This is a genomic window from Streptomyces fructofermentans (assembly GCF_014651055.1).
Taxonomy (GTDB): Bacteria; Actinomycetota; Actinomycetes; order Streptomycetales; family Streptomycetaceae; genus Streptomyces; species Streptomyces fructofermentans.
The window spans coordinates 345,699-403,369 of the sequence record NZ_BMWD01000002.1; the positions used below are offsets into that span (position 1 = coordinate 345,699).

Here is a 57,671-nt window from a genome sequence, read left to right on the forward strand (position 1 = left end):
GGCGGACGTCCTCATCCTGGGCAGGACGGAGATCCGCGAGCTGAGCGAGGGGACGGGCGGCGGGTCCTCCGCCATGCCGCACAAGGCGAACCCGGTCCGCGCCACCCTCGTCGCGGCCGCCGCCCGCCGGGCGCCGCAGCTCGCCGCCACGCTGTACGGGTCCCTGGCGGCGGAGGACGAGCGGCCCGCCGGTGCCTGGCACGCCGAATGGGAGCCCCTGCGGGACCTGCTGCGCCTGGTCGGCGGCGCCGCCCGCGACGCGGTCCCGCTCACCGAGGGCCTCCGGGTGCACCCACAGGCCATGCGGGACCACCTCGGCCTCACCCACGGACTGATCGTCTCCGAGCGGCTGTCGGCGGAACTCGCCCCCGTGCTCGGACGCGCCGGAGCGCGGCACCTGCTGACGGAGGCCGCCCGGCGGGCCACCTCCGAGGACGTACCGCTGGCGGAAATCCTGGCCGGGGAGCCCGAGTTGAAGGGCGTCGACCTGACGGACCTCACCGACCCCGCCCAGTACACCGGCTCCGCTGGAGCCCTCACCGACCGTGCCCTGGAGCGACGTTGACCACCCCCACACCCCGTGCCGACGGCAAGGTGCCCCACCACCGCGCGGAGGGGCCCGCCACGGCTCCGCCGCTCCTCCTGGCACCCTCCCTGGGCACCTCGACGGCCCTGTGGGACAAGGTGGCGCCCGAACTCTCCGTCACCCACCGGGTGGTGCGCTGGGACCTCCCGGGCCACGGCCGCTCCCCCGCCGCGCTGATCGGACCCGGCGCGACCGTCGCCGACCTCGCCGCGCTGGTCCTCGCGCTCGCCGACTCGCTCGGCCTCGACCGCTTCTCGTACGCGGGTGTCTCGCTCGGCGGCGCGGTGGGGCTGCATCTCGCCGTCCACCACCCGGAGCGGATCGACCGGCTCGCCGTGGTCTGCTCCTCCGCCCACTTCAACGGTCCTGGGCCGTGGCGGGAGCGGGCCGCGAAGGTACGGGCCGAAGGGCTGGACGAGTTGGCCCGCGGGGCCCACGCCCGGTGGTTCACCCCCGGCTTCACCGTGCCCGCGCTGGTGGAGGACCACCGCACCGCCGACTCCGGGGCGTACGCCGCCTGCTGCGACGCGCTCGCGGCCTTCGACATCCGCGAACTGCTGCCCCGCATCGTGGCGCCCACCCTGCTCGTCGCGGGACGCGAGGACCCGGCGACCCCGCCCGCGCACCTGCGCGAGATCGCGGACGCGGTGCCCGGCGCCGCGCTCGTGGAGATCCCGGGCGCCTCGCACCTCGCCCCGGCGGAACGCCCGGAGGCCGTCCTCGCGGCGCTGCGGGCGCACCTCGGCGGGGACGCTGGACTGGGCATGGAGGTCCGGCGGCAGGTTCTGGGCGACGCGCACGTGGACCGCGCGCAGGAACGGCAGTCGCCGTTCACCGCGCGCTTCCAGGACTTCATCTCGCGCTACGCGTGGGGCGAGATCTGGACCGACCCGACGCTGTCCCGCCGTGAGCGCAGCATGATCACGCTGACCGCGCTGGTCGCGCACGGCCACTACGACGAGCTGGCGATGCATGTGCGCGCGGCCCGCCGCAACGGGCTGAGCCCGGAGGAGATCGGCGCCGTGCTGCTCCAGACCGCCGTCTACTGCGGGGTCCCGGCGGCCAACTCGGCCTTCGCCGTTGCCCAGCGGGTCCTCGCCGAGGAGGAGGCGGCCTCGTAGCGGGCCTGTTCGGGCGGGCCCGCCGGCCACCTCCCGGGCGCCGCCTCAGCGGGCCACGAGACCCGAGTCCAGCGCCTCCCTCGCCCTGGCCACCAGGCCGTCCGCGCCGCAGGAACGCGCCAGCGTCAGACCGCGCTTGATCTCGGTGACGGAACGGGAGGCGATGCCGTACTCGACCCGGGCCGCGGCGTGCTCGTACGCGCAGGGCGACGCCTCCAGGTAGGCGACGGCCTGCGCGAGGAGCGCGACCGACCGCTGCCCGGTCTCCAGGGCGGCGGCGCAGCGCAGGGCTTCGCCTATGGCCGTGTCGGTGCCGAACCGCTCTGCCTGCGCGCGGGCGTCGGCGGCCACCGCCGCGGCGCGCCGCGGGTCCTCGGCCGCGAGCGCGCGGGCCAGGTCGCCCGCCCAGGGCGCCATCACCGTGTTGTGGCCGCCGCGGGCCCCGGAGATCTTCTCGGCGGTCTCCAGTTCGTTGACGCCGTCCTCGAACCGGCCGGTGGCGATCAGCAGACGGCCCCTTATCGAGTGGGTGTCCGGCAGCACGATCGTGGAGGGATGGGGCGGTTCGAAGGAGTACCGCTCCGCGATCTCCTCGGCCGCCGTGACATGGCCGCGGGCGAGCAGGGTGTCGATGAGCATGCACGCGGCGGACCAGTGCATGGGCAGCCCGCGGCCCACCCGGTCGGCCAGCCGCAGCGCCTCGCGCAGGAAGCCCTCCGCGTCGACGAGCCGGCCGCGCCTGCGCAGCACGTACCCGCCGAAGGCGTGCGCGAGGGCGAGGTGGCCGCCGCTCCAGCCCGCGGACTCGTACGCGCGCTGCGCCTCCGTGAAGAGGCTCTCCGCGCGGTCGAGACGGTCCACGTAGGTGTACGAGATGCCGAGCATCATGAGGAGCTCGAAGCTCCACTCGGTGTCGGTCCAGCCGAGCCCGGGCGCGAGACGGCCGTTGACGAGGGCGCGGTCGCACAGTTCGGCGACCTCCTGGGCGTTCTCCCCGCGGGTCATGGCGTCGAAGGCCCGCAGGATCAGCAGGGCGCGCTCGGAGTTGTCGCGGCCCGTCAGCGGCTCGACCAGTTCGGCGAGGCTGCGGGAACGGCCGGAGGCGTCCTCCTCGCCCGCGTGGATGCCCTCCCACATGTAGTGCACCGCCTGGAGGCGCATCCGGGCGGGCCCCGGCTGCAGCCGGGCGGCCTCCGCGTCGACCGTGGAGACGGCCTCCTCCAACTAGTCGTTGTGGACGAGCGCCTGCGAGAGCCGGCAGACCGCGTCGACCCGCAGTTCGTCCTCCAGCCCGTGCACGGACAGCGCTTCCCGCAGATGCCCGATCGTCGTGGCCGGCGAGGTCAGCAGCGTGGCGCAGCCCAGTTCGTAGAGCACGCGCGCGTGGACCTCGGGCAGCGGGGGCTCCAGCAGGGCCCGCTCCAGGCAGCGGCGGGCGGCGTCCGGGGCACCGACCGCGAGGTGTTCGCCGGCCGCCTCGCGCATCTGCTCCACGAGCTCCGGGTCGTCGTCCGGGTGCACCTCCAGCAGATGGCGGGAGGCCGCGGCGGCACCGAGCCCCGACGCGGTCACGACCGAGGCGGCGACCCCGTGCATGGCGGTGCGCAGCGCGTCCGGGATCGACCGGTAGACGGCGCTGGCGATCAGCGGGTGCACGAACTCCAGCTCCCCGTCCGCCGTCCGGCCGTCCGACGGGTCGACTCCGGTGAGAATGCGCGCCGCGTTCAGGAGTTCGGCGCAGTGCTCGGCCTCGTCCCGCTGCATGCCCGCGAGTTCGGCCGCCAGGTGCAGCGAGATCTGCGTGCCGAGGATCGCCGCCGCCCAGGCGAACCGTGTGGCGTCCACACCGAGGCCCTCGAGCCGGTCGACGAGTCCGCGGCCTCGCGCGGAGCGGTTGAGTGCGCGCAGTTCGGGGGCGGAGTCCTCGGTGGGTTGGAGGTCGGTGTCCTGGACCTTCGCGAGGAGTTCCACGGTCTCGTAGGGGTTGCCGCCGGTGACCGCCCAGACCTCGCGGCAGAACGGGCCGTCCGCGTGCGCGCCGAGCGTGGCCCGCGTCAGCCCGGCCGTCGCGTCCGGGGTGAGGGCGCGCAGGGCGGGCAGTGACCGGGCCGCCGCGCCGATCGCCGCGAGATGGCGGGCGCCGTCCGCGGTGGCGTCGCCCGGGCGCCGGGCGACCACGACGAGGACCGGGAGGTCGTCGAGCCGCTCGGTGAACGCGGCGAGCCAGTGCAGGGTCTCCTGGTCCGCCCAGTGCGCGTCGTCGACGAGCAGGACCAGCGGCCACTCGCGCCGGGCGAGCCTGCGCACGGCGGCGACCAGGCCGTCGCACACGCCCTGCGGGTCGGCCTGCCGGGCGCCCGGTTCCGCTATGCCGAGAGCGGGGCCCGCGATGTCGTACCAGTCGCCGAAGTACTCGCGCGCCTCGTCCGGCATGAGCGCCACGAGAGCGGGCTGGAGCAACTGCCGTACGACATTGAAGGGAACGGACGTGATGGTCTCGCCGCCGCGCGCGGACCACACCGTGCAGCGGCCCTCCGCCATCCTGCGCACCTCGGCGAGCAGGGCGGTCTTGCCGATGCCCGCCTCTCCGGTGAAGACCAGCAGGCTGCCGGCGGCGGATCCCGCGCACAGGGCGTCGACGGCCTCGGCGACGGCGGCGAGTTCCGCGTCGCGCTCCCAGAGGGGTGCCGAGGCGGCCGTCCCCGGCCGTGCCTCCGTCATCCCGCTACCTCCCCAGGTCGCCCAAACGACGTACAGGCATCGAGCCTAGCCCTCCGGGCGCCGCCGTGGAGCCCCGTCGCGTCACCTGTTGCCGCGACGGGTGACTGCCGCGGCGCGAAGGCGACGAGTCCCGCCGCCGACCGGCGCGGCAGCGGGTGACGGGCCGTCAGAAGGAGCGGTCGGGGGTACGGATTCCCGGCCGCCGCCCGGGCGGGGGAGCCGCCGGCCAAGCCGTCCCGGGCGCACCGGCACCGCGGGGTACGCGGGGCCCGGCACCGGAATCAGTCCCCGGTGCCCCGCACCAGGCTCCGACCTCGCCGCCGGCTCCGGCTCCGGCTCCGGGCTACAGCTACGGGCTCCGGGCTACGGCTCCGGGCTCCGGGCTCCGGGGCCACCCGAGCCCGAACCCGGACACGGGCTCGGCGGAGGCCCCACTGCCACAGGTACGGGCGGCGCAGGCACCACGGCCGCAGACAAAGGCACGACCCCAGGCACAGGCACGGGCACGGGCGCAGGCACGGACGCCGGCGCAGGCGGTGGCAGGGACACAGGCACAAGCCCTGCAACCGGCTCCGGGGTCCGGCTCCGGTGCGCCCCGGAAGGTCACGAAGTGCGGAAGACCGGGGTCCTCTCATCCGGCTTTCACCCACGCCTCATACGGTGGACCCATGACGCAGGCGACTCCCCCCGGCTGGTACCCCGACCCCGGGCAGACGATCAACGGCCCCGCGACCCAGCGCTGGTGGGACGGCAGGGCATGGACTGACCAGACGCGCCCCGCGGACTCGGCCGCCGCATGGGGTCCCCCGGCGTACGCGCCCGGCGCCACGTACCCCGGTGCCCCGCCCCGCGGGCGCCGCGGGGTGCGCACGGCGATAGCCGTCGCCGCGGCCGTGGCCGTGCTCGCGGGCATCGGCGGCGGTGTGTACGCCCTGACCGCCGACGGCGGTTCGGGCGGCGGCCGGGACGACGCCCGGCCGACGCCCACCCGGCCGGGCGGCCCCCCGGGCCAGGAGGACGGTCCGGAAGGCGGCCCCGGCGGCGGCGAGAGCGGTTCGCCGCAGCCGCTGCCCTCCGAGGACGGCTTCGCCGCGGACCCCGTCAACGGCATCAGCCTGCCGGTTCCGGACGGCTGGAGCGGCGGGCCCCTCCAGGTGGGCGCGCAGGTGACGTCCAAGGACTCGTACAAATGCCCCGGCGACACCTCCGCCACCTGCACCCGCGGCGGCGCCTACTCCGCCCCCGCGCTCGCGCTTGAGCTGAAGGCGACGACGGCGGAGGCCGCCGCGAAGGAGGACATCGCGAAGAACGCCGAGGAGTCGTACGGGGGCAAGAGCTACGGCGGCCTCACCTCGCACCAGGAGCTGTCCTCCAGGGCCGTGACGGTGGCCGGGCAGAAGGGCTACGCGGTCCGCTGGAAGGTGGTCACGGACAAGGGCGCCGACGGCTACGTCGAGTCGCTGGCCTTCCCCGCGCCTGCCGACGCGAAGCGGATCGTCGTCGTGCGGTTCGGCATCGACGTCGGCGCGAAGGCGCCGAAGCAGTCCGTCATCGACGAGATCACCAAGGGCATCAAGAAGTCCGCCGTCGCCGGCAGCGGACAGGACGTCTGACCACCGGACCGGAACCGGGAGGACGGCCGCCGCCCGACACCGCGGCGGCCGGTCTCCCCCCGGCCCCGCAGTACCGGCCCCAGCACCGCCCCGCCGGGGCCGGGAACCGGCTTCCTCCACGACGGCCCCGTACGCGCCCGACCGCCGGTCCGCCGCCGGTCCGCCGCGCCCCTCCACGGCCCCCGGAACGCCGGACGGCCGGGTGGGGCGCCTCTCCGCTCAAGAGGAACCCCACCCGGCCGGGCGGTGCGCGCCGCCCCCGTCCCCACGGTGCGGCGCGAGCAGGTCACCGTCCAGTCATCCCGTGGACGGCGGCCTGGGTCTCAGGTGGGCCCGGACAGTCCGAGCGCGGGCAGCAGGGCCGCCTCCACATAGCGGACCAGGTAGTCCGCGTCCGCGTAGCGGCCCTCCAGGACGGGCCGTACGCGCATGATGCCGAGCAGTTGCGCCGGCACGAACTCCAGCGCCGGGTGGTCGGCGGCGATCTCGCCCCGGTCGACCGCGCGCCGCACCATCTCCCGCAGCGCGCCCAGCTCCGGCTCGACCAGCGCGTCGCGCAGGGCGCACTGGAGCTCCTCGTCCTGCACGATGGCCTGGCCCAGCGCCTGCAGCAGGCGCGTGTCCTCGTCGGACCGCTCCCCCGCCGCGCGCGCGGCGGCGCACAGGTCGCCGGCGAGCGAGCCGGTGTCGATGCCGATGAACTTGGGGCAGTGGTTGGCCCTCAGCGCGGCGGCCACGAACTGCGGCTTCGTACGCCACTGCCGGTAGAGCGTCGACTTGCTGCACCGGGTGCTGGCGGCGATGCCCTCCATGGTGAGCGCGTCGTAGCCGCAGGCGCGGATCTGGTCGAGCACGGCGTCGAAGAACTCCTGCTCACGCTCGGGCGTGATCTTGGAGCGGCGCGAGGCGGCGACCGTCTCCGGTCCGTCCGCTGCCTGCGACGTCATGGCGCTTCTCCTCGCTCGTGCCGGTGCCAGGTCCGCTTCCCGGTGGCGTACCCAGTGTGGCGTACGCCCTATCGATACGCCAGTGTACCGGAACGCGAACGTATCGGTACACTGGCGTACCGATGAGCCGTGGAGCGGACCCACCCCATCCGTCGAGTGGATCCGCTCCTGGGCTCACCACGCATCAGTACACGTGAGACCGTCAAGCAAAGGGGCCGGGGATGGAATGGCGATCCGAGCCTGCGCAGAAGGGGACCACCGCGATACGGCGGCCGCCCCTCGTCCGTGAGGTCCTGCTCGTCGCGGGACTCTTCCTCGTCTACAAGCTCGGCCGGCAGCTGGCCACCGGCCACGGCCCGGAGGCCCTCGGCAACGCGCACCGGGTGTGGGACCTGGAGCGCGCCGCGCACCTGCCGGGTGAGCGCGGCGTGCAGTCCGCGCTGCTGCACGGCGACACCCTCGTGCACGGGGCCAACACCTTCTACGCGACGGTCCACTTCCCCGCGACCGCGGCCTTCCTGGTCTGGCTGTACCTCCGGCGGCCCGGGCACTACGTATGGGCCCGCCGGGTCCTGGCCGTGGTGACCGCGGCCGCACTTGTCTGCCATCTCGCGTTCCCGCTCGCGCCGCCGCGGATGCTCGCCGCGACGGGACTGGTCGACACCGGTCAGGTCTACGGACCCACGGTCTACGGCGCCTCCCCGGAGGCCGACCCGCTGTCGAACCAGTTCGCGGCGATGCCGTCCCTGCACTTCGGCTGGGCGCTGATGGTGGCGGTCGGCCTGATCGTGGCGACGCGCTCGCGGCTGCGGTGGCTGTGGCTGCTGCACCCGCTGCTCACCCTGCTGGTGATCGTCGGCACGGCGAACCACTACTGGCTCGACGCGATCGTGGCCGCCGCGCTGCTCGGCACCGCGCTCGCGGTGATCCGCCCGCCGCTGCCGGCCGCGCGGCACGGCGGGGTCGCGGCCGGCGGGAGGGGCACCGCGGCGCCCGTACGGAGCGGCTCCGGCGGGCCCGCCACGCCCAGGGGCCCGGAGCTCGTGGGAGCGGGACGATGAGCGCCACCCTCGCCGCCGTCGTCCTGTCCCTGTTCTCGTCCGTCGCCTACGCGGCCGCGGCGGTGGCCCAGGAGCGGCTGGCCGCCCGGACCGCCGGCCCCGGAGTGCTGCGCCTGCTCGGCAGCGGCGCCTGGTGGTGGGCGGTCGGGCTCAACGCGGCGGCCGCGCTGCTGCACGTGGCGGCCCTCAAGTACGGACCGCTCACCCTGGTCCAGCCGCTCGGGGCGCTCACCCTGGTCGCCGCGGTGCCGCTCGGCGCCCGGATGGCCGGGCGCCGGGTCGGCGCCGTGGAGTGGCGCGGTACGGCACTGACACTGGCCGGGCTCGCCGCGCTGCTCGTCACCGCCTCGGGGCCGGCGCCCGACGACGTGCTGAGCGTTCCCGAGGCGCTGGCCGTGGCGGGGGTGACGGCGGCTCTCATCGGCGCCCTCACCCGGCGGGCGCGTCCCGGTCTGCGGCACGCGGGCGCGTCCGGGGTCGCCTCGGGCGTGGCGTCCGCGCTCACGCAGACCGTCACCGTCGCCGCGACGGACCGCTCGGGTCCGCTGCTCGGCGTCGAGGTGGTCGCCGTGGCCCTGCTGGTGGCGCTCTTCGCGGCGGGCGGCCTGCTGCTCTCGCAGACCGCGTACAAGGGCGGCCTGGGCGCGCCGCTCTCGGTGGTCACGCTGGCCAACCCCCTGGCCGCCGCCGTGATCGGCCTCTCCCTGCTGGGCGAACGGCTCCGGGGCGGTGCCCCGGGACTGCTGCTCGCCCTGGCCGGGGCGGCGGTCGCGGCGTGCGGTGTGGTGACCCTGTCGCGCTGGGCGCCGGAGCCGGCGGCCGGGACGGCCGGGACGGCGGGGGCAGCCGGGGCGGCCATGGCGGCCGGAACACGGGGTGCGGACCCCGGCGACGAGCATCCGGTGGCCGCAGTCCTCGCGCTGGACCCCGGGCCGGCCCCTTCCGAGCCGTCGCCGACCGTCCGGCAGCCGGCACCGCCTTCGCCCTCGCCCTCGCCCGGGCACCTCACGGCGCACTGACGGACCGTACGACGGGGGCGGGCCGGAACGCTCAGCGCGTTCCGGCCCGCCCCCGTCGTGTGCGCCCGGTCAGCCCAGACCGCGCGAGTCCTGCTTGAGCGCGGTGTCGACCGTGAGGGCCGTCGCCACCACGAGGCTCAGCAGGGGCTCGGGCAGCTGGTAGTGGATCTGCAGGACGTAGTTGTCCGCGGTCGTGAACATCGTCTTGGCGAGCCCCTCCCAGGTCTTGGTGATCCGGGCGACCTCGTTGTCCGTGTGGTCGACGATCGCGAAGTTCCACGCCCGCCAGTTCTCCGCCTTGACCGCGCCGAGCTGCTGCCCGTTGGCCGTGATCGCGAAGTTGATCTTCCCGAACATGTTCTGCTGGGCTATCTCGCCGACCGGCGTACCGTCCGGACGCGTGACGACGACACGCGACTTGAGGAACTTCCGGGGCCGGGTCAGCAGGAGCTGCGGCGTGCCGTGGGCGTCGCGGATCTCCAGCCTGTGCGTCATGAACTGGTCGAGGCTGGCGAAGAAGCGCAGCACCTTCTTCAGGACGCTCTGCCCGACCTGCACCACGGAGCCGAGCTGGTTGCCCTGCTGGTCCATGACCTTGTACTCGTTGGTCAGCTCGATCAGCTTGGCCTTCTGGTTCACCACCAGGACCGGCTCGGTGAACAGGGAGCCGCCGCCGGCCGCGTGGGGCGCGACCCCGGCCTGCTGGTGCACCTGCTTCTGCACACGCGGATCGGGGCCGGCCGCCTGCTGCGGGACGTGCGGGGCGGGCTGCGCGGGGGCCTGGCCCTGCCGGCCCGCGTCGGTGTGCTGGGTCCACTGGGCGCCGTCCCAGTAGCGCTGCGTCTGCGGCGCACCCTGAGGATCCGGATACCAGCCTGCAGGTGTGTTCGAATGCGTGGTCACCGGGGCACACTACCCCGGGCCCGCAGGTACCTGACAGGACGGGTCATGCGGGACTCATCCCTCCCGCCGGACGGCGGCGATGGCCGGGTCGCTGACCCCGGACCGGCCGTTCTCGACGTGTCCGGCGAAGCGGCGCAGGAAGGAACGGTCGGCGTCGGACACGACGGTGACGTCGTACCAGCGTCTGCTCGCCGACAGGTCCACGGTGTGCCGCACGGTGGCGCCGGGCCGCACCCGGACCGAGCGCGGCCTGCCGCCGTAGCCGTCGGTGAGCCTCAGGTTCACGGCGGTGGAGCCCCGGTTGGTGAGGGTCAGCTCGACGTCGTCGCCGGTGTGCCGCGCGGTGACCTCGGGCCCGGCCGCTCCGCCCGGTCCCCTGAAGGTCCGCAGGAAGCCGTTCGGCCCGTGCACGGTCAGGTCGTACGAACCCTCCGAGTGCGCGCAGTCCCAGGTGTCCGAGACGCTGTGCCCGGCCCCGGTGGTGTAGGTCCAGGGTCCGTCGGCACGGTTCCCCGCGGTGACGTGGAAGGCCGCTCCCGCCTTCCTCCCCGAGGCGAGGGTCAGGGTGATCCTCCCGGTCGCCGGGTCCACCGAGCCGTCGGCCCGCGGCGCGTAGGGCAGCGGCCTGGCGGGCCGCAGTCCGCGTTCCTGCCGGGGCAGCGCGGGGTTCGCGGGCGGTGTGGGCCGGTAGTCGGGGTGGCGGTCGCCGTCCGGCGGTTCGTAGCCGTCGGTGTCGGGGAGCGCGGGCGTGCCGGCGTCCCTGCGGCTGAAGTCGAAGGCGTTGGTGAGGTCGCCGCAGACGGCCCGCCGCCAGGGCGAGATGTTCGGCTCCTCGACCCCGAAGCGGCGCTCCATGAACCGGACGATCGACGTGTGGTCGAAGGTCTCGGAGCAGACGAACCCGCCCTTGCTCCAGGGCGAGACCACGAGCATCGGCACGCGTGGGCCGAGTCCGTACACCCCGGCGGTGTGGGTCGCGCTGCCGCCGAACACGTCGAGTCCGACGTCCACGGTCGACCTGCCCTGGGCCGCGGACCGCGGCGGCTGGGGCGGCACGACGTGGTCGAAGAAGCCGTCGTTCTCGTCGTACGTGATGAACAGGGCCGTCCTCGCCCACACGGCCGGGTCGGACGTCAGCGCGTCCAGCACCTGGGAGATGTACCAGGCGCCGTAGTTCGAGGGCCAGTTGGAGTGCTCGGAGAACGCCTCGGGGGCCGCGATCCAGGAGATCCGCGGAAGCGTGCCGCCCCGCACGTCGGCCCGCAGCCGGTCGAAGAACCCCTCGCCCCTGCGCGCGTCGGTGCCGGTGCGGGCCTTGTCGAACAGGGGGTCGCCGGGCCGGGCGTCGCGGTACTTGTTGAAGTAGAGGAGCGAGTTGTCGCCGTAGTTGCCGCGGTACGGGTCGGCGATCCAGCCCCAGGAGCCGGCCGCGTCCAGTCCGTCGCCGATGTCCTGGTAGATCTTCCAGGAGACGCCGGCCGCTTCGAGCCGCTCGGGGTACGTCGTCCAGTCGTAGCCGAGTTCGTCGTTGCCGAGGACGGGGCCGCCGCCCCTGCCGTCGTTGCCCGTGTGCCCCGTCCACATGTAGTAGCGGTTCGGGTCGGTCGAGCCGATGAACGAGCAGTGGTACGCGTCGCAGACGGTGAAGGCGTCGGCGAGCGCGTAGTGGAACGGGATGTCCTCGCGCGTCAGGTACGCCATGGTGGTGGCGCCCTTGGCCGGGACCCAGTTGTCGTACTTGCCCCCGTTGTAGGCGGCGTGGCCGTCGGACCAGCCGTGCGGCAGCCCTTCCAGGAACTGCATGCCGAGGTCGTCGGCCTCGGGGTGGAACGGCAGCAGGTCCTTGCCCGTGCCGTCGGGCTGGTGCCACACGGACCGGCCGTTGTCGAGCGTCACCGGGTGCGGGTCGCCGAAGCCCCGGACGCCCCTGAGGGAGCCGAAGTAGTGGTCGAAGGACCGGTTCTCCTGCATCAGGACCACGATGTGGTCGACGTCCTCGATGGTTCCCCGGCGATGGCCGGCGGGTATCGCGGCAGCCTTGGCGATGCTCTCCGACAGCGCGGTCAACGCGGCCATGCCGCCCGCGAGTTGGAGGAATCGGCGTCGGTTCACTTCGGTCATGGGTGGCCTCTCGTCCTGACGGGTGGTGCGGGGGACTGTCGACGGGGCGGATGTGCGGGAAGCTGCGCGAAAGGAGTGTTCCAAGAGCAACAAACGTCAGGGAAGGGGCGCGTGGCGCCCACGTGAAGGACGGCGGTACGTGAGGTGCGGGCCCGGCCCGGCCCGGCGACTCGCGTCGAGGCGCGCACGGTTCGCCCTCCACCGCGTTCCGCGCGGCACGAAGTCTCCGACCGCGACGGGCGAGTTGGTTCTTTCGGCCCGGCGCGCAGCCGGTGCGACTTTTCATGAATGGGCGCTATTGCGCCACATGCCTGGGGTAACGTACGACTTCACGAAGGTCCCACAATGCACACCATCGGACCTTCGCCTTTCCTGCACGTATTTTCGAGTTGAGCATGACGCCAGTCGTTCGATTATGTGAGAACGCGGCCGCACGTCCCAGACGGTTGCCGCGTTCCGGGGGGCACGTGAGAACGCAGCACAACAGCGGGGCGCCGACAGGTACGGACGACCTGACGGCCGCCGCCCAGGTCGCGGTGGCGCTGCACGCGTTGCGCGACGGGGCGGGCACCCCGCCCATCGATCCGTCGTTCGAACTGGCCGAACGCACCTTCGGGCGGCAGCTTCCCGGGTTCGAGCGGCATTCGGCCACGGCATGGCGGACCGCCCTCGGGCGCGCGGAGGCGCGAAGGGGCGAGCGCCGGCGCACCCGCGGACTGGGGTGGCTCAGCACCGCCCTCGTCGGGGGCGAGATCAATGCGGCGACCGTCGTGGAAATCGGCTGCGAGAAAGTGCGCGTGAGCCGCCTCTGGTGCGGCGCCGACGACGGACTCCCCGACACCACCCTTCTTTTCGAGGCGGAGTGGAACGGGGATCACGCCGATGTTCCCGACGGCTCCCGGAAAACACGAGAAACACCGGAAACCCGCGCCGGAGAAAATCGAATAGGACACCTGTTCGCGATTGCCCGGGGAATTCGAACTTCGGAGGATATCGGGGACGCTGTGGACCGTGCGCTCCGGAGCGCGCCGCTCCCCCGTCCCGCACCGGCCCGCACCAGCGAACCCCTCGTCGTGGTCGTCCGCGCGGCGGAGTGGACCGCGGTCGAGGACGCGGCGGCCCGCGTGGACGCCCTGCGGCCGGCGATCCTGTGGCTGCGCCTTCCCGTCGGATGGCCGCGGCACGGCCCGGTCGACCTGCTCGACGGCGCTCCCCTGCGCCGCGCCCTGTGGTTCGTCGCCACGCGCGTGGACGGCTCGACGGGAGCGGTGGATCTCGCCCGGACACCCCTCTTCCCGGCCGGCAGCACGTCCGCCGGGCCCGGGTCCGCCGACGGACAGCCGCCGGTGGCGGAGGTCCGGGTCGCGCGACCGCCCTCCGCGGGCGCCCCGGCGCGGCACAGCGCCTTCGTCGTCACCGCCCGCCCGGCGGACGAACCCGCCGACTGGCTTCCCGTACGGGCGGACCGCGTCGTGCTTCCCGTCGGCGCGCAGACCACGCTGCGCTACCGACTCGACGCCCCGGGACGCATGGGGCTGCTGTTCGACGGCGCGCACGATCCGGAGACCACGCCCTGGCACCTGGTCGTCCGCCACCTGCCCCGCAGGCTGTACGCACCACAGCCCGTCGACCTGGTGGTGGCCGTCGAGACCGCCGGCCGACGCGGCGACGGGGAGGCGCAGTTGGCGGACCGGCTCAAGCGGGCCCAGGCCGTCATCAGCGCCACGGACGCCGCCGTACCCGACGCGCACGCGCTGCGGGTCGGGCTGATCGGCTACCGGGACCACCGTCCGCTGGCGGGGCCCGGCGACCGGACGCCGATCCACTACAGCGCGGGCCTGCGGGACGCGGAGGCCGCCGCGCGGCTGCTCGCCGACTGGCAGCACAGCCCGCTGCACCACGACTTCGCCACGGGCCTCGAACACGTGCCGGACGAACTGCACACGTGGCACCGGCAGTGGCGTCCGGACAGCCTGCGGGTGCTGCTCGTCGTGGGCGCCCGGCCGCCGCATCCGTACGGCAGACCGCCGCAGGCCGTGCGGCGGCGCGCGCGGGTCCGGGTCTGCCCCGACCGGTTCGACTGGGAGTCCTCGCTGGCGGTCCTCCGCCATCAGCAGGAACTGCGCTGCCTGGCGCTGGTGGACCCACCCGACTGGATGGCGGAGGACGCGGAACCCCTCGTGGCCGAGTGGGCGCGCCGGGCCTGGACGCACTTCGGCCGGCAGGGCTTCTTCACCGTCGGGGACAGCCCGGAGCGGGTCGTGGAGACGCTGCTCTCCTCCACCCGGCGGTCCGGGGACGGCACCCCGCCCCCGATGCTCGTCGGAGCCGCCGGCCCCTCCGAATCATGGCTCGCCCATCCGTCGTCCTGGACGGCATGACGAGCGGCACAGACGCACGACCAGGGCTTCCGGAACCCCGGAGGCCTCCGGACCCAGGGGGAACATGAACGACCAGGACGAGACCAAGGACGCGCAGCCGCAGAACGGGGCGCGGCGCCGGGCCGAGACCGGCAAGAAGAGCCCGTACGCCGTCTTCGACCAGCCCGTCGCACTGCCCGGGCCGCCCGCGGCACCCGGCCCCGCGGTGTTCCCCGTCCAGGAGGACACCGGCGCGGACGCCGTCGAGCAGCAGCCCGTGCACCTCCAGCGCACCGTGCCCGCGCCCCGGCCGGAGCGGAGCAGGGACGCGGCACCGCGGCCCGAGCGGACCAGGGACGCGGAGCCGCCCGTCGCGGCGCCCGAGGACGCGGCGGTCGCCGCAGCCGCGGAGGGGACGGCGGCGGGGTCCTCGATCACCCTCTGGGGAGGCATCGGCAGCGGCAAGTCCACGCTGCTGGCCGCACTCACGCGGGCGGTGCTGGACCCCCAGTACGGCGCGTGGAACGTCTTCCCCGAGGACCACGTGTCGAAGCAGTACCTCAACGACCTCGCGCACACCTTCTACCGGGAGCGGGTGTTCCCCAGCGCCACCCAGGAGGTGCAGCGCCCCATCCAACTCACCCTGGTGGGCGACGTGTCGGGAACCCCGTACTCCACCAAGGGCGCGAGGCGCAGGTGGCGGCGGAGCGGCACGGTGCCGCCCGAGGTCCTCGAATTCCGCGTCACCCTGCGCGACATGCCGGGCGAGGCCTTCGACCTGCGTACCGACATGGGGGCGCTCCTCGGGCCCAAGCTCATCGCCGACCTCGCCGACTCGCGGGGCATGGTCTACGTGCTCGACGCGGCCCGGGAGTGGCGCGTCAACGGCGAGAACGGCCCCGTCGACGACGACGAGCGGCAGAGCGCTGACTTCTTCACCGAGGTCCTCGACGGCGTGGCGACCGAGGTCGCCATCCGCAAGAGGCGCGACGGCCACCGGCTGCCGCACAGCATCGCGGTCTGCCTGGCCAAGTTCGACGACGAGGAGGTCTTCCGGTTCGCCTGCGAGACCGCGAACGTGCGGCTCAACCCCCGTACCGGGCAGCCCGAGGCCATCGACGCCAAGCAGCTCTTCGACGACCTGTGCGACCGGTTCCCGCACGGCAGCCTCGGCGAGGTCAGGACCCAGATCGAGCGCTACTTCGTACCGGAGCGCGTGGGCTACTTCGTGTGCTCCGCGGTCGGCTTCTGGGTGAACCCCGAGCACGGCTTCGACTTCGACAACCCCTCGCTGGTCAACCCCGTCGAGAACAAGGTCCGCTTCGCCGCGCCGCCCCGGCCCGTCAACGTCATGGAGCCGTTCCTGTTCCTCCGCGGCCTGTCCCAGCGGGGATGACGCCCTCAGCCTCCGGAACTCCCGGACGAGAAAGGAGAACCCGCCCATGTCGTCCACCGGCACGGGACTGACCGCGGGCTGGGCGGTCTGGGGCAAGCGCCCCAGCCGGCAGGGTTACCACGTCATCTCCGCCTGCCCGGCGGAGTGGCACAGCGCGTACAACGAGGCGATCCAGCACTGGTCCCCCGGTACGCCCGCACCCACCGACACCCTCCCCTGGATCACCATCGGTCCCCGCCTCATGCCCGACGGCCAACTGGCCCTCGGCGTCTACGTGCTGCACGGCACGGACAGCACCGACGTGCACAACCGGCCCATCAACCGGATCACCCACGTGTGGGTGCCGTACGAGGAGGCGGCCGTCCGCGGACTCGGCTGGACGTCCCTCGCCCGCGCCGCGCTGGGGGTGGCGCTGGGAGCCGGCGCGCTGGTGCCGGAGCAGCGGCATCCGAAGGCGGAGCAGCCGGGTCTCACCGCCTCGGGCGGTGCCGTCGAACTGGCCATCGGGGACGACGAGCACCTCGTGCACGAGGTCGACGAGGTGTTCACCTCCACCGACGGCTCCACGCTGTCCACGAACGTGCTGCGCTGGCACGCCGCCGTCGCGGCGCGACTGCTCGACGGCCCCGTGGTGGTGACGGGAGGCACCGAGGAGGACGCCCTGGAACGGCTGCGGCTCCTGGACAACATCGCCGCCATGCTGCCGTACGCGCTCCGGGCCGAGGTCTCCGCCGCCACCGCCACGTCGTCGGGGGCCAACCACCGCATCCAGCTCTCGTGGGGCCGCCCCGCCGTCGACGTCGAATGCGTGCCCTGGCAGGCCGTGCCACCGGCCGTCGACGTGCTCTCACCCGCGGCGCGCGAGTACCACGACCTGCTGATCCACGCCTGGGAGTCGCGCGGCGGCCCCACCGTGCTGAACCATCTCGCCGACGCGATCGGTTTCGACGCCCGGGACGACGCGGCCCGGCTGACACCGGCCCGGCAGGCGTACGAGCTCCTCAGCGCCCTCGACGACCGGCTCGCCGTCGAGGCGCGGGCGCTGCGGGGCCAGCCGGTCGCGCCCGAGGTGCTGGACGGCTTCCTGCGCGATCCGCAGACCCACCGCAGCACCGCCAAGGTCATGTCGCGGGCGAAGCTGTCCGGGCCGTCGACGGACATCTCGTCCCTCTCGACGCACCTGGACGATCCGCAGATCGCGGCCCTCGTACGGCAGCGGCTCGCCGAGGACCTGCGGGCCGGCGACCTCTCGTCCGTGCAGGAGCGGGTCGGCAGCCTGCTGGGCGCCACCGCGCGGGACGGCTCGCAACGGGACGTCGTCGACCGCGCCGTCGCCCACCTCGTCACCCTGCCCGACGCGTCCGGCGAAGGCGTCGACATCACCTCCGTGCTCCAACTGCTGCCGTCGCTCCAGCCGTTCGCACCGGACACCATGCCGTTCACCCGCGGCACCCTGGCCTCACGGCCCGAGTTGGCGCACGGCCTGCTGCGCGGCGCCGCTCGGGGCGCACAGCCCGTCGCCACCGTCGTCGCCTGGCTGGACTGGCTCGGTACCGGCCCGGAGGGCGGAGCCGAACTGCCGCTGCTGCGGGACCTGTTGCTGGGGCCCTCCGCGTCGCTCTGGCCGCCCCCGCAGCGCTGGGCCGCCAAGAATCCCGAGGCCGCCGCACGCCTGCTGGACCTGGCGGTCGCCTGCGGCAGGGGCGAGCCCGTACTGGGCCAGGAGTTCTTCGGGGACCTCTGCGAAGTGCTGTCGCCGCTGGGCACGGGCCGGGTGCTGCGCAGGGGCGCGGCCTCGTCCTGGGAGGCCGAGTCCGCGCCCCTGCGTGACGTACTGGCCAACGGCCCGTACGCCGTGCTCACCCCGCAGTCCCAGGCCCGCTGGGACCTGCTGTGCGCCTTGGCCGACGAGCCGCTGACGGCAGCGGCGGGGCACCACGGCGACGACCCGTCGCACGCGCTGCTGGACACGTACTCCACCTCTCTGTGCCGGGAGTTGAAGGGGCTGCGCCAGCGGGACAGGGCAGTCGCCGGGGAGAACCTGCTGCGTGAACTCCTGTGCGTCGCGAAGGACCGGCGGCCGGGCGCGACCGCCCGTGCCGTGACCGAACGGCTGGTGCAGGCGCCCACCGACCCCGCACTGTGCCGACTCACCGGCGAGGCCGTCGCGGCGCTCCTGGAACGCCGCGACTGGCGCGCGGACGAGGAGGACGCGCGATGGCTGACACGGCTGGCCACCTCGCTGCCGTCGCTCAAGAACGTCACTCATCTGTACGCGCTGCGCGACGCCGTGGGCAACAGCGAACTCACCACGGACGAGCTGGCGGGACGGCTGCGCACGGCGCGCCGGGCCGGAGTGGGAACCCCCGACCTGTGCGAACCCGTGACCGCCTGGGCCAAGAGGCACCGCAGTCCCGGCACCGCGCTGCTCAACCTGCTGGAGGCCTTCCTGCGGGCCCACCGCGACCGCGAGGACCCGACGGGCCCCGCCGAACGGCTGGCGCTGGAACGGGAGCTGTCCCGCGGCCGGGTCTCCGAACTGCTGTGGCCGCTGTACTACACGGCGGTCACGAACGACCTGCGGGACCAGGAGACCGAGGCGGTCAAGGCCATCCGCAAGGAGACCCTGCGGCGGGACACGATCCAGCAGCGCCTGCAGCACCTCAACGACATGCACGTGAACCGCTACTGAACAGGGCTGCCCCGGCCCGCTCCCCCAGTCCCCGCCCACCGCCCCACCGCCAGCCCACCCGACACCGCCCGGTGTCCCCGAGGGAGAGTGCCCCGCCATGCCCACATCGTCATCCGCGCGGCGCCGGCCGCGCGCGGCCGCGACAGCGGCCCTGCTCACCGCCGCCCTGCTGTTCGGCCCCTCCGCCGCCCACGGCGCCGACGGGCCCGAGCCGCCCACCGCGGAGCGCATCGGCCAGGACCTCGGCGTCGACGAGGTACCCGCCACCTACGCCGTGCTCGTCGACACCTCCTCGTCCATGAACGACAAGGGGCCGGGCGGCGCGAAGCTGTACGACACCGTGAAGAAGCGGCTCGGCACGTTCCTGTCGGGACTCGCCCCGGACGACCAGGTCACCGTGATCGCCTTCGGTCGCTCCGTCAGCGTCGTCGAACCCCTCAAGAAGGCCGAGGACGCGCGGGGAGCGGCCGGGGAACTGCCCGGGAAGGCCGAGGAGACGGCCAGCGACCCGGGCAGCGCCCTGGAGGCCGCCGAGCAGCAGCTCCGGAAGAGCCGCACGCCGGTCGCCGCCGTGCTGCTGCTCACCGACGGGGCGATCGACGCGCCCGACAGCCACTACGGCGAGCTGGGAACGCCGCACTGGAAGCGGCTCCAGGAGCGGTACCGCGCGCTCGGGCACGATCGCCTCGTCGCGGGATACGGTCTGCCGCTCACCGACGACACGAAGATCTCCGACGTGCTGGGCGCGGTCTTCCCCACCCCGCGCATCCTGCCGGAGGGCGTCGCCGAGCTGGACTCCCAACTGGACACCGCCAAGGACCAGATCCGGATGGACAAGGCCGTCAAGGAGCTGCGCGAGGACAAGGGGGCCGGGGTCCGGCTGACCGTGTCCGGGCGGGGCGCAGAGGCCGCCGGGTCCCGCGCCCCGACGCTCGACACGGGTGACCGCACCGGCGTGCGGCGCGAGAAGGTACGCGTCACCGTCACCTCCCGAACCCGCCATGTGCCGCTGCGCGTGAGCCTGGGCACCACCGCGCGCGAGGGCGGGCCCGCGGTCACGGCCGAGGGGCTGCCGAGCCGGCCGATCACGCTCCGGGCGGGCAAGTCCGAGCACTACGACGTCGTCCTGACCTGGCGGCAGGACGCGCGGACCTCGCTGACCTGGTCGTCCCGCCCCTTCCGCGCCGGTCTCACCCTCACCGCGGACGTCACGTCGTCCTGGACGCCGACCGTGCGGGGCGCGCTCGGTTACCCGGCCTTCCGCGTGGACGGCACCGACTCGGCGGAGGTCCGGCTGGAGGGCACGGTCCCGGGACAGCCGCCGGGGTGGCTCTACCCCCTGGTCATCCTGGTGCTCCTGCTCGCAGGGCTCGCGGTGTGGGTGCTGCGCCGCAGGGGCAACCCCGTCATGTCCGGCACGCTCGTCGTCACGGACCTGCCGTCGGGCGAGCGCGTCCACCGGCCGCTGAGCGGCCGCTCGCTGACCATGGACGTCGACGTGGCCGACGTGCGGGCCCGGATCAAGGTCCGCGGGAGCGTCGTGTCCGGCCGCCAGGTCCTCGTCCTGGACTGCGTACGCGAACCCGTACGGGCCGCCGCCGCGCGCCTCACCGACTCCGGGTCGTGCGAGCTGGGCAAGTCCACCGTCCTGTGCGGCATCGGCTTCTCGCACACCGCCGTCGCCCGTGACACCGCGTCGGTGCAGTGAGGGGCGGCGCCGTGGAGGAGCAGCCGACCGCGCCCATGCCCACCGTGGCGCCGGTGACCGAGCTGAGGGACTCCGACCCGGTGGAGGCCGCCGGCTTCCGGCTGCTGGGCAGGCTCGGGACCGGCGGGTTCGGGCACATCTACCTCGGGCGGCGCGCCACCGATCCGGCGGCGGACCCCGGCGGCGACCCGTACACGCTGGCCGCGGTGAAACTCCTCAAGGAGGAGTTCTCCGCCGATGCCGGGCACCTCCAGCGCTTCCACCAGGAGAGCAAGGCCCTCGCGCGGTGCGCGGGGGCCGGCATCCCCGAACTGCTCTCGTTCCGGTTCGACAACGGCGACCTGCCCGCCATCGCGACCCGGTTCGTGCCGGGTCCGTCGCTCTACAGGGTCGTGGACTCGCACGCCGGGGCCCTGCCGTCCGGCACGGTCCGCGCGCTGGGCGCCGACCTCGTCGACACGCTGCGCACCGCGCACAGCAAGGGGCTGCTCCACCGCGACCTGCATCCGGGCAACATCCTGCTCACCGACGACAGTCCGTGGATCATCGACTTCGGCCTCACCCGGATCCGCGGCCAGCGCCTGACGCGCCCGCTGGACCAGGCGATCGGCAACCCCCACTACTGCGCGCCGGAGCAGCTCGACGGCCTCGCGGCGACGGGCGCGTCCACGGACGTGTTCGGCATCGGCGCCGTGCTGCTGTTCGCACTGACCGGCCGCGCCCCGTATCCGGGCGCCCGGCTCCGCGCGCAGCGCGCCGTCGACCTGTCGGGGCTCGCCGGGGACCGGCTCGGCGGACTGATCGGCTCGTGCCTCGCGGAGAACGCCGACGACCGGCCGTCCCTGGACGAGTTGCGGAGCGCGTTCGGCGAGCCGGGCGCCCTCGACCTGCCGGCAGGCGTCCGGCGCACCCTCGCGGAGCACCGGGCCCAGCTCCAGGTCTTCCTGCGCAGCGTGGGCAACGAGGCGGAACTCACGGTGCCGTTCCGGCCCGGCCGGCGGGGCTGGACGCGGAACGTCGGGGACTGGGCGCACGCGGTGCTGCCCACCGAGGACGGCGCGGTGGCCGCGGCCGACGGCACCGGCGCCCTGCACTGGCTGCACGCCGCCGGCGGAACTCCGATCGCCCGGTACACCGGGTACCGGCCGCCGCTCCGGATGAGCGCCGGGGAGCAGTTGCTCCTGGTGCGGGACGCCGCGGGCCGGCTGGAGGCCTGGGACACGCGGAAGCGCACCCGCCGCTGGTCGGCCGTGACACCCGGCGGCAACGCCGCCACGCCGGTCCTGCTGCACGGGCACAACGTGCTCCTGTGCGAGCCCGAGGGAACGCTCCTGCACTTCGACGCGCACACCCGCCTCGTGTGGTGGCGCAGCGCTCCGCTGACCGACCCGACGGCCGTCATCGCGGGACCCGACCGGGTGTACGTCCTCACCGGGCACGGGCGCCGGCTGCTCGCCCTCAACGACGAGGACGGCACCCCGGCCTGGCCCGAGCCGTTCACCCTGGAGGCACCCGCGCGCGCCGCGCCCCTGCCGGACGGGGAGACCGTCGTGGTCGCCGACTCCCGCGGCGGGCTGCACTGCCTCTCTGCCGCCGACGCGTCCGTGCGCTGGTCGGTGGCGCTGGGGGCGCCGGTCGTCACGGCGCCCGTGCGCGTGGGGGACACGATCGTCGTCGGGGACACGTCCGGTGTGCTGCACGCCCACGCGGCGCGTACGGGCGCGGCGGTGTGGCGGACCGACGGGGAGAACGGCGACGAGATCTTCGTGCTGTGCGCGATGGGAACGACGGTCGTGGCCGGCGGCTGGCGGGGCCGGCTGCACGCGGTGAACGCGGCCGACGGGAGCACGGTGAGGACCGTCGACCTGCCGGGCCAGATCCTCGCCCTGACCCCGTCCTCGGTGAACACGGCCGTGCTGGCGGCCACTTCGGAGGGGACGGTGCGTCAGGTGCCGTTGTGAACCGGACCCGTGCCGCGGTCCGGCAGGGCCGACCCGGGTGCCGATGACGGGTGTCGTCCCGGGCCATCGCGCGCGTGAGCACGCCCGGGAACTGCTTGGAACCGATGCCGCGGCGCCGTGTCGCCGACGTCTGCCGAGCGGCACCTGAGCGGAGCGGAAAGGGGGCCGCACCGGCCGCCCACTGCGACTCCGGGCGCTGCAGCTCCGGGCGCTGCGACTGCGGGCGCCGCGGCGCCCGTGCGCGGAGGCCCGCCGACGCGCCACGCCACCCGCCGGCCCCGATCCCCGACGCCTGCCCCGCGACCACGCCCGCCCCACCTCCTTCCTTCCTCGTTCAGGCGGGGTGCAGGGGCAGCAGAGGGGATGTCGGCTCCCCGACCACCGCCGATACCCGGCCTGAGCTGCGGCGTTCGGAGGCCGACGGGCAGGTGGGGGCAGGAGATGACGCAAGGGCCGGCGCAGGAGTAGGCGCAGGAGTAGGCGCGCGAGATGCCCCCGGCGACCACGGCGGACCCCGCCCGGGCCTGCCCGCCGCCCCGAATCCCACGGGTGGTCCTGACTCCCTCGCGCCCCCTGACAAGCCCGCGTTCCACCCCCTCGCTGCGCGCTGCGCGCGGGGTGGTGCGCACAGCCGCGGGTGCGCTTGCGCAGTGGACTGCGCAAGCGCACCCGACCGTCTGCGCAGGCCGCACCGGTACGCAGCGTTCGAGAGGCGTGCGCACCTCTCCCGCACTGCTCTGACGGGGAGCCACGAATCCGGAAACGGGCTTGGTCGGGTCTGCGGTCGGGCCGACCACGAACCCCGACCACCTGCGCGATTCCGACCGTGACGGTGAAGCGCCGACACCATCGGGGGGGGGCGGGTCGCGATCGGCGGGTTGCCTCCACCCACGACACCCGACTGCGCGGGCACGCAAGGACCGGGAACACTGCGCGTTGCGCTTCTCGCATGCCTGACGAGTATCGCGGTGCGGAACAGACCCGCGGCCCGGAGCCCCCGTCATACCCCTAGTACCTGAGAGCTACCTCCGAGGACCCCTCCCCGGCGGGACGCGGGCGACGACTGATGATCCGTAACTTCCCTTCCCAGGACGCCCGATGGCCGGGCAGCGCGGTCGGGGAGGCTTGGTGCCGATGGGGGTACGCGAGGGGCGGTTCGCCGCACAGGGGCTCGACGGACGAGTGGCGGGACGACAGGGACGCGGGCCGCAGCAGAAGCGCGGGGCTCCTCCCGTGAACGAACCGGCTCGCGGACGGGCACTGGGCCGTGGCAGCCCACCGACTCGCGGCCGGCGACGGCTTCGTGCTCTGCTCGCCGTCCTGGTCGCAGCCGCTGTCGTCGTGCCGCTCACGGCCGCGAGCCGGCCGCGGATCCCCGCCCCGTTCCCCGCCGACCTCGCCGTGCCGACGGCGTCGACACTGGAGGACGCGTACGCCTCCAACCGGGCCAACGCCGAGTCCGCGGCCCGCATGGCGGCCGCCCACGGAGACCTGCACCGTGCCTCGGCCGACGATGCGCTCGCGCAGCCCTCCCGCAGACTTCTCACTTTCGACGGCCGCGGTTCCGGCCGGGTGACCGAGGTGTTCGGAGATCTGGCCCACGCGCACCGAGTCGCCGTGCTCGTGCCCGGGGCCGACACCTCGCTGGACACCTACGAGCGGTTCCGCGCCTCGGCGGCGGCCGTCCACGACGCACTTGCCCAGCGGGGTTCCGGCGGCAGGGACACCGCGGTCGTCGCCTGGCTCGGCTACACCACTCCGGACACGGTCAGCACCTCCGCGCTCACCCCCGGCCGGGCCGACGAAGCGGCGCCGGAACTACGGGAGTTCGTGAGCACCATGCGTGGCATCACCGGCCCGGACACCCGGATCAGCATCCTGTGCCATTCGTACGGATCCGTCGTATGCGGGCGGGCCGCCGACCGCCTGAACATCGAGGAGCTGGTCCTCCTCGCCAGTCCGGGCGCGGGCACCGAATCAGTGGCGGGCCTTCGGACCCGGGCACGGGTGTGGGCGGCCCGCGGTGGTGGCGACTGGGTGGCGGAAGTGCCGAAGATCGAGGTCGACCTGCTCGGAACCACGGTCGGCTTCGGCAGCGACCCCGTTTCCCCCGGCTTCGGCGCCCGGGTGTTCTCCGCCGGCGGCGGCGGCCACAGCGACTACTTCCGACCAGGATCGGTCAGTCTGGCGAACCTTGCCCGGATCGTCCTCGGTGAGACCACGGAGGTCACCCGTGCGTGACATGACCGCTGGCCGCCCTCGGAGGCGGCGCGTCCTACGTCCGTACTCCGCCATCCGCTCAGCGGCCGTCCGGCTCGACGCGGCCACCCCGTCCGGCCGGGACCGAGCCGTCGACGCCCTGCGTGCCTCGGCGATCCTCGGTGTCGTCCTCGGCCACTGGCTGGTGACCGCTCTCGTCGTCGACGGCGACGCCTTGCGTACCGAGAGCCCGCTGGGCCACATGCCGTGGCTGGCCCCGGTGTCCTGGATGTTCCAGACACTCGCGGTCTTCTTCATGGTGGGCGGTCACGTGGCGACCAGAAGCTACGCCTCGGGCCGGGCGCGAGGTGGCACGTACCGCTCATGGCTGGGGGCCCGTCTGGCCAGATTGTTCAAACCGGTGCTCGTCATGGCGGCGCTGTGGACGGTGGCCTCGACATGCCTCCTGCTCGGCGGCGCGTCCTTCACCACCGTGCACACCGTGGTGAAGCTGGCGCTGTCACCGCTGTGGTTCCTGCTGGTGTTCGCGATGCTCACCGTCGCGACCCCGCTGCTGGCCCGACTCAACCCGCTGTGGCCGCTGGCCGTGGTCCTGCACGTGGACCTGATCCGCTTCGGGCTCGGCGGCCCGTCATGGCTCGGCTGGGTGAACGTTGCGGCCGGCTGGCTCGTGCCGTACACGGTGGGCTCGGCCTGGACACGCGGCGAGCTCGAGCACAGGCGTGCGGGCTGGATCCTGTGCGGGGCCGGGACGGTGGCGACGGCGCTACTCGTGGCCTGGGCCGGCTATCCGGCGTCGATGGTCGGCGTGCCCGGCGCGGCGGTATCGAACCTCGACCCGCCGACGCTCGCCGCCGTCACCTTCGGTCTGGCCCAGTGCGGCGCCGCCCTGCTGCTGCGCGAGCGGCTGCGGCGGACGATGCGCAGACCGGTCGCCTGGGCGGCCGTGGCGGTGGTGAACCTGTCGGCGATGACGATATTCCTCTGGCATCAGACCGCGCTCATGGCGACCACGACCACCACCCTCCAGGCGGGCCGCCTGCCCGGCCTTCACACGGTGCCCGACGGCCTGGACTGGGTGGGCGCGCGGCTCCTCTGGCTGCCGGTCTTCGCGGCAGTCCTCGCCGTGTGCCGGGCGGCGTTCCACGGCTTCGAGAGCCGTGGAGAGCAGGGCCCGGGCACGAGCCCGGGCAGGACGCGGGTGGTGCGCGTCGAGGCCTTGAGGGAAAAGTCGGAGCTGCGGGAGGCGGACCGTGCTTAGGTGGGGCGGATGAACGGAGTGCGGGAGCAACTGATCCGCGTCCTGCGGATGCTGCGCGACGATCTGTGGACGGCCCGCGCCGCGCCGCTGCCACCCTCGGTGTGGCTGCGCTGGCTGCCCCACGGCATGGTCTGCCTGACCGCGTTCGGCTCGGCGGTCAGCAACGTCGACCATCTGGCCGACCGCTACCAGTTCAGCGCGCAGGCCGCAATGCTGTGCTCAGTGCTGCAGGGCCTCGCGGTGGTCCTGGCGCTGTGGCGTCCGGTGCCTGCGTGGTGGGCATCGACGGTGGTCTCGGTCGTGACCGCCCTGATCGCCCGGGACCACCTGCTCGACGACCCGCATTCGGGGGATCCGAGCTGGCCGTGGGCACCGCCCGGGCTGATCGCGCACGGCATCGTCCTGCTGCTGCTGTCGCTGCGGCTGCCGACCCGGGTGTCGGCCGAGGCGCTCGGGCTGACCGCGCTGCTCACCTATGCAGTCCAAGGCGTGATCGGTGGCGCGAACTACGGACCGTCCGGCAAGGTGGCGGTGGCCCTGTTCACGGTCGTCGTCCTCCTCGGCACCGCCCTGCGCGGCCGCCGTGAGGCCCGCCATCAACTCGTCGAGCAGACCGGTATCACCGTCGAGGAGCGCGCCCGCCGCACCCTGCTCGAGGAACGCAACCGCATCGCGCGCGAGCTCCACGACGTGGTCGCCCACCACATGTCGGTGATCTCCATACAGGCGCAGGTGGCTCCGCTCCTCGTGGAGAAGCCGTCCGTGGAGCTGAAGGAGAACCTGGAGGGCATCCGGAAGAACGCCCTGGAGGCCCTCACCGAATTGCGCCGGGTTCTGTGCGTGCTGCGCTCCGAGAACCCCGAGGATCCCTACGGTCTCGGCGCGGCCGGTACCGGGAACGCCCCGGAGGGGCCGCAGCCCACGCTCGATCGGCTCGACGCCCTGATCGACAACACCCGGGCCGCCGGGCTGGAGGTCGTCGCCGAGGTGCGGGGCGAGGCGTCGGCGTATCCCCCGGGCCTGCAACTGTCGGCCTACCGAATCGTGCAGGAGGCGCTGAGCAACGCCCTGCGGCACGCGCCCGGTTCCCGGGTGCGGGTCCGCGTCACGCACGACCTGCGGGGCCTGTACCTGGAGGTCACCAACTCCCGCCCCGAGGGGCCGCTCTCCTCCTCGCCCGGCGCGGGGCACGGGCTCCTGGGCATGCGGGAGAGGGCCGTGATGCTGGGCGGGCACGTCGCCGCCCATCCGACGCTGCCCGGCGGCTTCACGGTGTCGGCGTTCCTCCCCGCGGACGGCGCCTCCCATCCTGCTGCCGAGGACGGTTTCCCGCCCGGCCTCGCACCGATCTCCGGCCCAACCGCGGGGGAGGCCCGCGGAGTCCGCATCCCCGACATGCCGATGCCCCGCCCCGGGACGGGATCCACCGCCGGCCCGTCCACGGGCTCCTCGGCGGGGCGTCAGCAGGAGAAGAGACCCCATGACGAGTGACACCATCCGCGTATTGATCGCCGACGACCAACAGATGGTCCGTCAGGGATTCACCGTGCTGCTCAACGCCCACCCGGGCATCGACGTGGTCGGTCAGGCGGTCGATGGTCTCGACGCCGTCGCGCAGGTCGCGGAACTGTCCCCGGACGTCGTCCTGATGGACATTCGCATGCCCGAACTGGGCGGCATCGAGGCCACCCGTCGCATCACCGGCTCCGCCCCCGACATCAAGGTCCTGGTGCTCACCACCTTCGACCTCGACGAGTACGTGTACGAGGCGCTGCGCGCCGGCGCGTCCGGGTTCCTGCTCAAGGACGCCTCCGCCGATCAGCTCGCCGAGGCCGTGCGCATAGTGGCGGCCGGTGACGCGCTGCTCGCACCCGGCATCACCCGCAAGCTGATCGCCGAGTTCTCCCGGTTGAACGGCACGCCGAGCGCCCCACTGAAGAAGCGCGTCGGCGACCTCACCGAACGCGAGACGGAGGTCTTGTCGCTCATCGCGCGGGGCCTGTCCAATGCGGAGATCGCCGGGCACCTCGTCATCGCCGAGCAGACCGTGAAGACACATGTCGGCCGCATCCTGGTCAAACTGGGTCTGCGGGACCGGACCCAGGCGGCCGTGTTCGCATACGAATCCTCGCTGGTGAAACCCGCTGGCCGCTGACCTGCTGAAGCATCCGCGCCACGTCGGCGGGTTCCTCGGTCACGGTGAGAGCTTCCGGCGCGGCGGTGCGGGCGACGGCCGCGTCACCGGGAGGCCGCGCGTCGCCGAGCGCGGGAGGAGCGGCAGTTGGGTGTCGGCGACGCCCTCCGTGACCGACTGCCCGGCCGCGCGCGGCAGTTCCGGCCAGGACGGCCCGGGCCCCGTGGAGCGACCGTCGTCCACGGCGGGACTCCGCACTTCGGGCCGGGCGGGGTCCGCCGCCTCGGGGACGTGGCGTCAGTACCGCAGGGCGTCGCGGACCTCGGCGGTCACCGAGCCGTCCAGGTCCCGGTTGCTGCGGGCCGTGGCACGCGCGGTCCTGCCCGCGGCGACGTCGGGGACGTCCAGGACGACGACGTCGACCAGGTTGTCCGACGCGTCCCTGAAGTTGACGGCGATCGTGTAACTCCGCTTCTTCGAGTCGCTGTTGGTGACGGTCACCGGGACCTCCACCTTGCCGTCGGAGCTCGTCGTGGCGTTGCCCGCGGTGACGTCCGACGTGGCGTCCAGGCCCCCCTTCACCTCCTCCAGCGCCGAGGAGGCGGCGGCCTCCACGGATGCGCCCGCCGAGGCCACCGCCGACGACGCCGCGCTGCTGGCCGCGGAGGCGAGTTCGGACGCCCCGGACTTCACCGCGGAGGCCGCCGAGGAGGCGGGTGAGGTCGCCGAGTCGTCGGAGGAGCAGCCGGTCAGTCCGGCCCAGCCGAGCACGACTGCGGCTCCGACGGCGACACATCGGTTGACCTGGCGATCCATGGCTTCTCCCGCCTCGACTGCGTGTCCCCGTCCACCCTCGGCCACCCGGTGGGGCCCGACCAGCGGGACGCGGCACCCGGGTGACCGCTCCCGTCCCGCCTGCGGCCCGTGGCGGGACGCAGCCGCGGCTGCGGCGTCCCGGTGTGCGGCCACGCCCCCGGGAAGCGGCGTGGCGCTCCCGCCGGGAACGGCGGGAGCGCCACGGAGGGAGCCACGGCGGCCGGGGACGGCCGACGGGGGGGACAACCGCTGCCGGCTGCCGTGGCTCGTCCTTGGGGAGCCGGGCTAGTCGCGGCTCTTGGCGCGGTACAGGTACATGGTCAGCGGGGCGAAGACCACGGTGATGACTCCGCAGGCCAGCAGGACCCAGCCGATGTCGGCGCCGGAGGCGTTGCCGTGGACCAGTCCGCGGGCGGCGGTGGCGGCGGCGCTGACCGGGTTGACGTCGACGATGGCCTCCATCCAGCCGGGCATCGTGTCGGGCTCGACGAAGATGTTGCTCGTGAAGACCAGCGGGAACATCACCAGCATGCTGGTGCCGGACACCGTCTCGGGTGCCTTGGCCACCACGCCGAGCGCGGCGAAGATCCAGCTGACGCTCACCGCGAAGAGCAGCAGGAGGAGCATCGCGGCCAGGACACCGCCCGCGCCGCCGTCCGGGCGGAAGCCCAGGGCCAGGCCGACGCTCATCGTGGTGGTGAGGGCGAGTACGTAGCGGACCACGTCACCGAGGAGGTTGCCCACGATGGTGGCCGGCTGCCAGAACGGCAGGGTGCGGAAGCGGTCGTAGATGCCCCGGGTGATGTCCATGTTGAGCGAGGTGCCGGTGTAGACCGTGGGCATGACGACGGTCTGCACGAGGACGCCCGGGAGGAAGTACTGGAGGTACTCCTTGGTCGATCCTGCGAACGCCCCGCCGAACAGGTAGGTGAAGGTGAGCAGGAAGATGATCGGCATCAGCGTGACGTCGAAGACGACGGCCACGCCGTAGTGCTTCATCTTCCGCATCGTGCGCCAGGCCGACACCCGGACCGCCGTCAGCGGGTTGGGGCGCGAGGGGCGGATCTGGCTGGTGAGGGCCTTGCGCAGGGCGTCGGCGGGCGCGCCCTGCACGGGCACCGTCTCGGATGTGAGGGTCATGCCGCGTCCTCCTGGGTGGCGGTGCTGTCTTCTGCGGGGTGGCCGGTCAGGGCGAGGAAGACCTCGTCGAGGCTGGGGCGGCCGAACGCGAAGTCCGAGACGGCGATCTCGGAGCGGGCCAGTTCGGCGAGGGCCCGGGCGACCCGCTCGGTCTCGTCGGTCCGTACGGAGAGCGCGAAGGGGTCGGACTCCTGGAAGACGGGCGCCGCCAGCGCCTGGGCGAGCAACTGGGAGGCCTCGGGGCGGGCTTCGGCCTTCACGAGCCGTACGTGCAGTGCTCCGGTGCCGACGGACGACTTGAGTTCGCCCGTGGTGCCCTCGGCGATGACCTTGCCCCGGTCGATCACGGCGATCCTGTCGGCGAGTTGGTCGGCCTCGTCCAGGTACTGCGTGGTGAGCAGGATCGTGGTGCCCAGGGCGACCATGGCCCGCACGCTGTCCCACACCTGGCCGCGGCTGCGCGGGTCGAGTCCGGTGGTGGGCTCGTCGAGGAAGAGGAGGTCGGGGGTGATGACGAGGCTGGCGGCGATGTCGAGCCTGCGCCGCATGCCCCCGGAGAAGGTCTTGGACTGCCGGCCGGCCGCGTCCGTCAGCTCGAAGGCCTCCAGCAGTTCCTCGGAGCGTTCGGCGGCCTGTGCGCGGGAGAAGCCCAGCAGCCTGGCGAGCAGGGTGAGGTTCTCGGTGGCGGTGAGGTCCTCGTCGATCGAGGCGAACTGGCCGGTGAGGCTGACCCGGCTGCGTACCGCCTCCGCCTCCTTGACCACGTCGTGTCCCAGCACCCGGGCGGTTCCGCCGTCGGGGGTGAGCAGGGTGGACAGCATCCGGATCGTCGTCGTCTTGCCCGCGCCGTTGGGTCCGAGCACGCCGTAGACGACGCCCTGCGGGATGGCCAGGTCGACGCCGTCGACGGCGCGGGTCTCACCGAAGTTCTTGACGAGGCCCGACGTCTCGATGGCGAGGGTGGATTGCGAACTCAATCTGTGACTCCTTGGTCCTGATGCGCCACAGGGGGCTGTGCGCCAAGGCCGACGCATCGGGAAGCCCCTGCAGGTGGGAGAGCAGGAAAGAACGGCACTGGGTCAGTAATCAAATTTGACCACTGACTCCAAGGTAGGGCACGAGCGGCCAGCTATACAAGTTTGATTAGTTGGAGAGTCGAAAGCCGGTCACTTCACGAACGGCTCCGCCAGGGCCCTCCAGGCCCCCGGCATCCCGAACGTCAGCTCACGCTCGCCCGCCATCTCGTACCCCCCGGACGCCACACGTTCCAGCAGGTCACGGGTCCACTCCACACCGAGGTCGGCATAGCGCACCCGCATCGCCCACAGCTCGCCCAGATGGGCCGGCGTCCCCTCGGCGCAGGCCCCGGCCGACTCCCTGCGCAGCACCGCGCGCTGGGCCTCCAGGACGCCCAGGCGGGTGGAGAGGGCCGCGACGGCACGGCCGCGGGGCAGCGCGGGCATCAGCGCCAGGCCGGCGCTGAGCATGTCGGCGCGGTGCTCGGGCCGTTCCAGGGCGTCGACGAGGAGCCGGAAGAACTCCTCGTCGCCCGCCGGGGTCACGCTGTAGTCCACCCGTCCCGGCCAGTGCGCGATCTCACTGGCCTCCAGCAGCCCGTCCTTGGCCAGTTGCCGCAGCGCGTGATAGATCGAACCGGGCTTGACGTTGGCCCAGTCGTCGATCCCCCAGGACAACAGCTCGGCCCGCACCCGGTAGCCGTGCGTCCTGCCGAAGCCGCGTACCACCCCGAGGACCAACAACCGCGTCGCCGACATCGTCACCCCGTTCCGTCCGGTGCGGTGCTCTCCTGTCCACCGCCTGCCTGTCGCCAGCATAGGAGTCGCCGGCGCACAGGCAGGCGGGCAGGCGGACCCGATCGACCCGCGGAGCAGGTCAGGCGCTCGTCTCCAGGTCGACCTTGGGGATGTCGGGCAGCTTGCCGAGCCGCACGAGCAGGGGACGCATGTTGATGACGTCCCAGTGCTCGACGACCTTGCCGTCCTCGAAGCGCAGTTCCTCGACCAGGTGCCAGCTCACGCTCTGCCCGGTGGGCTCCACACCCATGAACTCGCCCTGGTGGGTGGCGGTCACGGTGATCCGCAGGGTGACCCGGTCCTCCTCGGCCATGATGCTCCTCACCTCGAGCTGGAGGTCCGGGAACGCCTTCAGCCCGCCCTCCATGAGCTTGATCATGTCGGCGGAACTCACCGGGTTGTCCTCGGAGTAGTGCACGATGTCCGGCGCCCAGTGCTTGGTGATCCCGCTCAGGTCCCAGCGGTTCCAGGCGGCGACCATCTCCAGACACAGCGCCTTGCGCTCGGCCATTGACATGGGCAACTCCTCGCAGTCTCGCGGACGATGTCACGCCAGCCTGCCCCCGCCGCGCGCGGGACGGCTCCAGGATCGCTCCACTCCTCCTGGACCCGCGGCTCGCGCGCCGCGGGTCCATCGGGGCTCACGGATTCCTCCAGCCCTGCCCGCCAGTCTTGGCCCCTCACGACCACCGCTCCGGCGGACAGCCGGACAGCACCGATCCACTCTCCGAGGAGGGGCCTTGAACATCCTGCTGACCGGCGCCACGGGCAAAGTCGGCCGCCACGTGACGCAGACGCTGGTGGCGTCGGGGCACCGGGTACGGGCCCTCACCCGCTCGCCCGGGGCCGCCGCGCTGCCCGCCGGGGCCGAGGTCGTCGAGGGCGACCTGGAACGGCCGGAGACCCTGCCCGCCGCGCTGGAGGACATCGATCGGATGTACCTCTTCCCGGTCCCCGGGACCGCCCACGAGGTCGCCGCGCTGGCCCGGAAGGCGGGCGTGCGCCGCATCGTCGTCCTGTCGTCCAGTTCGGTGCTCAGCGACGACGAGGCCAACCACAGCGCCCGGCACCACCGCACGGTCGAACAGGCCGTCGAGGAGAGCGGGGTGGAGTGGACCTTCGTGCGCCCCGACGAGTTCGCCGGGAACGTGATCTGGAAGTGGGGCCACTCCATCCGTACGGAGGACGTGGTCCGCGCCCCGTACGGCGGGGCCGCCCGGGCGCTCGTCCACGAGGCCGACGTCGCGGCGGTGGCCGCGGCGGCCCTGCTGGAGGACGGCCACGGGGGCGCCCGCTACGAGGTGACCGGGCCCCGCGCCCTGACCCAGGTCGAGCAGGTGGCCACCCTGGCGCGGGCCGTCGGCCGCGAGATCCGCTTCGAGGAGCTGAGCCGCGAGGCGGGACGCGAGGCGATGAGCGGCTTCATGCCGCCCCCGGTCGTCGAGATGGTCCTCGACTACCTCGCCGCCTCGGTCGTCGAGCCCGGCCCGGTGACCACGGTGGTGCGCGACGTCACGGGCCGGGAGCCGCTCTCGTTCGCCCGGTGGGCCGAGGACAACGCCGGCGTCTTCAGCGCGTCCGAGTAGGCCGGCGAGACCACCAGACGGAGGGAACCCCCATGTACGGACCCGGGATGGCAGAGATCTACGAGATCCTCCACCAGGCACGGGGCAAGGACTACCGGGCGGAGGCCGCCACCGTGGCGGGCCACGTCCGGGTCCGCAGCCCGCGGGCCGCCACGCTGCTGGACGTCGCCTGCGGCACGGGCGCCCATCTGCGCGAGTTCGCCGGCCTCTTCGACGAGGTCGAGGGGCTGGAGCTGTCCGACGCCATGCTGGCGGCGGCCCGTGCCGCGGTGCCCGCCGCCGTCGTGCACGGCGGTGACATGCGCGAACTCGCCCTGGGCCGCTCGTACGACGTCATCACCTGCATGTTCGGCTCCATCGCCTATCTCAAGGACACCTCGGAACTGACGTCCACGCTGCGGTCGTTCGCGGAGCACCTGACGCCCGGCGGTGTGGTCGCGGTCGATCCGTGGTGGTTCCTGGAGACGTCCGTGGAGCATCACGTCAGCGGGGACACCGTCACCGTGGGCCGGCGCACGATGACCCGCGTCTCCTACACGGAGCGCGAGGAGCGCACCTCGCACATGACCGTGCACTATGTGGTGGCCGAACCCGGCGGCGGGGTACGGCACTTCGCCGAGCGGCACGACCTGACGCTGTTCACCAGGGCGGAGTACGAGGAGGCCTTCGCGAAGGCCGGGCTGCGAGTGGCCCACATCGACGGGATCCAGTCGGGACGGGGCCTGTTCGTCGCGGTCGGCGACACGGACCTTTAGGACGCGGGTGGTTCGCGCCCGCCCCGCGGGGCGGGCCGCGCGGCCGGGGGCGGCGGTCCCCTGCCGTCCCGGCATCACCCGGTCCGGTGAGCGGCGACGGGCCGCGACCGGGCCGGGGGACGGCGGGCGGCGGGCGGCGACCGGCGGCGCCTCACGCCGACTCGCGCACACGGAAGGGGCGGTGACCGCAGGTAGCGGTCACCGCCCTTCGCCGTCCGTCAGCCCGGAAGCCGTACGGACAGCGCGTGCCGGAAGACGTTCTTCGGGTCCCAGCGGGCCTTCACCCGCTGCAGGCGCGGGTAGTTGCCCTTGTAGTAGAGCGTGTGCCAGGGCATCCCGGAGGTGTTCCACTCCGGGTCGGCCAGGTCGATGTCGGGGTAGTTGATGAAGGTCCCCTCCGTGCGGTCGCCGGGCACCGGAACACCGCCGGTGGCGGCGAAGACCTCACGGTAGGTCTCCCTGATCCAGGCGAGGTTGGCGTCGTCCTGGTCGGGGTCCATCCAGGTCGCGGACATCCACACCTTGATGATGGAGTCGCGCTGCGCCGTGGCCGTCGCCGTCTCCGGCACGGAGTTGACCTTGGCCCCGTAGGAGTAGAGCGAGACCTCGCCCCAGACCTGGGAGTCCGCGCTCAGGCGCGCGTAGAGGGTGGCGACCTGCGCGGCGGTCCACGGCTTCCGCAGATAGGCGCCCTTCGACTTGGTCCGGTCGAAGCCCCCGGTGTCGAACTTGTTGGCCAGCGTGGCGCGCAGCCAGGGTTCCGTGCTGCGCTGGACGGCCGGCTCGACACCGGTGCCCTCGTTGATCGCGGCCACGAAGTCGTTCAACAGCCCCTCGGCGCCGTCCAGTCCGCCGTCGATCTGGATGTCGAGCACGATCTGCCCGGCGGCCCGGCTGTTGAGGTAGAAGACGCTGTGCAGACTGGCGTACGGGGTGCCGGCGGCGCTGTTGCGCTGGTGCCAGGCCCCGTGGTTGTCGATGATCCGGGTGAACGCCTGCTCGGTGAGGGCGGTCCACTCCCAGGTCACCAGGTGCCGCAGCGTGGACCTGGGCGCCTTGGGCAGCAGGGCGGAGGGGTCGTTGCCGGTGGCCCCAGGGGTACGGAACCAGTACCGGGTGACGATGCCGAAGTTGCCGCCGCCGCCTCCCGTGTGGGCCCACCACAGCTCGCGGTTGGGGTCGCCCTCGGCGCTGGTGGCCACGACCTTGCGGGCCCGGCCGGAGGCGTCCACGACGACGACCTCGACCGCGTACAGGTGGTCGGCCACGACGCCGTCGCGGCGGGACAGCGGGCCGTAGCCGCCGCCCAGGACGTGCCCGCCGACGCCCACCTGCGGGCAGACACCGGCCGGGATGGTCACGCCCCAGTCGAGGTACAGGGTGCGGTACGCCTCGCCGAGGGTGGCGCCGGGCTCGACCGCGAAGGCGCGTCTGCCGGAGTCGTAGAAGACCTGTCTCATCTCGGACATGTCGATGACGGCACGGACGGCCGGGTCGTCCACGAAGCCCTCGAAGCAGTGGCCGCCGCTGCGCACGGCGATCCGCTGCCCCGCGTCCATGGCACGGTTCACGGCGTCGACGACCTGGTCCGCGGTGTGGACGACGTACACGGCGTCCGGCTTGCCGCGGAACCGTCCGTTGAAGCCTCTGCTGACCAGGTCCTGGTAGCGCCGGTCCGTGCGGTCCACCGCGACGAGCCCGGTCCGCGGAGCGCACGCGCCGCCTTCCGCCGCCTCCGGCACGGCCGCCTCGGCGGCCGCGGCACCGGGGACGGCCGTGGTCACCACGGCGGCTCCGCCGACGGCTGCCGCACTGCCGAGGAATCCGCGGCGCGTGAATTCGTTCAACACAAATACCTTTCCCTTCCGAACCATGAGATGCCTCTGAGAATTCACCCGGAGTTCCGCGGCGGGACGGTCGAGGTCACGGCTCGACGGGCTCCAGGATCACCACGGGAATCTCCCGGGTGGTCTTCTTCTGATAGCTCTTGTACTGCGGGAAGAGTCCCGTCATCAGCGTCCAGAGTTCCGGCTTCTCCTCGGCGGTCGCCGTACGCGCCCGTACGTCCAGGTGTTCCTCACCGACCTGGACATGGGCTTCGGGGCAGGCCACGAGGTTGAGGTACCAGAGCGGATGCTCGGGCTTTCCGCCGTTCGAGCCGACCACGACGATGCTCCCGCCGTCCCGGCCGTAGATGACCGCGGTGCGGCGGAGCTTTCCCGATTTCCGGCCCCGGGTGGTGAGGAGCAGGGTGTCCAGCCCGTACCACTTCTGCCCCTCCTTCCCGCCGCTGCGGTCGTAGCGGCGGATGTGCGCCGCGACCCAGCCCGTGGGACTGTCCGATGGCACCTCGTCCCGCGGCGCGTCCTGCTGCCCGGCCTGCTGCTCGTCCTGCTCCTGCTGGTGGTCCTCCGGCACGGCCCCTCCTGGCTAATCAAATTTGGCTAGTCGCCACCCTAGTCAGGCCCGGCCGAGCGGTGCAATCGATTGCGGACACCGCGTCGCGGGGCACTGAGGGCCGGCCGGGCCCGTCGGTGCGGCCCCGGCCGGCCCTTCCGTGCCGCCCGACCGGCCCTTCGGTGAGACCGGTCGACGGCCGGTCCGTGGGCCCGGTCCGTGGGCCCGGTCCGTGGGCCCGGTCCGTGGGCCCGGTCAGCAGGACGGGTCAGTAGGGCCGGCCGCCGCTGAACGCCGTGGCCGGCGCGGCGGCCGGGAACCGGCTCACGGCGAAGCGCGGCTCGAAGTCCGTGTCCGCGTTCAGCACCGCCTGGTGCAGCCGCTGCACCTGGGGACCCGGTTCCAGCCCCAGGCCCGCGACCAGCGCACCCCGCAGCCGGTGGAAGATCTGGAGCGCCTGGGCCCGGCGCCCGCTGAGGTGCAGGGCCCACATGTACTGGCCGTGCAGCCCCTCGTGCAGCGGGTTCTCCACCGTGAGGGCCGCCAGCTCGGACAGCACCTCGCGGTACATGCCGAGCCGCAGCTCCACGTCGACCAGGCACTCGAAGGCGGACAGCCGGGACTCCTCCAACTGCCGCCGCCTGCTCTCCAGCACCCGCCCGGCCGGCACGTCCACCAGTGCCGGTCCGCGCCACAGCAGGAGAGCCTCGTTCAGGTCGCGCACCCCCGCCGCCTCGTCGCCCCGCGTCAGCGCCTCGCGGCCGGAGGCCACCAGCCGCTGGTAGCGGTGGACGTCGAGCACGCCCGCCTCGGCGGTCAGGAGGTATCCGCCGGTCCTGGTCACCAGGATGTCGCGGGCCACCTCGACGGTGCTCAGCCCGGTCACCGCGCAGAACATCTTCCGCAGATTCAGGATGTACGTCTGCAGCGTGGTCGGACCGCTCACCGGCGGGTCGTCGTCCCACAGGTCGCGCACCAGCGAAGGCACCGGCACCACCTGCCCCGCGTGCACGATCAGCATGGCCAGTACGTTGCGCAGTTTCGGGGCACTCGGAGCGGTCGTCTCCCCGTCCACCCGCACCTGCAGCGGCCCCAGAACACCGAATTCCATCGCGCCCCCCTCAGCTTTCGCGTCCGCCGTCAGGGACGGCGGTGCTCCTTCTCCGGCCACGGCTCGCCGAGCTGCCGGTACGTGCCCTGGTAGTCGGGCCAGTCGCGGTGGTGGTGGATCTTTCCGTCGACGAAGTGGAGGAGGTGGATCTGCTCCCCGGAGAACAGCCGCCCGGTGGGCGCCATGCCGACCATCTCGCCGACGTGCCGCCCGTAGAGCACCAGCCGGGCCCGCACCCAGTCGCCGTTCTCCTCGTACGCCACCTCCTCGAGGCGCGCCTCCTCCGAGAAAGTCCTCTTGACCCACGCGACATTGATCGCGAAAAGCTCGGGGCCGCGCATCGACGTGAATTCCAGAGTCCCTGGATTCATGTACTCCGGATGGATGTACTCGGCCACATCGTCCGTTTTCCCGGTGTTGTACGCCTCGACCATGCGGCGCACGCTGGCAATCTGCTCGCTCACGTTTTCCCCTCCTGAATCGCTGCCGTACGTGACGGATTCGATTATGAGGAGCCGGAACCGCCGGGAACAAGGGCCCACGGCGCCCGTACGGCCTTCTTTGCATTGCGTCCATCGACAGTCCAGTGGCACTCCAACAGCCCTCCATCCGTGCCCGAGACGGAGCGGTGAAAGTGGGAAATACATCGAGAGAGCGGGAGAGCCAGTGGACACGTCCACGTACAAATCCGAAGTGGCGGCCGCATTCAACAGCGCCGCGGCGTCCTACGACCGGCTCGGCGTGGAATTCTTCACTCCGATGGGCCGGCGCCTGGTGGAGCGCGCGGCACCCGGCGACGGCGCGCGGGTCCTCGACGTCGGCTGCGGCCGGGGCGCCTGCGTCTTCCCCGCCGCCGAGCTCGTCGGGCCGAAGGGCCGTGTCGTGGGCATCGACGTCGCCGAGGCGATGATCGAGGAGGCCACGAAGGAGGCCGGGCTGCGGGACGCGGCCAACGTCGAACTGCGTGTGATGGACGGGGAGCACCCCGACTTCGCGCCCCGCTCGTTCGACGTGGTCATGGGCAGCTACAGCGTGATCTTCCTGCCCGACGCGCCCGCGGCGCTGGCCCGTTACGCGCCGCTGCTCTCCCCCGGCGGCCGGCTCGCCTTCACCAGCCCGGTGTTCAGCGACGACACGTTCCCGTTCCTGCCCCCCGTGTTCACCGAACTCATCCCGCGCGAACTGCTGCTCGACCTGCCGCCGCAGTGGCAGCCCGAGCAGCTCCAGAAGCGCTTCAACAGCTGGCTCGCGGACCCGGCCGACCTCGCCCGCACCCTGGAGGACTGCGGGTTCGAGGCGGTGACGGTGGTCGACGAACCCGTGCGCCTGGTGGCCGAGTCGGGCCTGGCCTGGGTCGACTGGTCGCACACCCAGGGCATGCGGCTGCTCTGGAACCACCTCGCCGCCGACAAGCGCCTGCAGTTGCGGGAGCGGCTGATCTCCTCGCTCGACGCGATGCGGGACGGGGACGGGCCCCTCACCATCGACACGCCCGTGCGGTACGTCACCGCGAGCACGCCGAACTGACCCCCCGCTCGCGACTGTTGGGGGAACGGGGCGCCGGTTCGGTGCCGGTTGTGTGCCGGCTCCGTGCGACCCGGGCGTGCGGGGTCCAGCTCCCTACGACCCGGCCGGGCGGGGTTCGGCCCTCGCACAACTCGGCCGTGCGAAGCGGCGATTCCGCACGGCCCGTCCGCACGGGGGCGGCTCCCGTACGGCCCCCGGCGGGGCGGGGTTCGGCCCTCGCACAACTCGGCCGTGCGAAGCGGCGATTCCGTACGGCCCGTCCGCACGGGGCGGCTTCCGTACGGCCCGGCCGTGCGGCTTGGCCCCGTACCACCCGGCCGTGCGGACCTCGGACCCGCTCAACTCGGCCGTTCCGGACACGAATCCGAGCAGCCGGGTCGCACGGCCGGCAGGCTCCGTGCGACCCGGGCGGGCGGGGTGGGCGGCGGGCGGCCGTGGGTCAGCCGGTGGCGGCCGACCACTGCGGACGGCCTCGTCCGTCGCTGCCGCCACCCACCGGATGCCCCGCCGCGGCGATCCGTTCGAGCGCCGCCTCCCAGGCCGCCCGGTCCGCCTCCGGCGGTCCGGGCCTGGCCGGGAGCAGTGACACCACGGCGCTGCTCCCCCGCCGGACGGCCGGGTGCCGGCGGGCCAGTTGGGACAGCCCCTGCCCCGGCCCCACCTCCACCAGCAGATGGTCGCCGGTCGCCAGCAGCCCTTCCAGGGCGGGCCAGAAGAGCACCGGCGCCACCGGCTGCCGCGCCCAGAAGCGCGGGTCGTCGATGTCGGACTCCGTCAACGGGGCGGCGGTGTAGGCGGAGTGGACGGGCACGGCAGGACGGCCCCTGCGCACAGCGGCGAACCGCTCGGCCGCGCCCCGGCAGGCGGGTTCGAGCACCGGGCTGTGGAAGGCGCTCAGGGACGGCACCCGACGGCAGACGAAGCCGGCCTCCCGCAGAGCGCGCCCGATCGCGTCGAGCGGTGCGTCCGGACCCGCGAGGACGGTCTGGCGAGGGGCGTTGACCGCACCCACCACGACGTCCCCGCTGAGGTACGGCGCCACCTCCTGCGTGGACGCGGCCACGGCGAGCATCCCGCCGGGCGGAGCCGCAGCCAACCGCCGGATCCGGTCGAGCACCAGACCTGCCGCGTCCCGCGGGTCGAACACGCCGGCCAGTGCCGCCCCGGCCAACTCCCCGATGCTGTGCCCCAGCAGGGCCGCCGGGCGCACGCCCCGGCTCAGCACCAGGCGACCCAGCGCGTGGTCGACGGCGAACAGCAGCGGCTGCGAGCGGGTCACATGGTCCATGTCCGTGACGGGCAGTTCCGCCAGCCAGTCGTCGCGCATCGGACCGCCCTCGGCGCCGGCCGCCGCGAAGAACTCGTCCATGGCCTCGGTGAACACCGGCTCGTGCCCGTAGAGCCCGGCGGCCATGCGCCGGTGCTGGGAGCCCTGGCCCGGCAGCAGCAGGGCGACAGGCAGGGCGTGTGCGGCGGTCATACGGCGTCTCCCGGTTCTGCCTCGCCCGCCCACGCGGGCCGTTCGAGCACTTCGACGACGGCGCAGGAGTAGGTGAACCCGGCGCCGACGCTCATCCACAGCAGCAGGTCCCCGGCACCGACGCCCCCGGAGGTCACCAGGCGGTCGAACCCGGCGATCTGGTCACCGGCTCCGAGGTGTCCGACACGGCGGCTCCACTCCCAGGTGGTGCGCTCCTCGGGGATGCCGAAACGGGTGAGGAAGCCCGCCCGCAGCCGCTTGCGGCCCATGTGGGGCAGCACGAACCGGTCGATGTCGGTGAGGGCGACCCCGGCCTCGGCGAGCGCCCGCTCGACGGAGGCGTCCTGGGCGGCCGCGCTCGTCGCGATCACCCGGGTCACCCGCCGGCCGGCCAGGAAGTCCTTCTTGCACGCGTCCAGGTCGACGACGGGGCGGTGGCTGAACGGCCCGCTGCCGAAGGGGTCGTCGCCCCGGTGCATGCCCTCCAGCTCCGGCGCGGAGACGGTGGCCAGTCCGCGGACGCGGGCGAAGCCCTCGGTCGAGGAGAGCACCAGCGCGGTGCCGCCGTCTCCGTAGAAGGTGCCCGAGTCGCTGCGCCAGCGGTCGAACCCGGGCGCGCGGAAGGCGTCGCCCGTGGTGACCAGGACGCGCCGGCCGGTCTCTCCGGCGGGCGGCCCGGCCCGCAGATGGTCGACCGCCAGCCCGAGGGCGGCCATGCCTCCGTTGGACACCTGGCCGACCTCCATCGCCGGGCACTGGTTGCCGACGGCCGCGCGCTGTACGTAAGAGGCGGGCGCCCACAGGTCGTGTCCCTGGTAGAAGAAGCTGGCGTGCAGGATCAGCGACACGTCGGCCGAGCCGGAGCGCCCGAGGGCGCTCCGGGCCGCACGCGCCGCCATCTCGGGTGCCGGCTCGTCCTGGACCACGGCCACCGAGAGCATCCCGGTGGTCTCGGCGAGCGCCTGGTCGCACAGCCCGGCCGCGACCGCGTCCGCGACGGCCGCGCGGGGCGGCAGCCAGGCGGCGCAGCCGGCGATGCGGATGTCCGCCGCCGGGGGCCGCGCCCGGGCGGCCCCCGCGTCGAGGTCCGTGTCCGTCATCCGGCGGCCTCCACCGCGGGTGTCCGGACCGCGAGTTCGGCGTTGACCGCGCCGACGAACGCGGCCGGGGTCAGCGCCTCGCCGATCGTGTCCTCGGGCAGCTCGATCCCGAAACGGCGCTCCACCCTGCTGATCGCCTCCATCAGCGCGAGCGAGTCGTAGCCGAGCAGCGAGAACTCCTGGTCGGCGGCGGCCGCGGACAGTTCGACGGACTCCTCCTCGCCTGCGCACTCACGCATGATCTGGAACAGGTCTTCTGTCGTGAAAGCGGACATGACGTCTCCAAGTGGCGGCCTCGCGGGCCGCGGTGGCGCCCGGCCGCGGATGGGGCGGCCGGGTCGGACGGATGGGGTGGACGGGCCGTACCGGGCAGGACCCGGCCGGATCGGGACGGTCGATAGACGGACGGTCGACAGACGGGCGGTCGATAGACGGACGGGCGACGGACGGGCGGGCGGGCGGACGGTTCGGCGCGGTGGGGCGCGCCCCGGACGGATCGCCAGGGTGTTGGTCGTACCGGCATGCCGCGCCGGGTCGGCGAACTCCGTACGGGACCCGCCTGGTTCGGCGCATTCCCCGCGGCGGACCCCGTGGTCCGGGGTGCCGAGGGCCCGGTGGGTCGGACCCCCGAGCGCTGCGGACGGGCGGTCGGCGGTGGCAACGGCGGTGGCACGTCGGCGTGCCCCTCGCGGCGAACCGGGCGCCGGACCCGGCCCGGCTCCCGTCGAGTTCCAGGGACCCGGTCAGCGGGTTGCCTGCCCAGGTTTCCCGCCACCGGACCCCGGACCGGGGGTGCTCAGTCGGTCGGCGGGCGGCGTACCACCATCGCGCTGTTGAACCCGCCGCGGCCCCGGGCCACGATCAGCGCCGCGTCTCCTTCGACGGGTCGCGGTGAACCGGTCACGAGGTCGATGTCGCAGCCCGGTGCCGGCCCGTCGACGTGGACCGTCGGCGGGACGACACCGTCCCGCAGGGCGAACAGGGCCGTGACGAGGTCGAGGGGCGCGGCGCCCGCGTACAGGCGGCCCGTCATGGTCTTGGGGACCGTGACCGGCACACCGCCGGGACCGAAGACCGCGGCGAGGGCCCGCGCCTCGGCGAGGTCCTGTTCCGGCTCACCGGCGCCGTCCGCGAGGACCAGGGCGATGTCCCGCGGGCCCAGTTCCGCGTCGGCCAGGGCGCCGCGGATCGCCCGCTCCAGGTTGCCCGGGCGGCCCGAACCGGGCCGCGGGTCGAACGTGGCGGCGTACCCGCTGATCTGCCCGTGGCTGCGGGCTCCGCGCTCCCGGGCCCGGTCCCCGCCCTCCAGGGTGAGGATCGCGCCGCCCTCGCCCGGCACATGGCCGTCGGCGGCCGCGTCGAACGGCAGGTAGGCGCGGCCGGGATCGTCGCTCCCGCTGAGGATTCCGGCGGAGATCTGAGCGGCGAGCCCGTACGGGCACAGGGAGGCGTCCATGCCTCCGGTCAGCATCAGCGGGGTGCCCTTGCGGATGCGGCGCCTGGCCTGCGCGACCGCGTCGAGGCCGCCCGCCTGGTCGGTGACGACCACTCCGGTGGGTCCGCGCAGGTCGTGGCGGATCGAGAGCTGCCCGGTGTTGACCGCGTAGAACCAGGCGAACGACATGTACGCGCTGACGTGCTTGGGGTCCTTGCCCCACAGGTGGCCCAGTTCGCGCTGGCCGAACTCGAAACCGCCGGAGGCGCTGGCGGTGACCACTCCGCGCTCGTCCGCCGTCAGGCTCTCGGCGTCCAGGCCGGAGTCGGCGAGTGCCCAGTCGGAGCCCGCCAGCGCGAACTGCGTGGTGCGGTCCGTCTGCGGGACGAGGCGGCTGGGGACGTGGTCGCGCGGCGAGAAGCCGGTGACCTCGCCGGCCAGCCGCGAAGGGTAGGAGGAGGGGTCGAAGCGGGTGATGCGGCCGATGCCGCTCTCGCCGCGCAGGGTCGCCTCCCAGAACTCCTCCGCCCCGATGCCGTTGGGCGCGAGCACGCCGATGCCGGTGACGACGGTCGCGTTCGTCATGGGTTCCTCCCTTCGGAGTTCGTGAGCACCATCGCGCTCTGGAAGCCGCCGAAGCCGCTGCCCACCGTCAGCACGGTGTCGGTGGGCTGGTCGCGCGCCGTCAACGGCACGTAGTCGAGGTCGAGTTGGGGATCGGGTTCGTACAGTCCCGCCGTGGGCGGCAGCACGCCGTGCCGGATCACCAGCGCGGAGGCGGCGGCCTCGATGGAACCGACGGCGCCGAGCGAGTGGCCGATGACCGCCTTGATGGAGCTGACCGGGACCCGGTGGGCGTGCTCGCCCAGGCTGTGCTTGATCGCGGCGGTCTCGTGGATGTCGTTCTGACGGGTCGCCGTGCCGTGCGCGTTGACGTAGCCGACGGCCTCGCGGTCGATCCCGGCGTCGTCGAGCGCGCCGGTGATGGCCGCGGCCATCTCCAGCCCGTCCGGGCGCAGTCCGGTCATGTGGTGGGCGTTGGCGCGCGCGGCGAAGCCGGCGATCTCGGCGTAGATCTGCGCCCCGCGCCTGCGCGCGGACTCCCGCTCCTCCAGGACGAGTACGGCGGCTCCCTCGCCCAGTACGAAGCCGCTGCGCGTCCTGTCGAAGGGCCGCGAGGCGTGGTCGGGGGTGTCGTTGCGCGGCGAGGTCGCCTTGATCGCGTCGAAGCAGGCGACGGTGATGGGCGCGATGGGAGCGTCGCTGCCCCCGGCGACCATGATGTCGGCCGTGCCCTCGCGGATCAGTTCTACCGCGTGCCCCAGGGAGTCGAGGCCGGAGGTGCAGCCCGCCGAGACGAGCGCGACGGGGCCCTCGGCGCCCGCCTCCCAGGCCACCTCGGCCGCCATCGAGCTCGGCACGAAGTAGTCGTACAGGTAGGGAGTGCCCGCCGCGTGGTCGACCAGCCACCGCTGCCCGCCGTCACTGCGCGCGACGTACTCCTCCTCCAGTTTCTGGGTGCATCCCACCGCGGAGCCGAGGCTGACACCGGTCCGGTGCGCGTTGGTCGCGTCGATCTCGATCCCGCTGTCGGCCAGTGCCTCCCGCGCGGCGACCAGGGCGAACTGGGTGGCCCGGTCCAGCCGTACGGTGTCGCGGACGGTCAGGCCCGCGCGCGCCCCGTCGAAGTCGCATTCGGCTGCCATCCGGGAGCGGAACGCGGTCGCGTCGAAGGCGGTGATGGTCCTGGTCGCGGAGACACCGGAGACGATGCGCTCCCAGAACGCCTTGGTGCCGATGCCGCCCGGGGCGATCACTCCCAGTCCTGTGACCACCACCCGACGGCCCGTCATATCCGGTCCCGTTCACGCAGCGGCGCCCCGGTGGCCGGCGCGTCCGCGCCGGTCGCGGGGCCGGCCGGCGGGCCGCCCGCGTGGTGCAGCCTGGCCACGTACAGCTCGGGCCGGCTCTCCGCGAGCGCGCGCAGCGCGCCGGCGTGCGGCGGGAAGTCGGCGTGCGCGACGGCGGCGCGGAAGGAGGCGATGTCCGTCCACTCGGCGACGTTGACGTACTGGCCGGGCCGCTCCGCGTGCCGGGAGAGCGTGTGCCGGACGAAGCCCGGCTGGCGTGCCATGAACTCCGACGTCCGCGCGAACTCCTTCTCGAACACCTCGGGTTCGGCGTGCACGGTGAAGGTGTTCACGAACGTGACGGCGCCGATGCCCTTGGCATCCGGCTCGTGGTCCGTCATCGATGGCCTCCTCGTTGCCCGGTTGTGCCCGGTGTCTTTGACCCGATCGGGTGCCCCGGCGTCACTTGACATCGTGCGGTTGTTCGTTGCGTACCAAGCTGCGTGGCCGGTCTCGCAGGTGGGTGGACGGCTGCTGGAGCCCGGGCCGGGCCAGGGGTAGAGCACATTTCGAGCGGCCGCTGAAACCCTCGCAGTCGTCCGACACCCCATCGCAGGACCGCCGAGGAGCCGTCAATGTCGCCAGCAGTCGAACGCGTCGCCGTCGTCACGGGTGCCACCAGCGGGATCGGTCTCGCCGTGGCCCGCGCCCTGGCCGAGGACGGTGCCCGGGTCTTCATCTGCGCCCGGGACGCGGACCGGGTCGCCCTCACCGCCAAGGCGCTGCGCGAGGCCGGACACGAGGTCGACGGCATCGCCTGCGACGTGCGCGACACGGAGCAGGTGCGCGCCTTCGTCCGTGCGGCCGTCGACCGGTTCGGGCCGGTCGACGCGCTGGTGAACAACGCCGGCCGCAGCGGCGGCGGCCACACCGCGCAGATCGCCGACGAGCTGTGGCTCGACGTGATGGAGACCAATCTCAACAGCGTCTTCCGGATGAGCCGGGAGGTGCTGACGACCGGCGGAATGCTGGAGCGCGGCGCCGGGCGGATCGTCAACATCGCCTCGACGGGCGGCAAGCAGGGTGTGGCGCTGGGAGCGCCCTACTCGGCGTCGAAGCACGGCGTGGTCGGCTTCACCAAGGCCCTGGGCCTGGAGCTGGCGCGGACGGGCATCACCGTCAACGCCGTGTGCCCCGGCTACGTCGAGACGCCGATGGCCGAGCGGGTGCGCCAGGGATACGCCGGCGCCTGGGACATCACCGAGGACGAGGTGCTGGAGAGGTTCGAGGCGAAGATCCCCCTCGGCCGCTACTCCACGCCGGACGAGGTCGCCGGGCTCGTCGGCTACCTGCTCTCCCCGACGGCCGCGTCCATCACCGCTCAGGCGATGAACGTCTGCGGCGGGCTCGGCAACTACTGACAGCGGCGCCCGGCCGTGCGCGGCCGCGGGCACACATGAGGGGACCAGCATGCCGCACAAGGTGCACAGGACCGAACACTCGATCACGGTGGCCGCGGCCCCGGAGGCCGTCTTCGGCCTGGTCGAACGGGCGGAGGACTGGCCGCACGTCTTTCCGCCGAGCCTGCACGTGGAGTACCTGGAGCGGTCCGGCGACGAGGAGCGCCTGCGGATCTGGGCCACCGCCAACGGCGAGGTCAAGTCCTGGACCTCGCGCCGTGAACTGGACCGCGCGGGACTGCGGATCCGGTTCCGCCAGGAGGTCTCCCAGGCGCCGGTGGCCGCCATGGGCGGGGAGTGGATCGTCGAGGCGCTGCCCGACGGCGGCAGCCGGGTGCGGCTGCTGCACGACTTCCGGGCCGTGGACGACCTGGAGCGGAACGTCACCTGGATCCTGGAGGCGATCGAGCGCAACAGCGCGGCCGAGCTGGCCGCGCTGGAGTCCGCCGCGCTGCGCGCCGGGACCGACGAGGCGCCCCACACCTTCGAGGACTCGGTGCGGATCGACGCCCCGGCCGAGGACGTACGCGCCTTCCTGCGGGACGCCGGCCGGTGGCAGGAGCGGCTCCCGCACGTCGCCCGGGTGCTGCTGAAGGAGGACACCCCCGACGTCCAGCACCTGGAGATGGACACGCGCGCCCCGGACGGCTCGACGCACACCACGGCCTCCGTACGGATCTGCCTGCCCGACGGGCGGATCGCGTACAAGCAGTCGCAGACCCCGGCCCTGATGTCCGTGCACACCGGGGAGTGGACGGTACGGGAGACCCCGTCAGGCTGCGTCGCGGTGTCCCGGCACACCGTGGTCGTCAACGCGGCGGCCGTCACCGCGGTCCTCGGCGCGACCGCGACCACCGCCGACGCCCGCGCGTTCATCCAGGACGCGCTGGGCGGCAACAGCACGATCACCATGCGGCACGCCAAGGCGTACGCGGAGGGCCGGGCCGGGACGGAGCCGGTGCCGCCCGACGTGTACGCCTCCCTCCAGCAGTTCTACGCCCGGCAGATGCGCCTCCTCGACGAGGGCGAGGGCGACGCCTGGGCGGCCACGTTCGCCGAGGACGGCGTCTTCGACCAGAGCACGTTCACCGAGCCGCTGCGCGGTCGTACGACGATCGCGGCGGCCGTGCGGGAACGGCCCGACGCGCCGCCCGGCACGGTGCGCCGGCACTGGCTGGGCCTGCCGGCCGCCTGGCGCTTCCCGGACGGTTCGGTGCGCACCGCCTACGACGCCCTGGTCGTCGCGACCGCGACGGGCGCGGCGCCCGTGATCCGGCTCAGCACCTCGTGCCGGGACGTCCTCGTCCAGGACGGGGACGGCTGGCTGGTGAGCCACCGGTATGTGGGCCACGACGGGCCGTGAGGTCCGCCGCCTCGGACAGCGCCGGTTCTCCGGGGGCCGCGCCGGCTCCCGGAGAACCGGCGTCACCATTCGCGAAAAGGGAGATCGATGAAGGTCCTGTTCACCACGTTCGCCGCGAAGTCCCATATGCATGCCCAGGTCCCGCTGGCCTGGGCCCTCCAGACCGCCGGACACGAGGTCCGCATCGCCAGCCAGCCGGACCTGGCGGAGGACATCACCCGTACCGGACTGACCGCCGTGTGCGTCGGTGAGCCGCTGCTCCTGGAGGAGCAGATGCAGCGGGTCAACGAGGGCCTGGGCGACGACGCCGAGATCATGGAGAGCCAGGCGGAAGCCGGGATGGACATGACGGAGACGCGTCCCGAGATGCTGACCTGGGACCACGTCCTCGGTGTGTTCACCTCGATGACCGCGATGGCCTTCCAGAACTCCTGCCCGGAACGCATGATCGACGACGTGGTCGCGTTCAGCCGCGAGTGGCAGCCGGACCTCGTCGTCTGGGACACGCTGTCGTTCGCGGGCCCGGTGGCCGCCAAGGTCACCGGAGCGGCCCACGCCCGGCTGCTGTTCGGGCTCGACCTGCTCGGGCGGATGCGCGAGACCTTCCTCGACCTCCAGTCGGAGCGGCTGCCGGAACTGCGTGACGACCCGCTGCGCGAGTGGCTGACGTGGACGCTCGGCCGGTACGGCGCGGAGTTCGACGAGGAGGTCGCCGTCGGCCAGTGGACCGTCGACCCGGTCCCGCCGTCGATGAGGTTCCCGGTGCGCCAGCCGTTCGTGCCGCTGCGCTACATCCCGTACAACGGGCAGGCGGTGGTGCCCGACTGGCTGCACGAGCCGCCGAAGAAGCGCCGGATCTGCCTGACGCTCGGAGTGGCGCACCGGGAGGTGCTGGACGGCGACCGCGCCTCGATCGGCCAGTTGGTCGAGGCGCTGGCCGAACTCGACGTCGAGGTGGTCGCGACGCTCAACGCCAAGCAGCTGTCGGGACTGCCGAAGCTGCCGGACAACGTCAGGGCCGTGGACTTCGTCCCGCTCAACGCGCTGCTGCCGACATGCTCCGCCGTCATCCACCACGGCGGCTCCGGCACCTTCCAGACCGCGCTGGCGCACGGCGTGCCGCAGCTCATCGTGCCCGACATGGTCTGGGACACGATCCACAAGGCGAAGCAGCTGGAGCGGTTCGGCGCCGGGCTCTACCTGCACGACGTGGACCACTACACCGCGCAGGACGTGCGCGACCACGTGACGCGCCTGCTGGACGAGCCGTCGTTCGCCGACAACTGCGCCCGGATCCGCCGGGAGATGGTGGGGACCCCGAGCCCCAACGACGTCGTCCCGCTGCTGGAGAAGCTGACCGCCGAGCACCGCGCCGCCCGCGGCACCACCCGAGGGGAGCAGTAGATGGGATCCGCCGTGCAGTACCGCGAGCTGGCCGTGTCCGGCGCGTACGCCTTCACGCCGCCCGTCTTCGAGGACGAGCGCGGCCTGTTCACCTCCCCGTACCAGGAGCCGGCGTTCGTCGAGGCCCTGGGCCACCCCCTGTTCCCCGTCGCGCAGTCGAACCACAGCTCGTCGCGTCGCGGCACCGTGCGCGGCATCCACTACACCGTGACCCCGCCGGGTGTGGCGAAGTACGTGTACTGCGCGCGGGGCCGCGCCATCGACATCGTGGTGGACATCCGCGTGGGCTCGCCCACCTTCGGCCGCTGGGACTCGTCCGTGCTGGACCCGCGGGGCTTCAGCGCCATGTACTTCCCGGTCGGCGTCGGGCACGCCTTCATCGCCCTGGAGGACGACACCGTGATGTCGTACATGCTCTCCGGGAGCTACGAGGCGCAGCACGAGCTGTCCCTCTCCCCGCTCGACCCCGAACTGGGCCTGCCGATCCCGCAGGACGTGGAGCCCCTGCTGTCCGCTCGGGACACGGCGGCGCCCCGGCTCGCGCAGGTGAAGGCGGAGGGCGGCCTGCCGGAGTACGACAAGTGCCGCCGGATCGAGGCCGCGCTGTGGCGGTCCTGAGCGGGGGCACCGGCGGTCCGCGGGCGGCCGGGTCCCGGGTCGCAGTGCTGGGGGCGACCGGCTGCGTGGGCCGCTGCGTCGTCGCCGCGCTGGCGCGCGAGGGCCATCAGGTCCTCGCGGTCGCCCGGCGCGGCGGGCCTGCGGTGGCGGAGCACGCCTTCGCCTCCGTGGACGTGGCGGCCGTCGCGCCGGGCGAACTCGCGGGACTGTTCGCCCGCTACGGGGTGCGTGCCGTGGTGAACGCCACGGGCGGCTGGGGCACGACCGAGGAGGAGATGCGGTACGCGCACATCACCCTCGTGGACCGGCTGCTCGACGCGGTGTCCCTGATGGAGGACCGGCCGCGGCTGGTCCACCTGGGGTCCATCCACGAGTACGGGCCGGTGCCCGAGCCGCTGGCCATCGGCGAGGACCGCGAGCCGGGGCCGGCCACGACGTACGCGCGCACGAAGCTGGCCGGCTCGGAGCTGGTGCTCGAAGCCACCCGGTCCGGCCGGGTGGAGGGGCTGGTGCTGCGGCCGGTGAACGTGTGCGGGCCGCGCACCACCCGGGCCAGCTTCCTCGGCGCGGTCGTCGGCAGACTGCGCGCGGCCGGTCCGGCCGACCCGGTGACGCTGCGGGTCGCGGACGCGCGGCGGGACTTCGTCGACGTCCGCGACCTGGCCGACGCCGTGGTGCTCGCGGTGGCCTCGCGGGCCACCGGCCGGGCGGTCAACATCGGCCGCGGCGAGGCCACTTCGATGCGCGAGCTGGTGGAGCTGCTGGCCGGCGCCGCGGGACTGCCCGCGGGGACGCTGCGCATCGAGGACGGGCCGATCGACAGCAAGGGCGGCGGCTGGACCCTGGCGGACATCCGGCTGGCCGGCGAACTGCTCGGCTGGAAGCCGCGTGTCCCGCTGGCCGAGGCGATGCGGGCGACCTGGGCCGAGCCCGCCGACGACTGAGCGCTTCAGACGGTCCGACACATCCCCTAGTACGAGGAGGAGTTCCGATGGCCGAACCCACGGCCGCCCGCATCGCCAGGTCGGCCGCGGCCCTGGAGAGCCCGCTGACCGATCTCGCCGGCTTCGACGACTGGTTCGCCGAGCACGGCCGGTCGATACGCACGACGGCCGAGCGCATACCGCTGGCGGCGATGGAGAACTGGTACCAGACGCCGGTCACCGGTGATCTGCGGCACCGCAGCGGCAAGTTCTTCACCGTCCACGGTCTGCGGGTGCACTCCCCGGGGAGCGCGGTGCCCTGGTGGGACCAGCCCATCATCGACCAGCCCGAGGTGGGCATCCTGGGCATCCTGGTCAAGGAGTTCGACGGGGTGCCGCACTTCCTGATGCAGGCCAAGGCCGAACCGGGCAACCCCGGCGGGCTCCAGCTGTCCCCCACGGTCCAGGCGACCCGCAGCAACTACACCGGCGTCCACCGGGGCAAGCCGGTGCCGTACGTGGACTACTTCCGGGACACGTCCCGGCACCGGGTGGTCGCGGACGTGCGTCAGTCGGAGCAGGGTGCCTGGTTCTACCGCAAGCGCAACCGCAACATGGTCGTGGAGACGACCGGGGAGGTCGAAGTCCTCGAAGGGTTCCGCTGGTTCACCCTGGGGCAGCTCCACCTGCTGCTGTCGCGCCACGACATCGTCAACATGGACGCGCGGACGGTGATGTCGTGCCTGCCGCACGCCTCCCGCCCGGAGGGCTCGCTGCACCGCACGACCGACGTGCTGAGCTGGATCAACGGCGCCCGCTCGCTCACCACGATCGACACCGAGCGGATCGCGCTGCGCGGACTGGACGAGTGGCGGCACACGGACATGGGCCACTCGCACGAGAGCGGCGGCTTCTTCGACGTCATCGGGGTGTCCGTGACGGCACGCGGGCGCGAGGTGGGCGGCTGGCACCAGCCCATGATCGAGCCGCACGGCACGGGCGTCATCGCCTTCCTGGTACGGGAGATCGACGGGGTGCCGCACGCGCTGCTGCACGCGCGCACCGAGCCCGGTTACGCGGATGTGGTGGAGCTGGCCCCCACCGTGCAGTGCGTGCCGGAGAACTACGCCTGGCTGCCGCCCGCCGCCCGGCCCCGCCACCTCGACGAGGTACTGGCGGCCGGGCCCGACCGCATCCTCTTCGACACCGTGCTCTCCGAGGAGGGGGGCCGCTTCTTCCACGCCCGCAACCGCTACCTGATCGTGGACAGTGACGTCCCCGAGGACCCCGGCCACCCCGACTTCCGCTGGCTGTCGATGGACCAGCTGACCCGGCTGCTCCGGCACAGCCACTACCTCAATGTGCAGGCCCGCAGCCTGGTGGCGTGCATGCGCAGCCTGGAGGCGACGCGGGACTCCGCCTGAACCGGGCCGGGACGGCGGCAGCGGAGTCCGACCGCGCCGCCGGCGTCCCGGACGGCCGGGCCCGGCCGTCCGCGGGCCCGCCGCACGTGCCGGAAGCCCGGCGGGATCCCTCCGCCGGGCTTCCGACGCGTGCGGTGGGTGCGTACCGGGGCGGCACCGCACGGGCTCAGAGGCCGTCCAGCACGTCGCGCACCGCGCCGATCACCTTGTCCTGGACGTCCGGCGCGAGCGCCGGGTACATGGGGAGCGAGAAGATCTGGCCGGCCAGTTCCTCGGTCACGGGCAGCGAGCCCGCGGGGAAGCCGAGGTGGGCGAAGCCGGACATGGTGTGCACCGGCCAGGGATAGCTGATGTTCAGCTCGATGTCGTACGCCTTGAGGGCCTTGATGATGTCGTCGCGCCTGGGGTGGCGCACCGTGTAGACGTAGTACACGTGCTCGTTGCCGGGCACGGTGTGCGGGAGCACCAGGTCCGTGTCGCCCAGCCCTTCCTCGTACCGCCGTGCGACGGCGCGCCGCCCCTCGGCGTACGTGTCGAGCCGGCGCAGTTTGCGCCGCAGGATCTCGGCCTGGACCTCGTCCAGCCGGGAGTTGTGGCCCGGCGTGCCGACGACGTAGTACCGCTCCTCCATGCCGTAGTAGCGCAGGCGGCGCAGGGCCCGGTCGGTGTCGTCCCGGGAGGTCACCACGGCGCCTCCGTCGCCGTACGCGCCGAGCACCTTCGTGGGGTAGAAGGAGAAGGCGGCGGCGTCGCCGGTGGTGCCGGCGAGCCGGCCGTCGCGGCGGGCCGCGTGGGCCTGCGCGCAGTCCTCGACGAGCAGCAGGTCGTGCTCGGCGGCGAGCCGCTCCAGCGGCGCCAGGTCGACGCACTGCCCGTAGAGGTGGACCGGGAGCAGGCACCGGGTGCGGGGGGTGAGGACGGAGGCCACCTGCGCGGTGTCCATGAGGTAGCTGTCCCGGTCGATGTCGACGAACACCGGGGTCGCGCCCACCGAGTCGATGGCGACCACGGTCGGGGCCGCGGTGTTGGACACGGTGACGACCTCGTCCCCGGGGCCGACGCCGAGCGCCTGGAGGGCCAGCTTGATCGCGTTGGTGCCGTTGTCGACGCCCACGCAGTGGGCCGCGCCGTGGTAGGCGGCGAACTCCCGCTCGAAGCCGCGCACGCTGTCGCCGAGGACGAGCTGGCCGGACTCGAAGACCGTCTCCACCGCGTCGAGAATGTCGGCGCGTTCGTTCTCGTATTCCTGTCGGTAGTCCCACACGAGAGTCGTCATTAATTCTTTTCCCTCCCATTGCCGATGCCTTGCCGCAGGGCGTCACCATCCCCTCGCAGCACATCACATTGCCGGGGAAATCCACAACCCTTGAATTCCCTCTATTCCCGATGGAATTTCCCTGGACCTGGGCAGTTCTTTCTTGCTGCCGAGCGAGCCCCGTCGTTAGCATGAGCATAAATCGAGGACAGGGGCATACCCATGAAGGGGATTATTCTCGCCGGCGGTTCGGGATCGAGGCTCCATCCGATAACCGCCTCCGTTTCGAAACAGCTCCTTCCGGTCGGCGACAAACCGATGATCTACTATCCGCTGTCCGTGCTGATGCTGGCGGACATCAGGGAGATCCTGCTCATCTGCACCGAGCGCGATCTGGAGCAGTTCCGCAGGCTTCTCGGGGACGGCTCACAACTCGGCGTGCGCATCGACTACGCGGTGCAGAACCGGCCGGCCGGCCTGGCCGAGGCGTTCGTGATCGGCGCCGACCACGTGGGCGACGACGACGTGGCCCTCGTCCTGGGGGACAACATCTTCCACGGCCACCACTTCTACGACCTGCTCCAGAGCAATGTGCGGGACGTCCAGGGGTGTGTGCTGTTCGGCTACCCGGTGGAGGACCCGGAGCGGTACGGAGTGGGCGAGACCGACGCGTCGGGCCGCCTGGTCTCCCTGGAGGAGAAGCCGGCCCGGCCGCGCTCCGATCTCGCGATCACCGGTCTCTACCTGTACGACAACGAAGTGGTGGACATCGCCAAGAACCTCCGCCCTTCGGCACGCGGCGAACTGGAGATCACCGACGTCAACCGGAATTACCTGGCCCGCGGCCGAGCCCGACTGGTCGACCTCGGCCGCGGATTCGCCTGGCTGGACGCGGGAACTCCGGAATCACTGCTCCAGGCCGCCCAGTACGTGCGCACTCTCGAGGAGAGGCAGGGCGTGCGCATCGCCTGCATCGAGGAGGTCGCACTGCGCATGGGATTCATCGACGCGGAGAGCTGCCACCGGCTCGGCGAGCGGATGCCGCAGTCGGGATACGGCCAGTACGTGATGTCGGTGGCCCGCGAAATGTCACCCTGACCCGCCGGCCGGTCAGCGTGCTTCGCGCACGCCGACGAAGAGACCGCGACCCGTCGGGCCGTCCTCCATGAATTCGACGGAGCAGCCCGCGTCGGTGAACGCGGAGACGTACTCGTCCTTCGTGAAGAGCGTCAGGACGTCGATCTCCGTGAACTGCTGGATGCCCGCGGCGTCCCCGACGGTGAAGCGGACCTCCATGCGGGTGGCCCGGCCCTTGCGGGTGGTGTGCGAGATCCGCGCCACGGTGCGGTGCTCCTCACGGGCCAGGTCACCCGCCACATAGCCCTCGATGAAGTTCTCGGGGAACCACCAGGGTTCGACCACCAGCACGCCGCCGGGCTCCAGATGGTCGGCCATGGACCGCACGGCGGCCCGCATGTCGTCCAGCGTCTCCAGGTAGCCGATCGCGCAGAACATGCAGCTCACCGCCGAGAACGTGCGGCCGAGCCGGAAGTCGCGCATGTCGCCTGCGTGCACGACGGTGCCGGGCAGCCGCTGCTCGGCGAGCCGCCTCATCGGCTCGGCTATCTCCAGCCCCTCGGCCACCTTGAACAGCGTGCTGAACACGCTGAGATGGGCGCCCGTGCCACAGGCGACGTCGAGCAGCGAGTCGGCCCCCGGACGGCGTTCCCCGATGATCCGGGAGACGTCACGCGCCTCCTCCGTCCAGTCCTTCCCCCGACTCCGGTAGATGGCCTCGTACACGTCTGCGAGTTCCCGGCCGTACATGTCCGTCTCCTCCCGTAGTGGCCCCGCTGGGCCCGTGCTGCGTTCCGCCGTCGCGCGCCGCGCCGTCCGCTCACTCGTCGACCAGCGCCACCGCCCTCGTCCAGCCGGCGCCCGCGCCGGCGATCCGGATCGGGAAGCACGCCACCCGGAAGCCGTGCGCGGCGGGCAGCCGGTCGAGTCCCGCGAGCCGTTCCACCTGGCAGTACTCCCGGTCCCGCCCGATGAAGTGGGCGGGCCACAGCACCGAGCGGTCACCGGTCTCCCGGTAGCGCGTGATGATGTCGCCGAACGGGGCGTCGAGGCTGAACGCGTCGGTGCCGATCACCCGCACGCCCAGGTCCAGCAGCAGATGGACGGCGGACCCGTCGAGCCCCGTGAAGTCCGTGAAGTACTTCCGGGTGCCGGACCACGCGTCGGCGCCGGTCCGCAGCAGCACGATGTCCATGGGCGACGGGGTGCGGCCGATCCGGTCCATCTCCCGCCGCAGCACGTCGGCGCCGACCGCTCCCGTGCCCTGGTCGCTCACGTCGAGCAGGACCGCGGGCCGGAAGAACCAGTCGAGCGGCATCTCGTCGATGTGCCGGGGAGGGCCGTCCCGGTACGAGGCGCGCGTGCCGTAGTGCGACGGCGCGTCGACGTGCGTACCGGTGTGGGTCGTGAGCTGGAGCCGGTCGAGCGAGAGGAACTCGCCCTCGGGCAGTTCCGCCGGGTCGAAGTCGATCCCGAAGTGCTCACGCATCTCCTCGCTCATGTGCGTGGCGGCCTCCGCGGGCCCCAGCACGTCGTGCACCACGGGATCGGGCTCGAAACCCGCCCCGTCCACGGGTGACGACAGGTCGATGATGCGCACACGTGCCTCCCGGCGATGGATTCCTGCGAGCCAGCCCATGGTCACCAGCGCGCCTACAGAAGCGTTGGAGCCTGGCTGAACGGCCCCGCGGGCCGCGCCCCGTGCCCGCCGCGCGTGCACGGCCTCCCGACGACGCGGGACCGACCGGGGCGGCGCCCCCGGTTCACGGACCGGAACCCGGAACCCACCCCGCGAACGCACCGCCACGACCCGGAGCCCGGCCCTCGAAACGCCACGCCACGCCCCCGGAACCCGTCCCGCGAACGCGACAGCAGGACCCCGGAGGCCCCGGAGGCAGCCCGCACCCCGCCACCCCGCGGCCCGCCCGCACCGCTCCCCCGCACGGGCCCGCGAGATCCGGCGAGATCCCGCGAGGTCCCGCGAGGTCCCGCGAGGTCCCGCGAGGTCCCGACAAACGGCGGCGGCCACCCGTTCCGCGCCGCGCTCAATCGATTCTGGACGGACCACTGAAACCGTCGTGGCACTTCACCGGGCCCGGGACCACACGCGGCCCCGGACAGCGGGAACGGCGGAAGGGACACGGCATGGCAGCACAGGCCCCGACGGCCCCGGCGGACGTCTACGCCGAGGTGCAGCACTTCTACGCACGGCAGATGAGGTACCTGGACTCGGGCGAGGCCGAGACCTGGGCCCGCACCTTCACGGAGGACGGCTCGTTCGCGCCCCCCTCGCTCCCGGAGCCGGTGCGCGGGCGCGCGGCGCTCACCGCGGGCGCCCGCGGCACCGCGGCGGGACTCGCCGACGCCCAGGAGCAGCACCGCCACTGGGTCGGCATGCTCACCGTCACCCCGTCGGACGACGGCTCGCTGACAGCCGAGAGCCAGGTCTCGATCGTCGCCGTGCCCCGGGGCGGCCCCGCCCGGCTGCACCTGGTGTGCGTGTGCCGGGACGTCCTGGTGCGCGAGGACGGCGAACTCCTGGTCCGTGAACGGGTGGTGACCCGTGACGACAGGCCGTAGCGGGGAGTCGATCGCGAATCGAGCGGCGCGACCCACGGTCCGGAGCATGAGCCCGACCACGGACGCGACCACGCCCCGAGGCGTCGTGGTGACCGGCGGCGGGACCGGTATCGGACGGGCCGTGGCCCGTGCCTTCGCCGACCGCGGCGACCGCGTACTGATCGTGGGCCGCACGCCCGCGACCCTGGCGGGGACCGCCGAGGGCCACCCCGGCATCACCGTCCTCACCGCCGACCTCACCGCCCCCGACACCCCGCGAGCCGTCACCGACACGGCCCTGGACACGTTCGGGCGCATCGACGTCCTGGTGAACAACGCGGCCACCGGCGGATTCGCCTCGCTCGCGGAGACCAAGCGGGAAACCGCGGGCGAACAGCTCGACAGCAACCTGCTGGCCCCGCTGCTGCTCACCCGGCAGGCCCTGGACGCACTCGCGGCGGACGGCGGCGGAACCGTGCTGAACATCGGCTCGGCCGGAGCCCTGGGCCGCCGCGCCTGGCCGGAGAACGGCGTGTACGGCGCCGCCAAGGCCGGCCTCGACTTCCTCACCCGGACCTGGGCGGTGGAACTGGCGCCGCGCGGCGTCCGGGTCCTCGGACTGGCGCCCGGTGTGATCGACACCGGCATCGGCGAACGGTCCGGCATGTCGCGGGAGGCCTACGAGGGCTTCCTCCGGCAGATCGCCGCGCGCGTTCCGGCCGGACGCGTCGGCCGCCCCGAGGACATCGCCTG

General features: G+C 73.1%; 47 protein-coding genes and 1 pseudogene (2 of these 48 cut by a window edge). 26 read left to right on the forward strand and 22 right to left on the reverse strand.

Annotated elements, in window-relative coordinates; all coding sequences use genetic code 11:
- Window positions 1-565, forward strand: partial view of a 3-carboxy-cis,cis-muconate cycloisomerase gene (gene pcaB / locus IE265_RS04430; RefSeq protein WP_190033977.1) — the 3' portion only. Its footprint begins 776 nt before the window's first position; 565 of the gene's 1,341 nt are visible here — the last part of the coding sequence; its start codon lies beyond the left edge, outside the window; the stop codon is at window positions 563-565.
- On the forward strand, window positions 562-1,707 hold the full coding sequence (gene pcaDC, locus IE265_RS04435) for a bifunctional 3-oxoadipate enol-lactonase/4-carboxymuconolactone decarboxylase PcaDC (RefSeq protein WP_229916027.1): 1,146 nt from the start codon (window positions 562-564) through the stop codon (window positions 1,705-1,707). The genes pcaB and pcaDC overlap by 4 nt, the downstream gene beginning before the upstream one ends.
- 45 nt (window positions 1,708-1,752) lie before the next feature.
- Here the strand turns inward: pcaDC and IE265_RS04440 are convergent.
- A pseudogene (locus IE265_RS04440) lies at window positions 1,753-4,428 on the reverse strand (ATP-binding protein).
- A gap of 668 nt (window positions 4,429-5,096) precedes the next feature.
- Between IE265_RS04440 and IE265_RS04445 the strand changes: the two are divergent.
- On the forward strand, window positions 5,097-6,041 hold the full coding sequence (locus IE265_RS04445) for a DUF2510 domain-containing protein (protein WP_190033978.1): 945 nt from the start codon (window positions 5,097-5,099) through the stop codon (window positions 6,039-6,041).
- Window positions 6,042-6,364: 323 nt separating this feature from the next.
- Here the strand turns inward: IE265_RS04445 and IE265_RS04450 are convergent, their stop codons facing one another.
- Complete coding sequence (locus IE265_RS04450) at window positions 6,365-6,988, reverse strand: TetR/AcrR family transcriptional regulator (RefSeq protein ID WP_190033979.1); 624 nt, start codon at window positions 6,986-6,988, stop codon at window positions 6,365-6,367.
- 221 nt (window positions 6,989-7,209) lie between these two features.
- On the opposite strand from IE265_RS04450, the gene IE265_RS04455 reads away from it, so the two are divergent.
- Both IE265_RS04455 and IE265_RS04460 read left to right on the forward strand, forming a co-directional pair.
- A complete protein-coding gene (locus tag IE265_RS04455) occupies window positions 7,210-8,049 on the forward strand; it encodes a phosphatase PAP2 family protein (RefSeq protein ID WP_190033980.1) in 840 nt (279 codons plus the stop codon).
- Window positions 8,046-9,068, forward strand: a complete 1,023-nt coding sequence (locus IE265_RS04460) for a DMT family protein (protein ID WP_190033981.1) — start codon at window positions 8,046-8,048, stop codon at window positions 9,066-9,068. Before IE265_RS04455 ends, IE265_RS04460 begins: the two co-directional genes overlap by 4 nt.
- A gap of 69 nt (window positions 9,069-9,137) precedes the next feature.
- On the opposite strand, the gene IE265_RS04465 is transcribed toward IE265_RS04460, so the two are convergent.
- Both IE265_RS04465 and IE265_RS04470 read right to left on the reverse strand, forming a co-directional pair.
- Window positions 9,138-9,971, reverse strand: a complete 834-nt coding sequence (locus IE265_RS04465; RefSeq protein WP_190033982.1) for an LURP-one-related family protein — start codon at window positions 9,969-9,971, stop codon at window positions 9,138-9,140.
- 54 nt (window positions 9,972-10,025) lie between these two features.
- Window positions 10,026-12,092, reverse strand: coding sequence for a phosphocholine-specific phospholipase C (locus IE265_RS04470; RefSeq protein WP_190033983.1), 2,067 nt, complete (start codon window positions 12,090-12,092; stop codon window positions 10,026-10,028).
- Between the two features lie 467 nt (window positions 12,093-12,559).
- Between IE265_RS04470 and IE265_RS04475 the strand changes: the two genes are divergently transcribed.
- The 9 genes from IE265_RS04475 to IE265_RS04515 all read left to right on the forward strand — a co-directional run bounded on the left by IE265_RS04475 (window position 12,560) and on the right by IE265_RS04515 (window position 27,845).
- On the forward strand, window positions 12,560-14,473 hold the full coding sequence (locus tag IE265_RS04475; RefSeq protein WP_190033984.1) for a hypothetical protein: 1,914 nt from the start codon (window positions 12,560-12,562) through the stop codon (window positions 14,471-14,473).
- 64 nt (window positions 14,474-14,537) lie between these two features.
- The gene (locus IE265_RS04480) at window positions 14,538-15,848 is read left to right on the forward strand and encodes a hypothetical protein (RefSeq protein ID WP_190033985.1); all 1,311 of its coding nucleotides are present in this window, start codon (window positions 14,538-14,540) and stop codon (window positions 15,846-15,848) included.
- A gap of 46 nt (window positions 15,849-15,894) precedes the next feature.
- Window positions 15,895-18,540, forward strand: coding sequence for a hypothetical protein (locus IE265_RS04485; protein ID WP_190033986.1), 2,646 nt, complete (start codon window positions 15,895-15,897; stop codon window positions 18,538-18,540).
- Between the two features lie 97 nt (window positions 18,541-18,637).
- Window positions 18,638-20,248, forward strand: a complete 1,611-nt coding sequence (locus IE265_RS04490) for a VWA domain-containing protein (protein ID WP_190033987.1) — start codon at window positions 18,638-18,640, stop codon at window positions 20,246-20,248.
- A gap of 11 nt (window positions 20,249-20,259) precedes the next feature.
- Window positions 20,260-22,209: a serine/threonine-protein kinase gene (locus tag IE265_RS04495; protein ID WP_190033988.1), complete on the forward strand. Its 1,950-nt coding sequence runs from the start codon at window positions 20,260-20,262 to the stop codon at window positions 22,207-22,209.
- Between the two features lie 1,341 nt (window positions 22,210-23,550).
- Window positions 23,551-24,450 carry an alpha/beta hydrolase gene (locus IE265_RS04500; protein ID WP_373302901.1) on the forward strand — a complete coding sequence of 300 codons (900 nt, stop codon included), beginning with the start codon at window positions 23,551-23,553 and terminating at the stop codon, window positions 24,448-24,450.
- Window position 24,451: 1 nt separating this feature from the next.
- Window positions 24,452-25,690 (forward strand): acyltransferase family protein, encoded by a 1,239-nt coding sequence (locus tag IE265_RS04505; protein ID WP_190034100.1) that lies wholly within the window; start codon window positions 24,452-24,454, stop codon window positions 25,688-25,690.
- A gap of 9 nt (window positions 25,691-25,699) precedes the next feature.
- Window positions 25,700-27,181 (forward strand): sensor histidine kinase, encoded by a 1,482-nt coding sequence (locus tag IE265_RS04510; RefSeq protein ID WP_190033990.1) that lies wholly within the window; start codon window positions 25,700-25,702, stop codon window positions 27,179-27,181.
- Entirely contained in the window at window positions 27,171-27,845 is a 675-nt protein-coding gene (locus IE265_RS04515; protein ID WP_190033991.1) for a response regulator, read from the forward strand. Before IE265_RS04510 ends, IE265_RS04515 begins: the two co-directional genes overlap by 11 nt.
- A 276-nt stretch (window positions 27,846-28,121) precedes the next feature.
- On the opposite strand, the gene IE265_RS04520 is transcribed toward IE265_RS04515, so the two are convergent.
- The 5 genes from IE265_RS04520 to IE265_RS04540 all read right to left on the reverse strand — a co-directional run bounded on the left by IE265_RS04520 (window position 28,122) and on the right by IE265_RS04540 (window position 32,111).
- Window positions 28,122-28,640 (reverse strand): hypothetical protein, encoded by a 519-nt coding sequence (locus tag IE265_RS04520; protein WP_190033992.1) that lies wholly within the window; start codon window positions 28,638-28,640, stop codon window positions 28,122-28,124.
- 285 nt (window positions 28,641-28,925) lie between these two features.
- Window positions 28,926-29,780 (reverse strand): ABC transporter permease, encoded by an 855-nt coding sequence (locus IE265_RS04525; RefSeq protein WP_190033993.1) that lies wholly within the window; start codon window positions 29,778-29,780, stop codon window positions 28,926-28,928.
- Window positions 29,777-30,757, reverse strand: coding sequence for an ATP-binding cassette domain-containing protein (locus IE265_RS04530; RefSeq protein WP_190033994.1), 981 nt, complete (start codon window positions 30,755-30,757; stop codon window positions 29,777-29,779). The genes IE265_RS04525 and IE265_RS04530 overlap by 4 nt, the downstream gene beginning before the upstream one ends.
- Before the next feature lie 189 nt (window positions 30,758-30,946).
- Complete coding sequence (locus tag IE265_RS04535; protein ID WP_190033995.1) at window positions 30,947-31,555, reverse strand: PadR family transcriptional regulator; 609 nt, start codon at window positions 31,553-31,555, stop codon at window positions 30,947-30,949.
- 118 nt (window positions 31,556-31,673) lie between these two features.
- Complete coding sequence (locus tag IE265_RS04540; protein WP_190033996.1) at window positions 31,674-32,111, reverse strand: ester cyclase; 438 nt, start codon at window positions 32,109-32,111, stop codon at window positions 31,674-31,676.
- Window positions 32,112-32,334: 223 nt separating this feature from the next.
- On the opposite strand from IE265_RS04540, the gene IE265_RS04545 reads away from it, so the two are divergent.
- The gene (locus IE265_RS04545) at window positions 32,335-33,180 is read left to right on the forward strand and encodes an NAD(P)H-binding protein (RefSeq protein ID WP_190033997.1); all 846 of its coding nucleotides are present in this window, start codon (window positions 32,335-32,337) and stop codon (window positions 33,178-33,180) included.
- A 47-nt stretch (window positions 33,181-33,227) separates the two neighbouring features.
- Window positions 33,228-33,935, forward strand: a complete 708-nt coding sequence (locus IE265_RS04550; protein WP_308434770.1) for a methyltransferase domain-containing protein — start codon at window positions 33,228-33,230, stop codon at window positions 33,933-33,935.
- A 218-nt stretch (window positions 33,936-34,153) separates the two neighbouring features.
- Here the strand turns inward: IE265_RS04550 and IE265_RS04555 are convergent, their stop codons facing one another.
- The 4 genes from IE265_RS04555 to IE265_RS04570 all read right to left on the reverse strand — a co-directional run bounded on the left by IE265_RS04555 (window position 34,154) and on the right by IE265_RS04570 (window position 37,907).
- Window positions 34,154-35,782, reverse strand: a complete 1,629-nt coding sequence (locus IE265_RS04555; RefSeq protein WP_190033999.1) for an FAD-binding oxidoreductase — start codon at window positions 35,780-35,782, stop codon at window positions 34,154-34,156.
- A 76-nt stretch (window positions 35,783-35,858) separates the two neighbouring features.
- A complete protein-coding gene (locus IE265_RS04560) occupies window positions 35,859-36,353 on the reverse strand; it encodes a nitroreductase family deazaflavin-dependent oxidoreductase (protein ID WP_190034000.1) in 495 nt (164 codons plus the stop codon).
- 247 nt (window positions 36,354-36,600) lie between these two features.
- Window positions 36,601-37,443, reverse strand: coding sequence for an AfsR/SARP family transcriptional regulator (locus IE265_RS04565; protein WP_190034001.1), 843 nt, complete (start codon window positions 37,441-37,443; stop codon window positions 36,601-36,603).
- Window positions 37,444-37,472: 29 nt separating this feature from the next.
- Window positions 37,473-37,907, reverse strand: a complete 435-nt coding sequence (locus tag IE265_RS04570) for an ester cyclase (protein WP_190034002.1) — start codon at window positions 37,905-37,907, stop codon at window positions 37,473-37,475.
- Between the two features lie 202 nt (window positions 37,908-38,109).
- Here IE265_RS04570 and IE265_RS04575 point away from each other — a divergent pair, with 202 nt between their 5' ends.
- Window positions 38,110-38,970 carry a class I SAM-dependent methyltransferase gene (locus IE265_RS04575; protein ID WP_190034003.1) on the forward strand — a complete coding sequence of 287 codons (861 nt, stop codon included), beginning with the start codon at window positions 38,110-38,112 and terminating at the stop codon, window positions 38,968-38,970.
- Window positions 38,971-39,409: 439 nt separating this feature from the next.
- Here IE265_RS04575 and IE265_RS04580 read toward each other — a convergent pair whose 3' ends face one another.
- From IE265_RS04580 to IE265_RS04605, 6 genes are all read right to left on the reverse strand, one after another.
- Window positions 39,410-40,450, reverse strand: a complete 1,041-nt coding sequence (locus IE265_RS04580) for an acyltransferase domain-containing protein (protein WP_190034004.1) — start codon at window positions 40,448-40,450, stop codon at window positions 39,410-39,412.
- Complete coding sequence (locus IE265_RS04585; protein WP_190034005.1) at window positions 40,447-41,550, reverse strand: ketoacyl-ACP synthase III family protein; 1,104 nt, start codon at window positions 41,548-41,550, stop codon at window positions 40,447-40,449. The genes IE265_RS04580 and IE265_RS04585 overlap by 4 nt, the downstream gene beginning before the upstream one ends.
- On the reverse strand, window positions 41,547-41,825 hold the full coding sequence (locus IE265_RS04590; protein ID WP_190034006.1) for an acyl carrier protein: 279 nt from the start codon (window positions 41,823-41,825) through the stop codon (window positions 41,547-41,549). Before IE265_RS04590 ends, IE265_RS04585 begins: the two co-directional genes overlap by 4 nt.
- Before the next feature lie 521 nt (window positions 41,826-42,346).
- Window positions 42,347-43,570: a ketosynthase chain-length factor gene (locus IE265_RS04595; protein ID WP_190034007.1), complete on the reverse strand. Its 1,224-nt coding sequence runs from the start codon at window positions 43,568-43,570 to the stop codon at window positions 42,347-42,349.
- Window positions 43,567-44,838 carry a beta-ketoacyl-[acyl-carrier-protein] synthase family protein gene (locus IE265_RS04600; RefSeq protein WP_190034008.1) on the reverse strand — a complete coding sequence of 424 codons (1,272 nt, stop codon included), beginning with the start codon at window positions 44,836-44,838 and terminating at the stop codon, window positions 43,567-43,569. The genes IE265_RS04595 and IE265_RS04600 overlap by 4 nt, the downstream gene beginning before the upstream one ends.
- A complete protein-coding gene (locus IE265_RS04605; RefSeq protein WP_190034009.1) occupies window positions 44,835-45,236 on the reverse strand; it encodes an antibiotic biosynthesis monooxygenase family protein in 402 nt (133 codons plus the stop codon). Before IE265_RS04605 ends, IE265_RS04600 begins: the two co-directional genes overlap by 4 nt.
- Before the next feature lie 234 nt (window positions 45,237-45,470).
- On the opposite strand from IE265_RS04605, the gene IE265_RS04610 reads away from it, so the two are divergent.
- The 6 genes from IE265_RS04610 (at window position 45,471) to IE265_RS04635 (ending at window position 52,027) form a co-directional block, all read left to right on the forward strand.
- Window positions 45,471-46,256 (forward strand): SDR family NAD(P)-dependent oxidoreductase, encoded by a 786-nt coding sequence (locus tag IE265_RS04610; protein ID WP_190034010.1) that lies wholly within the window; start codon window positions 45,471-45,473, stop codon window positions 46,254-46,256.
- A gap of 49 nt (window positions 46,257-46,305) precedes the next feature.
- Window positions 46,306-47,658 carry an SRPBCC family protein gene (locus IE265_RS04615; protein WP_190034011.1) on the forward strand — a complete coding sequence of 451 codons (1,353 nt, stop codon included), beginning with the start codon at window positions 46,306-46,308 and terminating at the stop codon, window positions 47,656-47,658.
- An 87-nt stretch (window positions 47,659-47,745) separates the two neighbouring features.
- The gene (locus IE265_RS04620; RefSeq protein WP_190034012.1) at window positions 47,746-49,062 is read left to right on the forward strand and encodes an activator-dependent family glycosyltransferase; all 1,317 of its coding nucleotides are present in this window, start codon (window positions 47,746-47,748) and stop codon (window positions 49,060-49,062) included.
- Window positions 49,063-49,680: a dTDP-4-dehydrorhamnose 3,5-epimerase family protein gene (locus IE265_RS04625; RefSeq protein ID WP_308434771.1), complete on the forward strand. Its 618-nt coding sequence runs from the start codon at window positions 49,063-49,065 to the stop codon at window positions 49,678-49,680.
- On the forward strand, window positions 49,668-50,624 hold the full coding sequence (locus IE265_RS04630; protein ID WP_229916028.1) for an NAD-dependent epimerase/dehydratase family protein: 957 nt from the start codon (window positions 49,668-49,670) through the stop codon (window positions 50,622-50,624). The genes IE265_RS04625 and IE265_RS04630 overlap by 13 nt, the downstream gene beginning before the upstream one ends.
- A 47-nt stretch (window positions 50,625-50,671) precedes the next feature.
- Window positions 50,672-52,027: an NDP-hexose 2,3-dehydratase family protein gene (locus IE265_RS04635; RefSeq protein WP_190034013.1), complete on the forward strand. Its 1,356-nt coding sequence runs from the start codon at window positions 50,672-50,674 to the stop codon at window positions 52,025-52,027.
- A 166-nt stretch (window positions 52,028-52,193) separates the two neighbouring features.
- Here IE265_RS04635 and IE265_RS04640 read toward each other — a convergent pair whose 3' ends face one another.
- A complete protein-coding gene (locus tag IE265_RS04640; protein ID WP_190034014.1) occupies window positions 52,194-53,303 on the reverse strand; it encodes a DegT/DnrJ/EryC1/StrS family aminotransferase in 1,110 nt (369 codons plus the stop codon).
- A 201-nt stretch (window positions 53,304-53,504) separates the two neighbouring features.
- Between IE265_RS04640 and rfbA the strand changes: the two genes are divergently transcribed.
- The gene (gene rfbA, locus IE265_RS04645) at window positions 53,505-54,380 is read left to right on the forward strand and encodes a glucose-1-phosphate thymidylyltransferase RfbA (protein ID WP_190034015.1); all 876 of its coding nucleotides are present in this window, start codon (window positions 53,505-53,507) and stop codon (window positions 54,378-54,380) included.
- A 12-nt stretch (window positions 54,381-54,392) separates the two neighbouring features.
- Here rfbA and IE265_RS04650 read toward each other — a convergent pair whose 3' ends face one another.
- Both IE265_RS04650 and IE265_RS04655 read right to left on the reverse strand, forming a co-directional pair.
- Window positions 54,393-55,109 (reverse strand): class I SAM-dependent methyltransferase, encoded by a 717-nt coding sequence (locus IE265_RS04650; protein WP_190034016.1) that lies wholly within the window; start codon window positions 55,107-55,109, stop codon window positions 54,393-54,395.
- A 70-nt stretch (window positions 55,110-55,179) separates the two neighbouring features.
- Window positions 55,180-55,959 carry a cyclase family protein gene (locus tag IE265_RS04655; RefSeq protein ID WP_190034017.1) on the reverse strand — a complete coding sequence of 260 codons (780 nt, stop codon included), beginning with the start codon at window positions 55,957-55,959 and terminating at the stop codon, window positions 55,180-55,182.
- A 545-nt stretch (window positions 55,960-56,504) separates the two neighbouring features.
- Here IE265_RS04655 and IE265_RS04660 point away from each other — a divergent pair.
- On the forward strand, window positions 56,505-56,939 hold the full coding sequence (locus IE265_RS04660; protein WP_190034018.1) for a nuclear transport factor 2 family protein: 435 nt from the start codon (window positions 56,505-56,507) through the stop codon (window positions 56,937-56,939).
- Between the two features lie 46 nt (window positions 56,940-56,985).
- On the forward strand, window positions 56,986-57,671 hold the 5' portion of the coding sequence (locus IE265_RS04665; RefSeq protein ID WP_190034019.1) for an SDR family NAD(P)-dependent oxidoreductase. Its footprint extends 85 nt past the window's final position; only the first 686 of its 771 coding nucleotides appear in the window; its start codon is at window positions 56,986-56,988; the stop codon falls past the right edge of the window.

Excerpts from the sequence above, each read along its gene's own strand:
- IE265_RS04515 (WP_190033991.1), top strand. The coding sequence starts at position 27,171 with ATGACGAGTGACACCATCCGCGTATTGATCGCCGACGACCAACAGATG.
- IE265_RS04615 (WP_190034011.1), top strand. The coding sequence starts at position 46,306 with ATGCCGCACAAGGTGCACAGGACCGAACACTCGATCACGGTGGCCGCG.
- IE265_RS04595 (WP_190034007.1), bottom strand. The coding sequence starts at position 43,570 with ATGACGAACGCGACCGTCGTCACCGGCATCGGCGTGCTCGCGCCCAAC.
- IE265_RS04590 (WP_190034006.1), bottom strand. The coding sequence starts at position 41,825 with ATGTCCGCTTTCACGACAGAAGACCTGTTCCAGATCATGCGTGAGTGC.
- IE265_RS04625 (WP_308434771.1), top strand. The coding sequence starts at position 49,063 with ATGGGATCCGCCGTGCAGTACCGCGAGCTGGCCGTGTCCGGCGCGTAC.
- IE265_RS04460 (WP_190033981.1), top strand. The coding sequence starts at position 8,046 with ATGAGCGCCACCCTCGCCGCCGTCGTCCTGTCCCTGTTCTCGTCCGTC.
- IE265_RS04620 (WP_190034012.1), top strand. The coding sequence starts at position 47,746 with ATGAAGGTCCTGTTCACCACGTTCGCCGCGAAGTCCCATATGCATGCC.
- IE265_RS04600 (WP_190034008.1), bottom strand. The coding sequence starts at position 44,838 with ATGACGGGCCGTCGGGTGGTGGTCACAGGACTGGGAGTGATCGCCCCG.
- IE265_RS04635 (WP_190034013.1), top strand. The coding sequence starts at position 50,672 with ATGGCCGAACCCACGGCCGCCCGCATCGCCAGGTCGGCCGCGGCCCTG.
- IE265_RS04585 (WP_190034005.1), bottom strand. The coding sequence starts at position 41,550 with ATGACGGACACGGACCTCGACGCGGGGGCCGCCCGGGCGCGGCCCCCG.
- IE265_RS04565 (WP_190034001.1), bottom strand. The coding sequence starts at position 37,443 with ATGGAATTCGGTGTTCTGGGGCCGCTGCAGGTGCGGGTGGACGGGGAG.
- IE265_RS04455 (WP_190033980.1), top strand. The coding sequence starts at position 7,210 with ATGGAATGGCGATCCGAGCCTGCGCAGAAGGGGACCACCGCGATACGG.
- IE265_RS04605 (WP_190034009.1), bottom strand. The coding sequence starts at position 45,236 with ATGACGGACCACGAGCCGGATGCCAAGGGCATCGGCGCCGTCACGTTC.
- IE265_RS04525 (WP_190033993.1), bottom strand. The coding sequence starts at position 29,780 with ATGACCCTCACATCCGAGACGGTGCCCGTGCAGGGCGCGCCCGCCGAC.
- IE265_RS04510 (WP_190033990.1), top strand. The coding sequence starts at position 25,700 with ATGAACGGAGTGCGGGAGCAACTGATCCGCGTCCTGCGGATGCTGCGC.
- IE265_RS04480 (WP_190033985.1), top strand. The coding sequence starts at position 14,538 with ATGAACGACCAGGACGAGACCAAGGACGCGCAGCCGCAGAACGGGGCG.
- IE265_RS04580 (WP_190034004.1), bottom strand. The coding sequence starts at position 40,450 with ATGACCGCCGCACACGCCCTGCCTGTCGCCCTGCTGCTGCCGGGCCAG.
- IE265_RS04520 (WP_190033992.1), bottom strand. The coding sequence starts at position 28,640 with ATGGATCGCCAGGTCAACCGATGTGTCGCCGTCGGAGCCGCAGTCGTG.
- IE265_RS04610 (WP_190034010.1), top strand. The coding sequence starts at position 45,471 with ATGTCGCCAGCAGTCGAACGCGTCGCCGTCGTCACGGGTGCCACCAGC.
- IE265_RS04470 (WP_190033983.1), bottom strand. The coding sequence starts at position 12,092 with ATGACCGAAGTGAACCGACGCCGATTCCTCCAACTCGCGGGCGGCATG.
- IE265_RS04490 (WP_190033987.1), top strand. The coding sequence starts at position 18,638 with ATGCCCACATCGTCATCCGCGCGGCGCCGGCCGCGCGCGGCCGCGACA.
- IE265_RS04485 (WP_190033986.1), top strand. The coding sequence starts at position 15,895 with ATGTCGTCCACCGGCACGGGACTGACCGCGGGCTGGGCGGTCTGGGGC.
- IE265_RS04660 (WP_190034018.1), top strand. The coding sequence starts at position 56,505 with ATGGCAGCACAGGCCCCGACGGCCCCGGCGGACGTCTACGCCGAGGTG.
- IE265_RS04640 (WP_190034014.1), bottom strand. The coding sequence starts at position 53,303 with ATGACGACTCTCGTGTGGGACTACCGACAGGAATACGAGAACGAACGC.
- IE265_RS04505 (WP_190034100.1), top strand. The coding sequence starts at position 24,452 with ATGACCGCTGGCCGCCCTCGGAGGCGGCGCGTCCTACGTCCGTACTCC.
- rfbA (WP_190034015.1), top strand. The coding sequence starts at position 53,505 with ATGAAGGGGATTATTCTCGCCGGCGGTTCGGGATCGAGGCTCCATCCG.
- IE265_RS04650 (WP_190034016.1), bottom strand. The coding sequence starts at position 55,109 with ATGTACGGCCGGGAACTCGCAGACGTGTACGAGGCCATCTACCGGAGT.
- IE265_RS04445 (WP_190033978.1), top strand. The coding sequence starts at position 5,097 with ATGACGCAGGCGACTCCCCCCGGCTGGTACCCCGACCCCGGGCAGACG.
- IE265_RS04540 (WP_190033996.1), bottom strand. The coding sequence starts at position 32,111 with ATGTCAATGGCCGAGCGCAAGGCGCTGTGTCTGGAGATGGTCGCCGCC.
- IE265_RS04535 (WP_190033995.1), bottom strand. The coding sequence starts at position 31,555 with ATGTCGGCGACGCGGTTGTTGGTCCTCGGGGTGGTACGCGGCTTCGGC.
- IE265_RS04550 (WP_308434770.1), top strand. The coding sequence starts at position 33,228 with ATGGCAGAGATCTACGAGATCCTCCACCAGGCACGGGGCAAGGACTAC.
- IE265_RS04450 (WP_190033979.1), bottom strand. The coding sequence starts at position 6,988 with ATGACGTCGCAGGCAGCGGACGGACCGGAGACGGTCGCCGCCTCGCGC.